Consider the following 56,752-nt stretch of genomic DNA (forward strand, 5'->3'; position numbering starts at 1 on the left):
TCAAATTAGATGGGTTTCTCTTTTAAGAGATTCAGCTTTTATATTATGCTTTCAAATAAACAAGCAGCAAATTAAAAAATTCGAAGGGAGGGTCCAATAATGGAATTATTCCTCCAGGTGAAGTGACTCAATCATTTTAGTAACGGGTAAATAATGCACTTTGCATTGATAAGTTCCCTCAGACAAATAGCTGTAGGTATCACCATTTTCCTTGGCATTCATTACTATAAATTATCATAACGGTATACCCATTTTTAATTAACAAACATATTAGTTTGGATTATTACAATATTTCTCGGCTTAAATACAATAACAAACCTAATATCTCAAAGTAAGAAAGAAAGGTGTGTTATGACACCATTATCATGTATCGCGTTTTTCTTATGTTTGTTTATAGCTCTATCATACTAATGTTATCATCCTTGCATTTCTTAGTTAACTAACTGGGCGTGTCTTAAAGAAGAAACTCGACTTTTCTGTTGAACTTATTAAAAGTGACAGATTCTTTAATAATGTTAATGGATATTAATTGAGGAATCTGTTTATCAACAATCGGCAGTCATTTGAGGAGATGGCTGCTTTTTATTTTGCTTTGAAAAGTTGCAACTAACAGTTAAAAAGGAATTAGTCGGCAGCGACATAAAAAGTGAATGAGAAGGAATTTTTAAGGCGAATTTGAGGGTTTAATTATAAGTGATTATGGTAAAAATATGCAGTAGATGGATTATTTGTTAATAATGTAAAAGTGTAGTTGCGTACTTGGGTTGTGAAAGTAGAGCGATGATTGACTGACTTGTTTGGAGCAGTGGGCATTATCGAGTTTCTCCTGATCCCTTATGTTAGTGCTTGCTGCTGCAAATAAATTAAAGTCAAATGATTGGAAAAAATTATGTGATGGGAGAAAAAATATGAATAAAAATTTCAAGTTATTGTACGATATTAAACAAATTAAAAAGTTCTTTAAAGAAGCGTTGTATCTTGATATTTACGACGAACATACCATGGGTTACTATGTGAAAAATAACACGAATGAATTAAGTGTATCGGAACTGGAAATTATGAAGAAGACAATTCAAGAAGTAATTGAAGGCGGAAAAACAATTCAATCCTTCTTTATAAGTATATTTAACAGCATAATTGCACTTCTTTCTGTGCTTATAGCTTCTTATATATCAGGATATGTACTAATTACTAATATACTGATAGAAGGGGAAGCAGCAGAAGCAATTGCTTATTTAAAAGAGTTTCTGATGTTTATCAGCATTTTTGGCATTGTATATATACTCCTCTTGGCCTTCTATTTATATTGGAAAAACAGAGTAGGAAGAATGAGAATTAAATTATACGATACAGTTAAAATAACAATCAATATGAAGAACAATATTTTCTAGTGTAAATCTATTGAGTATGGAATACTAAAAGCACGAACGTTGCCATATCAACGTTCGATGCTTCTTGAATGGAATTATCAACTTCGAAGTGCCAGAGAAATACATAATATTGAAAGTAACGTTTATTTTATTGATTATCTATAATCTTTGGTGTTAATATCTGGAGATTAACCAAGCGTAACCAACCATCTGAAAACAGTGACAGTTTTTAAAAATTGCTAATTGATTCTAATGCGGATTATAGCCTATAAAGGGTTCGCTTCTCCCCGCTTCTTTATACAGATGCGTATATGTGACTTATATAAACCCGGCTAAAGTTGGAATGCTGAATTTAGCGCATTTACTCATCATCAACCTAAAATCATACCCATTGACAACCCGAAATTCAATAAATGATAATGTTAACAATTGTGGGTGAAGAAATGAACAATTCCATTAAAATTTTAGTAATTGAAGATGATGAGGATATTAATATACTATTATGCAACATTGCCAGTCAAAATGGATACAGTGCGAAGGCTGCTTATTCCGGTAGGGATTCTACAACGCATTTTGGAATTAATTGTATAAAAAGAGCATTTCCAACAAGGATTTGCTCTTTTTTTGTGGAATAAATTATATTAACGAAGCTTATTTTAATTTCTGATACTAGGAGGAATGAGATGAATATAAGGCTTGCTGAAGCAAAAGACGTTGATCAATTAATGAGAATGCGATGGGATTTTACACTTGAGCATGATGAAAGTAAAATGAACTGTTCTTTTACGAAGTATGAGACGGAATTTCAGTCATTTTTCAAAAAGGCTTTAACTAGTGGTCAATGGTTTGTTTGGGTAGTAGAAGAAGCCGGAAAGATTGTTTCCCATATATACATTGAATTAATACATAAAGTGCCTCGGCCAGGCAGAGTTACACATCCCTTTGTATATATGACAAATGTTTATACTGTGCCGGAATACCGAAATATGGGCGTTGGAAGTAAACTGCTTAGCTTCATTAATAATTGGATCCAAGAAAACGAATATGAGTTTGTTATCGTATGGCCAAGTGATGAAGCGATGCCCTTTTATAAGAAAAATGGCTATGTTCATTGTAAGGAGCCCATGGAATATCTTCCGAGCTGAAGGGGATAGGATAATGTGTAACATATGCAGACAAAATAAAAACCCGGAAATAATTCCGGGTCTGATTACACTACATTTTTAAATCCATGACACGTCTGCCTCGCTTTCGCATTTTTAATCTTAAGATTGGCCTAAGATAATATTGCTTCAGCTTATTCAGTTAGATGGTCCTTCAGAGAAAACGATCATTCGCACTCATCGGGTTAACCCTCCCAAGTCACTGGATTAGAAGTGAAATCTCTATTAGTATGAACGGAAACTTATAATACATACGTAAAAAAATAAAAAACCCGGAACTAATTCCGGGTGTGATTACACTACATTTTTGTATCCATGACACGTCTGCCTCGCTTTCGCATTTTAACCTTAAGATTAACCTAAGATAATATTGCTTCAGCTATTCAGTTAGATGGTTCTTCCTTAGAGAAAACGATCATTCGCACTCATCGGGTTAACCCTCCCAGGTCACTGGATTAGAAGTGAAATCTCTAATAGTATAAGCCGAATATCATTTTTCATACGAACTTTTAATAGGAAATTTGGTTATTTGAAACGAGCGGTGATATTACAAACCGATAACTTTAAAATGGGTATTACGTTTACAATTAATTACAGGCTAAAATAAAAAAACCCGGAATAGATTCCGGGTCTGATTACACATGTATCCACGATTTTAGTCAGATTTCCTTAGAGATAACGCTCATTCGCACTCATCGGGTTAACCCTCCCAATTCATTGGACTTAAAGTGAAATCTCTAATAGTATAATCGGATTAATATATTTCATACGCAAAAAATAAAAACCCGGAATAAATTCCGGGCTGATTACACAAGATCCACGATTTTAGTTAGATTTCCTTAGAGAAAACGATCAATCGCACTCATCGGGTTAACCCTCCCAATTCATTGGACTAGAAGTGAAATCTCTGATAGTATGGACCGATTATTATTTCCCATACATTCTTTAAGGGAAATCTAAATGGAATTTAAAAAACTGTCCATCATATTGAGATTTATTATGGACCAGCTCAATATTGTCGAGATTTTGAAGGAGCTTATAAATCGGACCGGAAATGGGAGTGCTTAACTATGATAAAACGTATGGTTACAAAGGAAATGTTGGTTGATAACCCATATGAAAAATGGAACCAATTCATTGATTTGCTTGCAATGGAAGAATGCGGTGATTTAACAGAACTACAAAAGGTTGCACACCTTTGCTTTTGGTATGATATTGAAGTCCAAAATGGAGGACATTTACAATATTTTTTAAATCGAGGCACGAAATTAGTGAAAGAAAGCGTAAATGCGCTTAAAACAATTGGTGCAAATTCACAAGCTGCTATTTTAACGAAGGCACTCAACATTTTCACTACAATGGAGCTAACGAAAGCTGATAGTGTGGATGAATATATTGAGATGGCAGAAGAGGGGAAATTCCTGGAACTGGATTTAGAGTATTATGCAATCGAGCCAGCAATCGATGACTATTTAGAACAATATTTAGAAAAATATGAAACGGAATTTGTTTTAATAAAGGAATGATTCTCCATACATAGAACAAATTTAGGATAAAATGATTCACCAGGGAAAACATAATTTTGGTGATGAAAATGAAGAAACTAATAGCAATACTAATGGGGCTAACCTTTACCTTAACACTATTTCAGCCTGTAAATGCTGCAACTGTTATTGTTAGAAATGGAAGCGAATTTGTTATCGCATATTTTGTGAAGAATGATGAAAACCGGGCAAGGACATATCTTGCTTCAAATGTATCCATCCCTGAACTCCGAACTCCCAACTAACTTTTCAGTATAATAACATGCTTTATTCTATTCGCATGGAGAGTGAAGAGGATGTGACTTTTCAGGCAGAGGATTATCTCAAAATTGCTAATTCTATGGACTATAGATGATGGCGGTAATCCAAGAAGGATTACCGCCAATTTTTATTAGCTGTTCGAAAGTGCTTGTTCAGCCGAATTTTTATCTTTATTTAAAGCTAAATAAACAATCATTATTAGGATACATAGTGCACCGATCCATTGGAAGACCCCAAAAGGCACTTTTAGCCAAAATACGGTAGTTAAAACAGCTGCCAATGGTTCTATACTTCCTAAAAGACTTGATTCTTTAGGAGCTAGACTTTGTAGACTTTCAATATAAAACCAAAACGCAATCATGGTACCAAAAATAATAACAAACACTAAATAAAAATAACCTTCAATAGTAAAGCTGTTTAAGTTAATTTGCCATGGGGGATGGATAAAGCTTAATGCAAAACCTCCGATAATCATCGCCCAGCCAACAATGACGAGCGAATCGAAATGCTTTAGTAAGGGAATCGCATATAACGTATAGAACGCCAAGGCCACACCCGATAAGACACCCCAAATAATCGCAAGTGAGGGCACTGAAAATTGTGAAATGGAGCCATTGGTTAATAATAAAAAGCACCCAATTAAAGCGAGTGATACAGTGTATAAATCTTTTCGTGCAAGAACACTTTGTTTACGAAAGATCAAGTAAATGATAATCATGACAGGTGCTAAATATTGTAATAGTGTTGCGACTGCAGCATTCCCATGTTTGATCGAAGCCATATAGGTATACTGGACGCCCAGCATACCCACTAATCCAAAAATGATTAAATGTATGGCAGTTCTTCTATTTTTCCAAACGCCTAATATTTGCGAACGTTCTTTACCGACAAATTGAACAGCTAAAAGTAATACACCCGCGATAAGTAGCCGGGTCGTTACAAGCCAATTAACATCGACTCCATAATGTTGAAATAATTTTTGTGCGACGGTACCACCAATCCCCCAAAATACGGCTCCTATAATCACCAGAACCATCCCTTTATTTCTATTCATCTTTAAATTCTCCATCCTTTAAATATAAAAATAGTATTATAATATCTTTAGGATAAATGAAAAATCATTTGATTGATACGTCAATCGAATTAAAAAGTATAAGGATATTGAGGTGGATCGTGCAAATAACAGATTTTAGCGTTGACCAAAATTTAAAAGAATTGACGGAGCATCGTACTGTTGTGTTGCCAGTTGCCTGTTATGTAACGACCATAAGCGAGAATATTAATGGCTATATACCACTTCACTGGCATGATGAACTTCAATTTATTCACGTTGTGAAAGGGACAGCCAATTTTCAAATAAATGAAGAACCAGTTGCCATTCGAGAAGGAGAGGGCCTATTTATCAATAGTGGCTGTTTGCATATGGCAAAGGATGAGAATAGTACGGGTTGTGTTTATATTTGTTTAAATGTATCTCCTAATTTCGTTGTATCGCATGAACTCTTTACGACATTTGTGTCTCCGTATATTCAAGCGACTAATCTTCAATATTTACACTTAGTACCAAAAGATGCTTGGGCAAGTAATATCTTGGAATCCATAAGGACGATTGAACAGTACATCCACCAAAGCCAGCCATTCTATGAAATTGAGGTAAGTATAGAATTAACATCCATTTGGAAGAATCTTGTAAAAAATGGGATTCAACTGGAGTTTAAAGAGAGGGAAACGCTAAAGAACCAAAGGATGAAGAGAATGCTAAATTGGATTCACCAACACTATGCTGAAAAAATTCTTCTAGAGGATATTGCACTAGCAGGGCAATTAAGTCGTTCCGAATGCTGCCGATATTTCAAACGATATTTAAACAAGTCACCATTGAACTACGTGACCGATTATCGAATCCAAAAAAGCCAAATATTATTACAACAACCTCAGTACAGTGTAACAGATGTCGCCTATCAAGTAGGGTTTAACAGCACCAGTTACTTCATCGAGAAGTTTCGAAAAGCAATGAACATGACCCCATTTGAATATAAAAAATATAGAAATTGATTCACACATTTAACTAATGAGTGCTTTATCCAAGAAGGATTAAAGCTCTTTTTATTGAAGTTATTTAATAGTGTAGTAGCTTGTGAGTTAATCGTTATCCACCAAAAAATATAAAAGGGGGGATAGCGAATTGTGTAATCAATTTACTCTATTGGTATATGAAGAAAAAACCTGCCTCGCCATGATTCACCTGGAATAGAGAGACTAAAAAAGCCTCCAGTCGAAGAAGTACCAGAGGATATTAGGAGTTATTTAATTAAACTATCTGCATCCATTCTTTCTAGAATCTCTTTATTTCAAGTTTATGCTATAAATAACTTATTTTACTTTAATGCTACAATAAAATATACGACCACAGATATTTCTGCGGCCGCATATTTTTATCAAGAAATAAATGTTATTTATGAATTAATAAACTCCATATTTTCTACAATTGTCGATATTCCTAAACCACCAGCGATACAAAGTGTTACTAAACCATATCGTTTATTTGTCCGCTTTAATTCATGAACTAATTTGGTCATTAGAATCGCGCCTGTCGCACCAATGGGATGACCTAGGGCAATGGCGCCGCCGTTAGGGTTTACTTTTTCAATATCTAAGCCGAGCTCCTGAATACAAGCTAAGCTTTGGGCAGCGAAAGCCTCATTTAACTCAATAATATCTAAATCCTCAACTGTTAAGTTTGCTTGGGCAAGTGCTTTTCGTGTAGCTAACACTGGACCTAGCCCCATAAGAACGGGATCGCACCCTGAAGCTGATTGTGCAATAACACGCACGAGCGGAGTCAGTCCATGAGCCAAGGCTTTTTCCTCACTCATCACTAACACTGCTGCAGCGCCATCATTACGTCCGCTAGCATTTCCTGCAGTAACTGTTCCACCTTCTTTAAAGACCGCCTTAAGCTTAGCCAAAGCAACTATTTCAGAAAGACGGGGATGTTCATCTTGTTCAAATACAGTTTGGGATTTTCTCATCTTCACAGTATAAGGAATGATCTGCTCTTTAAAATAGCCGTTTTCAATCGCATTAGCTGCTTTTTGTTGGGAGGTAAATGCAAATATATCCTGTTGTTCTCTTGAAATAGAGTATTTTTCGGCCAAGTTTTCAGCCGTCCATCCCATAGTGATATCGCCATATTGATCGTAGGGTTGTGAGCCAGCTTGACTCGCTACGTTGGGGTCTTTGAATTGTACATTGCCGGCACCTACACCAAAACGCATACCGTTCACATAGTAAGGAGCAGTACTCATAGACTCGGTACCCCCTGCGATAAGGATATCGCCATAACCCGCTTGAATCTGCTGAACGGCATTATTAAACGCTTGCAATCCAGATCCACATTGCCGATGAACCGTATATGAGGGTATATGATGCGGGAAATTTGCCCGTAATGAAGCAACGCGTGCAACATTCGATAAATCTGCACTTTGTTTTGCCTGCCCTAAAATTATCTCATCAACCGAGTCTTTACTGATTCCTGTCCGTTCGATTAATGCTTCTAAAACCGCAGCAGCAAGATAATCTGCTTGTTCATTGATGAGTGTACCACCAAGTTTTCCAATGGCCAGCCGAACCGCATCTACAATTACAACATTCTTCATTAACCCTTCCTCCTTTACAACTGCACGATAAAGTCAGCTTCTGTTTGGCGCTCCACTTCTTGTAAAGCTGCACCATTCATTAACTCTATTAGATTCAATCTTCCATCGATAACTTTAAATACTGCTAGTTCGGTCACGATCATGTCTACTTGACGTGTAGAGGTAATTGGATACGTGCATTTTTTTAATAGTTTGCTGGAACCATCTTTTGATGTATGGCTCATTGTCACGATTACTTTTCGGGCACCTACTAACAAATCCATTGCGCCGCCGACACCGATGATATTTTTACCGGGAACCGACCAATTGGCAATTATTCCTGTTTCATCGACTTGTAAAGCGCCTAAAATGGCGATATCAATATGCGACCCGCGTATCATAGCAAAAGATTCAGCACTGTCAAAGAATGATGCACCCAGACCCTGACCGACTGGTAATTTACCTGCGTTTACCAGGTTCGGATCAATATAACCTTCATGTACATCTGTGACACCCAATAAACCATTTTCTGTATGGAAGGAGATGGAAGGGTCGAGAGCGTATTGTGAGACTAAGGTTGGAATGCCAATCCCAAGATTTACAACACTTGACGCTTGAATTTCCTGTGCTACACGGGCTGCGATTGAATGTTGAATTTGTTCTTTAGACAATACGGTACTCATCGGCTGATCACTCCTTCTCTTGTTAAAACCCTTTTCGTTTCAATGATGGCATCAACAAACAGATGAGGTGTGACGATTTCTTCCGGATTAAGCTCACCTGGTTCAACAATTTCATCGACTTCCGCAACGACATAATCTGCAGCTGTCGCCATTAAAGGATTAAAATTACGGGCAGTTTTGTAATATACTAAATTGCCAAGAGTATCTGCTTTATGTGCACGTATGAGGGCCACCTGGCCGCGAATCGGCTTTTCTAGAACATAGAGTTCGCCATCAATTTCACGCTGTTCTTTTCCTTCTGCCAATGCTGTACCAACAGCTGTTTTCGTATAAAAACCGCCTATGCCGGCGCCTCCTGCCCGCAACGCTTCTGATAAAGTGCCTTGGGGGAGGAGAGTTAATTGAAGATCACCTTTTTGATAGAAAGTGCCAACATCACGATTACTAGTAAAATATGACCCAATCGCATGTGTAATTTTATGTTGATTAAGCAGTAAGCCAAGACCTTTACCAGACTCACCCAGATTGTTGGAAACAATAGTTAGGTCTTTTACTTCTTTTTCTGTTAAACCTTCAATAAGCGTTAGGGGGGCACCAACTAGTCCAAACCCTCCCACGAGGATTCTATCACCATTTTGAATAGGCAGAAGTGCTTCCTCTACAGTCTCTTTAATCTTTGACAAACAAAATCCCACCTTAATATTTCTCTATTTTCTATAAATAAATTGCATTATTAACCTTATAGTTGTACACTATGTGTACATATATACACAATGTGTACAACTACATCTTACGTGGGGGCTTAAATGATGTCAAATAAAAATTCTGAAAATTTTAAACAAAGTAAAGATTACGTTCAATCAATCGATCGAATGTTCCAAATCTTAAATACGTTCACTCCGGATAAGCCATCCCTTTCTACTAGTGAAATTGCACAAATTACCGGTTTAAGCAGACCTACTGTGAGAAGGATTCTTTTAACATTAGAATATTTAGGGTATGTAAAATCAGACCATGCAACATTTTCACTTACAATGAAAATTATCGAGCTAAGTTCCGTTTACCTGACTTCCCAGGCATCCGTTTGGCAAATGACCCAGCCACTTATGGAAGCATTCACTCAAGAAACAGGAGAATCAAGCTCCATCTCGATTCTGGAGGACGATAAGATTCTTTATGTTGCTCGCGTATCTAAAAAGAGAATTATGTCACTTAACTTGGAAGTTGGCTCTACTTTGCCTGCAGTCTCAACGTCCATGGGCCAAGTTTTGCTGGCTTACTTGTCACAAGAAGAATTAGATAAACGTTTAAACAAAATAAAATTTGAGAAATTCACAGAAAACTCAATTGTTGATAAAGAAGAACTTTATAAAGTCTTAAGGGGCATACGAGAGAAGGGGTGGGGAGGAGTTGATCAGCAATTGGAGGAAGGTGTTCGTTCAATTGCAGTACCTATTCGAAAACTAAATGGTGAAGTGGTTGCCGCTATTAATTGTTCTGTTCATGCAGGGCGTGTTTCCAAACAACGTTTACTGGAAGAGTTTTTACCCAAGCTACAGGAGCTGGCACATCAGGTTGAGAAAATTGTAAGTATTCGATGATTGCAGAGTTGTAAAGCAATAATTTAAACCTTCAGTAGCGTTTTATTCATACTAAAGGGTAGAGTAGTCACATTTATGAAGTAATTTTTAATAAAAAAAATTTTCAGAAAAGTATTGTCTCGAAGAAGCATACTTGTTATCCTTAAATTACGTTTAATCGTATAGCGTACTTTAGTACGAAATGCGTACATTGGGGAGGGGTTAAATGGAAACGCATACAAGTGAAAGAGTAGCGGCAACTACAGTAGAAGCAGCACCAGATTATTTATTGACGCCGCCAGAAACAATGGGACAGAGACTTAAGAAGGTAGGCCCAGGGATTGTAGTAGCAGCAACTGGGGTTGGGACTGCTGACTTAATCACATCAATAGTAATCGGAACACAATTTGGCATGACCTTTATATGGGCAATATTAGTCGGGTCCATACTGAAATACTTCTTAAATGAAGGGGTAGGCAGATGGCATTTAGCTTCTGAACGCACGATGGTACAAGGGTGGCAGCAGCTTGGTAAATGGGCAACTGGATATTTTGGTGTCTATTCAATTCTTTGGGGATTTGTTTACGGAGCAACGGCCGCATCAACATGTGCAATGGCCTTGTATGCAGTGTTCCCAGTTATACCATTATGGGCATGGGCAGCAATTCATGCAGTGGCCGGATTTTTACTTGTTTGGTTTGGTAAGTACCATGTAGTTGAAAAAGTAATGACAGTGTTAATTGGAATAATGTTTCTTACCATTATTGGAACAGCATTATTGTTCTTACCAAGCTTTGGAGAATTCATGAGTGGCTTTGTTCCGCGTGTGCCAGACGGTTCATTCATGCTGATGATGGGCTTGATCGGCGGAGTAGGAGGAACAATTACAATGGCTTCGTACGGTTATTGGTTAGCTGAGAAGAAATGGTCAGGTCCAAAATGGGTGTCGACTATGCGTCTGGATTCAAAAGTCGCTTATACTTTAACAGCTATCTTTACAATTGCTGGTTTAGTTATTGGTGCTCAATTCCTATTCGGGACAGACGTTAATCTTCGAGGCGATCAAGGACTTATTGATTTAGCTGGACTTCTTGGTCAAGAGTTTGGCGAGCCGATGAAATGGGTATTTTTAGTTGCCTTTTGGTCAGCTGCCTTTTCATCATTATTAGGTGTGTGGAATGGGGTTCCGTATTTATTTGCAGACTTTGTACAAACGATTCGCCAAAAAAAGGATGCACCACGTAAGCAAGTTCAAGAGACAGATAAAGCATATCGTTTCTTTTTATTCTGGTTAACATTCCCGCCAATGATCCTATATTTCTTCGGGAAACCAGTAGAACTAGTTATTCTTTATGGGGCACTTGGATCTTTATTTATGCCATTCTTAGCAATCTCACTTTTAGTACTATTGAACTCTAAGAAAATTGATCAGCCGTTACGTAATAAAACATTACCTAATGTTGTCTTAGTGGCATGTGTTGCAATGTTTGTGTACCTAGGTGGTTCGGAACTGATTAATATTTTATTTAAGTAAAAATTTTTTGCTCGTAAATCTATTAAATTAACAGTAAGCGTCAATCCATCCAGGGTTGATGCTTACTTTTTGTTAATTCTTTTTTTTGACTAATTGTTTATAATGATGAAAACCAAAAGGGGGAGCACGCTTTCAATTGGGCTGCTAATGCTCCTATTCTTGGAACGCTTACGAATAACGTACAGCTTACTCCTTTAAAGGTCTTAAAGCATTCGTTTGATTGATGAAAATAAAGGCATCATATCTGCTGCCGACTCTGGAAGGAACATAATTTCCGTAAGCTTCAAATTCCGGATTATACACAACACCTATCGCGCGATGGCCGATCCAGTCATTGAATAGTTCACGATTTTCTTTATTAAAAAGCAGGATTTTATCGTCAGCATCAGCAGCATGGAGCTGTCCTTCCCAAGTACTGAGTTTCGAAGGCGGTACGTCAATAACTTCCAAGGGATCTCCCCAGCTATCTGCGGCAATCACAGTACCTTCATAAGTACCGAACCCAATGGCAAATGTATTGTCCATGCCATATTGCTCTCGCATTAATTGGCCAACGTTGATTAAATCATCGTCCTTCATATCTGTTTGGGAAGCATCTCCAATATGTGTGTTATGTTCCCAAATGATGATTTTTGTATCTTCTCCATGATACTTCATTAATTCATTAATCGCTTCGACCATGTGCGAGTCGCGGGTATTCCAGGATTTTGCATCCTGCATCATTGCTCGGTAATAGGCTTCTGCATTTTTGGCAACAAGAGCATTCATGATGACATTTAAGTCCTCTTCATGTACGTCTGAGTATTGTTCTTCATGATTTCGCAAGGATTTCAGCAAGGTTGAAACTTCACTTATACATTCACCTGTAAAGTGAGCTGTGGAAAGAGCATAATGTTCCGGCATCCTGTTGTATGGTTCAAAGCAGGAAAAAGCCTTTTTTGCATGTTCCAAGTCTACCTTGTACTGAGGATTTTCTGACAAAAATTTCAGCACCTCATCAATGGATTCGTAAAGACTGTAAAGGTCGATTCCATAAAAACCAACCTTTTCATCCAATGATTTATTTTTCTCCTTTAGCCACTCTGTAACCGCTTCGACTTCTTCATTTGCCCACATCCAGCTCGGCCAACGATTAAAAGATTTCACGAGCATCTCTTTTGCAGTTTTATCTTCATCTTCGTAGCCTTTTACATATCGATTGATAGCCTGAACTGAAGGCCAATCTCCTTCAACCGCTATAACATTAAAGCCTTTTTGTTCAATCAGCCTTTTGGAGAACTCTGCACGGATTGTGTAAAACTCTGATGTTCCATGGGATGCTTCGCCAATCATAACAATTCGGGCATTGCCAATTGCCTCGAGCATCTTGTCCAAACTTTCGTCATTCAATGGAAGGGCCTGATCTTTAATGGCATTGATTAATTTTCTTGTCATCTTATGTCGCTCCTTTCTAGCTTTAGCTTACCCAAGCCAGGCTTTGGGAAACACGATAAAGAGCATTTCTGCAAGTGAATTTACACTGGAGGATATAATGTTTAAGAAAGTTATTTGAGCAAGTTAATGCTATAATTTGGACAAGGGGTAGGGAGGTTTTTCCTTGAAACAAACCATTGTTTTAGCTTCTTATTTTCTAATCGCAAGCGTACTTACTTATTTTGTTGAGATAATCTTATCTCTTTTTATTGGTAGCATTTTATTTACTGCTGCTGATGCACCGCCTGGAGATATTTCAGAGTCAAGCAAATTATTTTACAGTGTAGGACTACCTGTTGTTTATGGCTTTTTCCTGTTTGGGCTGTCTTATTTTATTAGCCATATAGTTGAAAGCTTCAGCATTCGTACGATGAGTATAGGAGTATTATTCCATATAATCATTGTTATTTATCTGATTTGGAATGTTGTACCAGATGCTTTTTAGTGAAGACTTAGAAGGGTTATTGTCTTTTTTGAAGTTGAATTAAAGGAGAAATACTATTGAAGCAGCATACCTATAACTGAAAGAGAGATGATTTTTCATGAATTCACAAATAACAACGAAACTTCAAATACGTAAGTCAGCCAATGAGGTATTTGAAGCGATAGTGGACCCGGAAAAAATCGGACATTACTGGTTCACATCGAGTTCTGACAGATGGGAAGAAGGAAAGACGGTTACATTACGATATGATGAATACAATGCAGAAGGACTCATTAATGTGATGGAAGTCGAACTGAACAAAAAAATCATCTTTTCATGGGGTACAGAATTCGGTGAGGAAACAGTTGTAACCATTATTCTAAACGAGTTGGACTCGACGAATACGATGATAGAGGTAAAGGAAGCGGGTTTTAATGAAAAAGACCCAGAGATAGTAAACAAAATGCTTGGACAAAAAGAAGGCTGGGTCTATACCTTAACTTGTTTGAAGGCTTACTTGGAAAATGGCATAAATAATTTAAGAGCTTCTTTGATTCATTAAGTAAGGTAGCTAAATAACAACGAACAGCTTAGCGGGTTTGCTAGGCTGTTTTCTATTATTTCATTCTGATTTATGAGCACAACTTCATATGAAATGGTTACTAACATCATTTTTCCTCCATACTATGTTTGAGGTGGAAAGATGACAATTATACGACTGGGGTATGTTGCAATGAGCATGGAACTTAAGAATGCATCGCCATCCCAAACAATGACCTTTGCTCAATTTCAGAAGATTGATGATCGTGAAGCGGCAATCCGCAAATTGGAGCAAATTACACTGAAGAATTTAGAAAATACACATAGGCTACTGAAAAATAACTTTTTTAATGAAATTCATTTTTATCGCTTAACTTCTCGACTCATTCCATTAGCCAACCATGAAGCACTTCTTGATTGGGATTACATGCGTCCGATTAGGAATAAACTGCTAGAAGTGGGAGAATATGCAACAAAAAATAACATGAGAATCGATTTCCATCCAGATCATTTTGTTGTTCTCAATTCTGACAAAAAAGACGTATTTATTAGCTCCATAAAAAACTTAAAACTGCACTACTTGCTGCTCAAAGGAATGAAAATTGATCCTACACATCGTTGTGTGCTCCATGTGGGTGGAAAATACATGGAAACGGAAAAATCCTTAGAGAGCTTTATTGATAATTGGGGAGATGTTCCAACAGGCATTCAGAAGATGATTATGCTTGAAAATGATGATAAATCCTTCACGCTGAACGATACGCTGTATTTATGCGAGAAATTAGGAATTCCGCTTGTGTTTGACTATCATCACCATCTTGCCCACCATCAAAATGAACGCTGGGAAGAGAATTGGGACCGTGTTTTGGCAACGTGGAGTGATTCACCCCTTCCTATTAAAATGCATATTTCAAGTCCAAAAAGTGAATCTGAATTCCGTCATCACTCAGATTATATAGATGTGGACATGTTTTTTAGGTTTTTAAAAGAAGTGAAAGGGACAGTCCCGCAAATCGATTGCATGATTGAAGCCAAAAAGAAGGACGAAGCACTTTTTACTTTAATGAATGAAATTAAAAAAAGAGATGACATTGAAGTGATTGATGGATCCTCATTCTATTTAAAATAGTATTAATACAAAAAGAGTCGTCTAACCATTGAGACAACTCTTTTTTGTTAAGCTAATATCCCAAAAGTAATACCTCTATGTGATTGATGTTTCAGACATTCTCACTTGAAACTGCTTTGTTAAAAGTAATGACAGGATTAGTAGAAACTCCAGTATATTCGTAATTGGGAAGTTCTTAATCCATATACCTAACAAACTGCCGAAAATCATGACAAGTGTTCCAGTCAATAGCCAAGGAAAACGAAATTTTTTAAGTAAAATGATTCCCACAATGACAAGTACTACTGTAACCAAAATCACCATGACTGGACCAGCAGATTCAACACTTTCATAGCTTAAGAGTCCATTTTCTTCCTTAGCCCTTAACTCTAGACCAATGACCGAAGTAAAGAGTTCATAAACAACTAACCCCAACGTTATGAAACTGAAAATGACTTTCCAATATGTCTTTTTGGCCCAAATTAAACCTAGATTAGAACAAATACCAAAAGCAAACAGAACGAGTGTAGGTGTGAAAAGGGCATGTAAACAGAAACGCGCATAACTTAATCCTTCGAGTAGTTCTCCTTCACCAATAAAACTTCCAGCTGCAATGATTAGATTATCATAAATAAGCCCGACGATAACGAGCAAAAGCACATTGGTCAGATTCCAGATATCCTTTTTTGACAGAATCAGTCCCCATACTAAAAGACCAAGATATCCAAAAGCAAGAAGGAAGTAAATAAATGTATTCATAGAATCACTCCTTCTTCTATTGTTACCCATTTTGATTGAAATACAACTAATGGGATGGCAATTAACTTTTTTTAGCTCAATTTAGGTTGTCATACTTGTCCTTAGAGAACGATTGAAGAATTATTGAATATTAAATTAATAGTTAGTTTTGTTTATCAATAATTAGTAATTAATGGTAAAATAATGAAATGTTACATAGGGGGAATGGGATATGAAGTCGATAACAGTTTATCATTATGATGCTTTTAGTAATGAACCTAATAAGGGAAATCCTGCAGGTGTAGTTTTGCACGGCGAGGAAATGACGGATGCAGAAATGCAGGAGATAGCTTTCAGAATTGGCTTTAATGAGACGGCTTTTGCAATTAAATCGGATGTTGCTGATCTTAGAATACGATATTTTACACCGGGTCATGAGATGAATTTATGTGGTCACGGAACCATTGCAACTGTCTATGCTCTGAAAAGTAAAGGGTTATTGGGAGAAAAAACTGATATAACAATTGAAACAAAAGCCGGTATTCTTCCTGTTAAAATTAACACATCTGTTGATGGCGAAATTTTTATAACAATGAAACAGGCTTCCCCCGAGTTCAAGGAATTTACAGGTTCAAGAGAGGACTTAGCGACCTCAATAGGATTAAAAGAATCCGATCTTCATGCTAATTATCCGATCCTTTATGGAAGTACAGGTACTTGGACCCTGTTAATACCCATCAAAGAACTTGATTCTTTTCAAAAAATGGAGCCCGATAATAAGATGTTTCCAGAAATTTTAAAGGAAATGCCTAAATCATCACTTCATCCTTTTTGTTTGGAAACGTATGACCCTAATGCTGATATGCATGCCCGACACTTCTCTTCACCCTATTCAGGAACTATCGAGGATGCTGTAACAGGGACTGCTTCAGGCGTAATGGGGGCATTTTATGCAACATATATAAATAACAATTTTAAGAATTCTCTAAAACTTATAGTTGAGCAAGGTCATGAAATGAAAAAAGATGGCCGCGTTGAAGTACATGTACAAAAAAGCGAAGAATCATTTGACATCCAAATTACAGGGAACGCTGTTTATGTTAAAGATATGAAGGTTTTATTAGAAGATTGAAAATCTATATTCGTGTTGGAGTGAGCTTATGGGTTACATAATGGATCTAAGAAATGTAGTCGGAAGTAGACCTCTTATTATGGCTGGAGCATGTGTCCTTTTAATAGATGAAGAGAATAGGCTATTATTGCAGCTTCGTCAGGACAATAATTGCTGGGGCTTAGCCGGTGGTTCATTGGAGTTAGGGGAGTCTTTGGAACAAGTGGCTAAAAGAGAACTGTTTGAAGAAACCGGTTTGATTGCGAACAACTTAACATTATTTAATATCTATTCTGGAGAGGAATTCTATTATAAATATCCTCATGGAGATGAGGTTTATAATGTCGTAGCAGCTTACATATGCAAGGATTATCATGGTGAAGTAAAACGAGAACATAGTGAAGTTCAAGAATTGAAATTCTTCCATCTAAATGAACTTCCATCCGATATAAGTCCACCTGATTTACCTATTATAAATGCTTATATTCAGTATGTTGGCAAAGAGCATTAATTCAAGAAGGATTTAGACCCCAGGAACATTGGGGAAAACTGATAAACTGGGCAATTAGAATTGGACTTTCTCCACCTTAAGAATCCTTTATAGATATATCTTTAGATAACCCGGATGTAGTTGAACCAAATCGTTGTCGGCATGATGCATGTGTCACAGTCCCTAAAGATTTATTTGTGCCTATTCTAAGAAGAATAACTTGATTCAATAGTTTCTTTAACAAGGAGGAAGAAGTATTGAAAATCATAGATACATTCCCAGCATTCACGAAAGAGGCAACTTTAGAACGACTAAGACAATATCACGAAAATTATCCTGAGATATTTAATGAGTATTTTTCATATCACTGCAAAAATACAGATGAAAGGCTCCACAAAGCAATTGAAAAATACCCGAATGATTGGGATTCCATCAATAAAGTACATCAGTCTATCGAACATTTATTAGAAGAAATTGTACAAAATTATCAAACCAAGTATCAATTAGACTTCCCAATTACGGTAAATCTAATAATCGGGGCTTATGGTACCAATGCTTATACGCACCGTGAAATCATACCGGATATAACTTTTGCGATGGAAAAACTATCTTTTGAAGCGGATCCTTTGCGAATAATTATAGCGCACGAATTTGGTCATGTTGCACATAATATCCTATCAGATGGGCATGGGATGGATTGGAAAACCGTACATTGGAATCATCCCTATATCTGGTTACTGCAAGAAGGAGCAGCAACGCATTTCTCAAAGCAGATTATACCGAACCTAAACGAATCCATCTATTTTTCTTATAATAATGCTGGAGATGAATGGCTACAATTTGCGAAGGACAATAAAAGGGGAATTATAAGTAGGTTTGTAAAAGATATAAATAGTGGAAAATCGAGTATGGAAGTTTTCAAAGAATGGTTTTCCATAAATGGTGGGTCGACATTTGGCTATTCGAGACTTGCATATTTTATAGCTGATTGTTTTTTTCAGGATAGAGTCAATGAAATAGGAGAATTGAATACTTTACTATTGTGGAAAAATGAAGATTACTTCTCGGTGGCGGATGCATGGTTAGGGAGTTGTGTACCTGCAAAAAATTAAAGTTGCTTATTTAAAGTTTTCCGTACATCCAGGGGGTAGCTATTATTGAAAAAAATAGTAATTTTATTAAGTATTTTCTGTTCATTAGGTTTGGCTGCCTGCAACAATAATCAAGAGGCAATCGAAGAAATTGAAATTCACGAAATGATAAATTTTGAGGAAGAAAAACCGAATACACAACAAATTATATCTGATGCAAAGGATGTTAGAATCCTAGAGAAAGTATTTAATAAAGCTAGAGAGCTAGGCGACTTTGAAGACAATAGGATTCCCCCGCAATATAAGGTGAAGTTAGGCAATAAACAATATTACCTGTGGGTTGATGCAACAGAAACAGGAACCATAGCCACTATTGAAGATAGAAGTTTTTTTTATAACATTGGGACTAGTGAAGAATTTAAAGAGATTATAAACTTTCAAGGACAAAAATAACTGAGAGTACATGTGAAAGTAGGGGAAACCAATGGAATTATATCAAGCTACAATGGAAGATTTAGAAGGAACGTCACATCTATTTAACTTATATCGGATATTTTATAAAAAAGACTCAAATTTAGAAGGTGCTGGAGATTACATTAAAGAACGTATTGATAGAAAGGATTCAGTCATATTTGTTGTAAAAGATAATGATAAATATATCGGTTTTACTCAACTATATCCAACCTTCTCCTCTATATCCATGAAAAGAGCCTGGATACTAAACGATCTATATGTAGTTGAGGAGGCCAGGAAAGCAGGAGTGGGGGAAATGCTCTTAAATAAAGCAAGGGACTTCGCCAAGGAAACAGGTGCTAAAAGTCTAAGCCTTAGTACAGCAATAAATAATAATTCTGCACAAAAGCTATATGAAAAAAATGGTTATAAAAGGGATATTGAATTCTATCATTATGAATTAGATTTGATAGAGTAAAAATTGAAGTTCGAAAAAAGTTTAATTAACTTAGCCATTTGGGACATTGATTCGGTAAGGATTGATGTTCTTTTTGTTTGCACTTCTCGAAATGGATAAAATATGAAACGACTTTGCGAAATTTTTCGTCCTAAAAAGGAACATTACAATAGGGGGTAATTATAAGGTATTCAAGACAACATCTTAAACAAGGTGGGGATGAGTTGAAAGGAATCTGGATCAAGTTAAGTTCCATCGTTATTGGCATACTATTTCTTTTTATTACTTACTCAGCAGTTAGTATTCTGTCTTTTAGTAAGAAAGTTGAATTAGTAAAGACGGATGTAGCGGTGGTGCTTGGGGCTGCGGCCTGGAATGATGAGCCGTCGCCTGTTTTGCGGGAGAGAGTGAATCATTCTATTTGGCTATACGAGAATGGGTATGTAGATAAAATCCTCTTTACAGGTGGTAAGGGGGATGAGAATAAGTTTGCCGAGTCGGAGGTAGCAAGGGATTATGCGATTGAAAATAATGTGAATCCAGAGGATATTTTCATTGAAACCAAATCAAAAATCACAGAAGAAAACCTCGCAAATGCCTATGACATTGCAATAAAGAATGACCTAGACACTTTTACAATTGTAAGCGATCCATTACATATGAAAAGAGCAATTTTAATGGCTAAAAATACGGGGATGGATGAAGTGTATTCTTCTCCAACTCAAAGTTCAGTATACAAGACATTCAATAGTAAAATTCCGTTCTTCCTTAGAGAGTTGTTTTATTATATCGGCTATATTGTTAGTCAACCATTTCAGAAGTTAATCTCAGTATCTATAGTTCTCAAAATATCGCGTGAAGAATTGTTTAACGAGATAAATGATATATCAGCTGAAGACTTGAATAAAAAACCTTCTGATGATCAGTGGTCGATCAAGCAAATAGTAGAACACGTATATTTAATGGAAGATGCTATTGCGAAAACAATCCATGATCAATTGGAAAATGGCGAAGTGGTGAATGCTGGAATTAAGCCAATTGAAGCCACGATAAACCGAGAGGTAAAGATTAATGCTCCGGAATATACAAAACCAAGTAATGATTTTGCCACATTAGAAGATTTGAAAACGAAGTTGAAAATGACACATAAAAGGCTGCTAAAAATAGAAGAAACAGCAGATGAAAAAGAACTGGAAGTGAAGGGGTTCCCACATCCAGTATTTGGACAAATGAGTTTGAAACAATGGATTCCGTTTGTTGGATATCACGAAATGCGACATGTTTTGCAAATTAAAGAGGTTAAAGAAAAGCTGGGATAATCATAATTCTAATATTATTAAAGTAAAAAAAGTCGATTTGTTACATCTGTTGTAATAAATCGACTTTTCCTATTTCAAATAACGCGATGATCCACTTGCAAGAAGGATAGCCACTTATTTCTGTTGAATCACTAATAAGAGAAAAAAGGAGGTATGTTGGTGTTAAATCGTGTCTTTGAAAAATTCGGATTGCAGGTAGACTCTATGAGTGAGGTGGAAGATTCTCATAGTTCAACAGTTTATAAATGTACCTTGCATAATGGCCAAAATATATTTTTAAAAATACCTTATACAAAACTGAAGTATGAGCGAGAGTTGGAAGCTTATGAAGTTTTAAAGGGGCGTGTAGCCATTCCTCAGATGCTGGATTGTTGGTCTGGTGATGAAGAATGTCCTGGTGCTTTTTTATTATCCGAGCTAAAAGGGAAACCCTTAACAACGGATGCTTCCCCCAAAGCAGCGTTTCAAGTAGGAGTTCTTCAGGCCACGATGCATACCATACAGCCGCCGGAGAGTAGAGTGTTAACAGGTATTCAGAATGAATTCCCCAACTGGTCCTCATTTGTAGAAAAGCAATTTTATGGTTTTGCCGAGGATGTAAATGAAGTAGTAGATGGCCGTTTATATAATCAAGCTATAGCAAAATATGAAGCAATGAAACAACAAATCCCTTCCCCGGATGGCCCAAGCTTTGTGCATATGGATTTTCGACCTGCAAATATCATTGTGGACGGGGATAAGGTCTCAGGAATGATTGATTTTGAGAGCGTCCGATTTGGTTCAACCGACATTGATTTCACCAAACTATACCGGGATTTTTTACGCTTTAACCCAACTCTGTATAATGCCTTTAAAGATGGATACCAATCTATCCGACCATTGATCGACTTAGAAGCTGTCCTGCCTTTTTATCTCTTTACAGATGCCTTCAACAGTGTCGGCTGGTGTCAACGTCGAGGAATTGAGAAGAATGCAATATTTTTGGAAGAAAATCTGACTAGGTTAAAAAGCTTCCTGTAGTCAAGCATTGGGGAAATCCTATAGTAAGTAGATAACTTAAACTATAAAAACAAAATTCGTATAAAACAAAGCGTTTCTACAATTATGTGGGGACGCTATATTTATTATTATTCTATAATTCTGAGGGGGTCTTTTGTCTCAAAAATATTATCAATTATTATTATAATCTATTGAATTTTTAGTCTGGTAGGAATATAATCGAAAAAAAGAATGAGAGAGAATATTTTGAAATAAAAGGTTGATTATAAAGAATAATTATATTGAAATAGTGAGGATGTTTATTTATGAAAGGGTTATTTGCTCAATCAATTAAAGTAAAATTATTAACGGTTTCTATATTACTACTAACAATCCCATTAATTGTATTAGGTCTTTTTAGCTATCAGAAGAGTAGTAGTAGTTTAAATGAACTTGGCGAGACGAATTTGAGGAATAGTGTTGAACACACGATAGAGTTAATGACTGTACTAAACGAACAAGTTGAAGATGGAGATCTTTCATTGGATGAGGCAAAAGAAAAAGTAAAAATAGCCATCCTGGGAGAACTGCAAGGAGATAGAAGGCCTATTAACGATAGTTTTGACCTAGGTGAAAATGGATATATGTTCATTTCTGATTATGAAGGGAATATGGTTGCCCACCCCAATAGCGAAGGAATCAATCTTTGGGAGAAACAAGATATAAACGGTAAATTTTATGCACAGGAGTTTATAGAAGAAGGACAAAATGGCGGAGGATTTACATATTATTATTTTCAACTTCCAAATAACCAAGAACAACTAGAAGAAAAAGTAACATACTCAAAAGATTTCACGGAGTGGGGCTGGGTAGTTGTTGCTGGAACGTATATGCTCGATTTTAACCAACCTGCAAATGAAATTCTTCAATTAAACTTAATAATAATTGGAATTACACTAGTTCTAGGTATTTTGATCATTTGGTTGTTTGCAAATCACGTTTCTGCACCTATAAAGAAAGTGACGGAACAAATGGCACATATCGCAGAAGGTGACTTAACTCGAAACCAACTGGAAATTACTTCAAAGGATGAAACAGGGCAATTGGCTACCGGCTTGAATAATTTGCAAAATATGCTGAGTAGTATGATTCAAAATATTTCTCAAGCATCCCATATGATGACAGGCCATAGTGAAGAACTGACGCAATCGGCAAATGAGGTAAAAATAGGGGCAGAGCAAGTGGCTAGGACAATGGAGGAAATTGCTTTTGGCACAGAGTCACAGGCGAGTCACGCATCCGACCTTTCCTCTGGCATGGGGACTTATGTAGAGAAGGTAGAAGAAGCCCATGAAAATGGCGAAAGAATTCATCAATCTTCCCATCAAGTCTTACAACTGACAGAAGGCGGTTCTCAGCTAATGCTGCAATCGATTGAGCAAATGGCGAATATAGACCGAATTGTCCATGTCTCTGTACAAAAGGTCCAACAATTAGATATTCAATCCAATCAAATTTCAAAACTAGTAACGGTAATAAGAGAAGTAGCAGAACAAACTAATTTGCTTGCTCTGAATGCAGCGATAGAAGCAGCACGCGCTGGAGAACATGGACGAGGATTTGCAGTTGTTGCAGAAGAAGTGAAAAAACTCGCGGAACAGGTAGCAATTTCCGTTTCGGATATTACGCAAATCGTGGGAAAAATTCAAAACGATTCTTCGGAAGTTGCGAACGCCTTACAAACGGGCTATACAGAAGTAGAAAAGGGAACCCATCAACTTAAATCTACAGGCGAGACATTCGAAAAAATTAGCGATTCCGTTAAAGTGATGGTTGAAAACATCCAAACGGTTAGTGATAGTTTAACGATGATTAAATCAACTAGCCAAGATATGAACTCATCTATAGAGGAGATTGCATCCATCTCAGAAGAATCGGCTGCAGGTGTGGAACAAACATCGGCTTCTACTCAGCAAACAAGCAGCTCAATGGAAGAAGTAGCGGCAAGTTCAGAGGAGCTGGCAAAACTAGCGAAGGAATTAAATGATTTAATTCAATACTTCAAACTGTCTTAGTGACAATCAAAGATCTCGAATTACTATTAAAGGATACTATGGCTTAGCTATGGTATCCTTTTTAATTTTAATAAGTGTCCTTTGAATTGAGTTATAGAATGAATGCCAATAGTATAGGTTAGCAAGTAAAGCAGATTTGAGGTGATTAAATGAAATTTCATCTTTTGGGTGATGAGAACGAAAAAGTTGAAATTGGGGTGGTGACAAGAAGTCATCCGAATACAACCGATTATTGGGATATCAATTGGATTGATTCAATTGTAAATGTTGAAATCCCTGGATATGTGGTTCAGTTCTATGCTTCTTTAAGAACAGACGAGTTAAGTGATTTTCTACATGAACTAAAATTAATGAATCGCAACCTAAAGGGAAAAGCAATTCTTAGTAATTTAGATAGTTATATTCATTTTGAGTGTGAAATGGATCGCTTAGGGAAAATGAAATGGTCTGGAAAGACTTGTTTTCCAGCTGGCAATGGAGCAGAATTGACATTTGAATTTAAGTCGGATCAGTCCTACCTAGAAAGATTAATTAAAGAATTAGAGTCAATATTAAGTGTTTTTCCGGTAATCGGAAATTCATAGGAATAAAGTGGGAGGGCAATACTGACTCAAGTTTTTTGGAAAGCATCAACATAAACAAAAAGTCGATTTGCTGTGACAAATCGACTTTTGTGGACCAACTTATTATCTATTAAAAAATTAAATCTGTTATTAGAAACAAAACCGTTGGAGCTAACAAGCATCCTAAGCCCGTATAGAATGTTGCAGTAACAGCACCATAAGGTACTAATTTAGAATCGGTTGCTGCAAGACCTCCAGCTACACCAGATGTAGTCCCCATTAGACCGCCATAAACCATTGCAGTCATCGGATTGTTTAAGCCAATATACTTTGCAATAAACGGTGTTCCAACCATTACCAATACGGACTTAACTAAACCTGCTGCGATACTTATTGCAATTACTTCAGAACTTGCACCTAATGCAGCACCAGTTACTGGACCTACAATATATGTTGCAGTTCCAGCCCCAATTGTGGCAATATCTACTGCGTCTTTATATCCAAACATGACGGCGAATATAGCACCGACTATAAATGATAGTATTACACCGAGGAAAAGAGAAATAACTCCTCTGAAGCCAGCCTTTTTAATTTCATCAAAATTGGCACCGAATGAAGTTGCTACTATAGCAAAATCTCGCAGCATACTTCCGCCCAGAAAACCCATCCCGGCTAGAAAACTAACATCGGAAATCCCCTTAGTTCCCTCTGTTACCACGCCACCAATATATGCTAAGACCAGACCCAGTACAATCGCAATAGCAGATCCATGAATCCTTCCTTTTGTTAATTTACCCGAAATAAAATAGGCGAGCCACATCGTAAGTCCAACAACTAAGAATGCTGTGATCATTCCATTATCAACAAATACGTTTTTAATCATATCAAGCATCAGCTTCACCCCTTATAGCTGTAGTAGAGTACGAAGATTCTTCTTCTTTTTGCTTTCCGCTTAGAAGTGGAACACATGCCCAGCTAATGGCTACAACTGCGACTCCTGCGATTATTGCCAAAGGACCGCCTGTTAAAGCACCCAGGACATTTTGGCTCGCTGCCATTGCAATCACGACCGGAATATACATTTGATTCCAGAAACTTAAACCGTCTAGTGAGGGTTTTTCAATTTTCCCTGATTTTACAAGCTTATCAACCACAATGATTAAAAGAAGCATGGCGACCCCTACGCCACCAACATTTGAATCTACTCCCATTAATGCTCCTATAAATTCCCCGACAACTGTGCCCACTAAAAAACACCCTGCTAATATAGCAACCCCATAAATCACCATAATCCCCGACACCCCTTTATCAAGTATTAGTAAATTAGTGAACTGAAAGAATTTTCAGTCGACTGTATTCTGTGAACATCATAAAATATAAAAAAATATAAATCAACTAAAAATTTTCCGTAAAGCAGAAAAAATGGTAAAAACCGATTGAAATTTAGAATTATCTGTTTTATTATTTATGTATACAGTCGACCGTTTGTATGGTTGAATCAGTACTTAAGGATGTGTTTTGAATGGAGTTTTTCTTAAACTATCCGTTAGATAATGCACTATCAAGAATTGTGGCAGAAAAAATTCTGGAGCAAATCTTAAATGGAGAGTTAAAGCCTGGAGACAAAATAGTTGAAGGCGCTTATGCGGAAATGTTCAGCACTAGTCGTTCTCCTATTAGAGAAGCGATTTATATGCTGGCTACAGAAGGATTGTTAGAAAGAATACCTAGAAAAGGCGCTTTTGTAAAAGGATATACATTATCGGAAATTCAAGATTTGCTTGATATCAGGAATAATATCGAACTGCTATCAGCAAAAAGAATCCATGAGCCGCATAAGAAGAAAGATTTATTAGATGAATTGAAAAGTCTGCTAAAAGAAATGGATAAATGTACAAATCAAGTCCAATATGTTCAGCTGAACTACGCTTTTCACTATACAATTATAAAATTTAGCGAAAGTTCTGTTTTAGAAGGGGTTTATAGCAAAATTAGTTTTCCGTTATTGAGAATTCAAGGTATTCACTTCTCACAAGCAGAAACGATAGAAAAATCGAAAGAGGAACATCGAAAAATCTATGAATATCTAAAACGAAACCAAATGGACGAATTCATTGAACTTCTGCGTCACCATACAGAAAACGTAATTTTCAATGTGAGCAAAACACTATTTTAGAGAGGATGGATACATTGAAAAGTGCTTTTCTCTTTCCAGGTCAAGGTTCTCAGTACGAAGGAATGTTAAATAATCTACCCGCTGATCCAGTTGTTAAAGAAATCCTAGAAGAAAGTAGTGAAATTTTAAACACACATATCGACTTGCTGCATAGTAAAAAAGCGCTTTCAACAACAAAGGCGGTACAGCAATGTTTATTAATTGCATCGGTTGCTACGTTTAAAATATTTGAAAAAAATGGACTTATACCGAATTATGTAGCTGGTCATTCTGTAGGTGCATTTGGTGCTGCCACCGCTTCCGGTGTGATTTCATTTGAAGACGCTCTAAAATTAGTAACTTTGCGTGGTGAACTGATGGAGAATACTTGTGGTGAAGGTTATGGAATGGCTGTTGTATTAGGATTAGATGAATATCAATTATCTGATATAGTAAACAAGCTATTTCTTGAAAGTGAACCGGTATATGTTTCAAACCGAAATGCGCCAACACAAGTTACATTATCGGGTTCTCTAGCGGGTCTACAAAAAGTAATAGACTATGTGAAGATTCATGGGGCAACATCTGCACAATTATTAAATGTATCAACACCTTCTCACAGTCCTTTATTCGACCGTGTAAGCCAAGAGCTGTTGATCGAGTTGAATAAACTTGAACTGAAAAGACCGAAAATTCCGATATCCAGCAATATAACTTCAAGGTTATTAATGCAAGCGGATGCAGTAAAGGAAGATTTGGCAAAAAGCATTTGTTATCCGGTGCGTTGGCATGATGCAGTAAATCTACTTTATGAATCCGGGACGCAAATTTTTATTGAAATGCCGCCTGGTGATGTATTGAGTAAGTTAGCGCAGCAAGCATTCTCGGAAGTTCGAACGATGTCTATATCTAAAAACAGTATTGAGGATTGTTTCTATGTAATGTCAAATTCATAAATAGGGGTGTGTAAAATGGTTTTGAAAAATGTGGGAGAAGCAAATAAATCATGGACAACTAGAGTTGAAGCAAAGAAAGAAAGGCTGGAAAGTGTAAAGGGATTGGTTGATGGAGTAATTATTCCGACGGACCGAATTGTAGAGGTATTAGAGCGATTGATTAAAACAGGAGATCGTGTAGTACTGGAAGGAAATAACCAAAAGCAAGCCTCCTTCTTATCGCAATCATTAGTGCAAATTGACCCGAAAAAGGTACATGATTTGCATATGATAATGTCCAGTATTTCAAGACCGGAACATTTAGACGTTTTTGAATATGGGATTGCAAGGAAAATCGATTTTTCTTATGCTGGTCCACAAAGTCTTCGAATTTCTCACATGATTGAAGATGGAAAAATTGAACTAGGAGACTTGCATACTTATATAGAGCTTTATGGCCGATTATTTATAGATTTAATACCTAATATAGCATTAGTCGCTGCAGATAAGGCAGATGTCAATGGGAACCTATATACAGGCCCGAATACTGAAGAAACACCGACTTTAGTGGAAGCAGCAGCTTTCCGTGATGGCATCGTCATTGCTCAGGTAAATGAAATAGTCGATGAATTACCTCGCGTTGACATTCCAAGTTCATGGGTTGATTTTATTGTTGTAGCAGATAAGCCATATGAGCTTGAACCGTTATTTACAAGAGATCCACGACATATTACAGATATTCAAATACTGCAGGCAATGATGATCATCCGAGGCATCTATGAAAAACACGGTGTGAAATCATTGAACCACGGTATCGGGTTTAATACCGCCGCTGTTGAATTATTATTGCCAACTTATGCTGAATCGTTAGGACTTAAAGGGAAAATTTGCACCAACTGGGTGTTAAATCCCCATCCTACACTCATACCGGCAATCGAATCAGGATGGGTAGAAAGTGTCTATGCATTCGGTGGAGAGCTTGGAATGGAAAAGTATGTGGAAGCAAGAAGAGATATTTTCTTTACAGGGAAGGATGGCAGCCTTCGTTCGAATCGTACCTTGGCACAATTAGCTGGTCAGTATGCGGTTGATTTATTCATTGGCTCCACTCTGCAAATGGATGAATTAGGAAACTCTTCGACAGTAACAAGAGGGCGTGTCGCGGGATATGGCGGAGCACCGAATATGGGCCATAACCCTGGCGGACGAAGACATTCAACAGATGCTTGGTTCGATTTGAAGACTTCTGACGATCCGTTGGCACGTGGTCAAAAGTTAGTCGTACAAGTGGCTGAAACATTCCAAGAAGCGAATAAGCCAGTTTTTGTTGAATCACTTGACGCCATCAGTGTAAAAGACCAGGCAAAATTAGCCGTCGCACCGGTGATGATTTACGGAGAAGATGTAACACACATCGTAACAGAAGAGGGAATTGCTTATTTATATAAATCCGATAGTATTGCACAAAGACGCGAAATGATTGCCTCAATAGCCGGAATCACACCAATCGGCATGGAGCATAATCCAAAAACGACAGAACGTTTACGTGAACAAGGACTGATTGCTTTACCGGAAGATTTAGGCATACGTCGTTCAGATGCGAAACGCTCTCTGCTTGCTGCCAAAAATATCGATGAACTTGTTCAATGGTCAGGTGGTTTGTATACACCGCCAGCAAAATTCCGCAGTTGGTAATGAGAAGGAGGAGAGGAGATTGCAAGATGCGCATATTCTTTCATCTAACCTAGCAGATTTAGCAGTAGCCTCACTAATAGAAGAAGTATCTCTTACGCCTAAACCGGGACTAGTTGACCAAAAGGATCAAGGTTCCCATGACGATTTGGACTTTTCCATGATGGTGAAGTCAGCGAATTGCCTTCACGACACCTTTTACGAAATGGCAATGGTCGCGTATGGAGTAAAGCCATCCCAAAAATTACGCGAAAAATTCGGAGAGATTGGTCGTAAAGGCGAAGAGGCAATGTACCAAGCAACAAATGGTGTCAATACACATAAAGGCGCTATTTGGTCGCTTGGTTTATTAACGGCAGCTGCAGCAATTCACAAAGGCGAATGTGATGAACTTGTACTTTGCTTTACTGCAGGAGAGATTGCAAGATTTGAAGATCGATTTATCCCGCCTCAGCTAACAAATGGGATAAAGGCCATTAACAAATACGGTGTACACGGTGCCAAAGTAGAAGCACAATTGGCATTTCCGCACATTCGTAAATTCAGCATGCCAATCTTCAGATCCTCACTAAATCAATATAGTTATGATGTTGCGAAATTTCATTCGTTTTTAGCGCTAATGGCTAATTTAGATGACACCTGTTTACTGCATCGTGGTGGAATAAAAGGCTTGAATTACGCGAAACAGTTTGCACGCAGAGTTTTAGAAAGCGGCAATTTAAATGAACTTCAAACAATGAATGAAGACTTTAAAGAACGACACTTATCTCCTGGAGGAAGTGCGGATTTATTAGCCGCAACCATCTATATATATAAAATATGTCAGATGAAATTATCAAAAAAATACGATTTTGCAACGATTCATTAATCAATCAAAGGGGAGCGATATTGTGGAAAAATTAACATATTCATTTCCAGCATCAAAAACAGTTGAACAACCAGCACATGTTGGGGTTGTTGGGTCTGGAGATTTAGAAATATTGGTTGAACCTACAGATGAGAAGAAAACAGTGGTTGAAATTCGAACAGGTATTACAGGGTTCCAAGACACATGGGAAAAAGTAATCGAACGGTTTGTTAGTCAAAATGATATTTCGGCACGTATTAGAATTAATGATTTTGGAGCAACACCAGGAGTTGTATCAATTCGCTTGGCACAAGCAGTGGAGGTGAGTACTAATGGCGCAAATCATAACTGAGAGTTTAGTAGAAAGCCTAGCACGTGAACGAGCATTTCAATTATTGGATAACGGCAGTGCTTATGAAATTCTAGGGCCTTTTGACGGATTGGAGTCTCCTCATTTAGTTGCTCAAAACATAGTGCCGCAATTTGATGATGGCATGATTATTGTGAAAGGTACCCTAAATGGACAACAGACAGTCGTCATCTCGATTGAAGGTAACTTCCAAGGTGGTGGTATCGGGGAAGTGTCGGGTGCAAAACTGGCAGGTACATTAGAAAAGATCATCAAAGAATGTGAAAAGGGCAATAAAATCTATCCAGTGATCATTTATGATACAGGCGGTGTACGCCTCCAGGAAGCAAATTACGGCTTATTGTCAATTGCTGAGATTAGTGCAGCGATTGTTGCGTTACGCGAATTCGTTCCGGTGATTGGGATTATTCCTGGTAAAGTCGGATCATTTGGTGGAATGTCTCTAACTGCAGGACTATGCAGTGCATTAATTATGACACGTGAAGGTCGTCTAGGAATGAATGGACCAGAAGTAATTGAACAAGAAGCCGGCATACGTGAACTTGATTCTCGAAATAAACAATTAATCTGGAAAATGATCGGTGGGGCGGTTCGCAATGAATCAGCACTTGCTGACCTACTAGTTGAAGATGATATTCCAAATTATATAAATGCAATCCAAAGTATTTGGAACGAAGAAGTAGAATTACAACAACGTACAAAACAAGTGGATCATTACTTATCACTATTTAAGTCTTTAGATATTGAAGAAAAAGTCACGCCAGAACAAGCTAAAGAGTTATTAAAAAATAAAGCAATAACTAATCATTCAGATTTACCTGCTCCTGTAGGAGTTGTAAAAAGCACTGGACGAAAATGGTTTGATTTGTTGAGTGGTGGCGCACCTACAATTAGTGAAGTTCCATCTGTATTGGTTGCAGATACATCAATTTCCGGGGTGAATGCTAGAGTAATAGCAGTAGTACCAAACCCTGAAAGTAAATATTACCGGGCACGCAAGGGTGAGATAGGATTATTGGAAGGTTGGACAATTGCAAAATACGTACGTCAGGCAATTGAAGAAGATAGCGACCTATTTGAAAAACGTCTAATTATCCCGATTGTTGATGTACCTAGCCAAGCATTTGGCTATCATGAAGAATTATTTGGCATCTTTTTATCTTGTTCAGCGGCTGTTGATGCCTATGCAACTGCAAGATTAGCTGGCCATCCAGTAATTGCTGCACTAGTAGGAAATGCTATATCCGGTGCTTTCCTATCTCATGGAATGCAGGCAAATCGTCTAATAGCTCTGAATGATGACGGAGTAAATGTCCATGTAATGTCAAAGAAATCAGCTGCAATTATTACTCAAAGAACAATTGAAGAACTGGATGAGGCTGCAAAGGAAGTACCTTCCATGGCCTATGATATTCAATCATTTAAAAAACTAGGGGCGCTTTTCAGATTGCTGGACGGGGTAAATGCTAAGGAACCTGCTTCTGAAGATAAGGATATTTTGGTTAATGCCATTAACGAAGCATATTCCGACATTCAAACTAGAAAGGACCGTGATTTATCGAGTCGTTTAAAATCAGAAATCGCGCAATCCTCAGGTAGAAAAGCATCCATTCAAGTTCGCGAAATGATTGAGCTGCAATGGAGATAAAAGTTCATGATATTGTTCGATTTGCAACAATCCATCATATTGAAACTTCTATGAACCTACCTGATTGGGTGAATGATGCACCTGCAGCTAAAAACTTTGGCGTGGTTAGAAGATTGCCAATTACCAACAAAATCGTCCCAATTGGGCTGCGGGGGGATTCGAGAGAGAAACGTTTTGGGGCATTTATCCATGAGAATAATATTACGCAGGTGATATCCCCAATCTCGTTAGTCAATCGAATGGATATGTTCAATGGTCGAATTTATACCCCTGCATTAATCAGAATCAAGGATGAATTTGAAAAGTACAAACTAGCATGGGGACCAACTGGAAGTGTAGGGTTTGAGATTGCCACTTCAATTTTGGTAACAACCCCTACTAGTGACATTGATATTTGCCTCTATTTGGTTCAGATAGACACTGAATTATTAGAGAAAGTAGGCAATTTCATAGAAGGTTTGGATCGACGCATTGATGTACAAGTAGAAATTCCGACTTTGGGTGCCTTTTTACTTAATGATTTTATAAAATACGCAAAAACTGGATTTATTGTAAGAACCAAGTTTGGTCCACATCTATGTACTATAGTAGATAATCAAATTAAGCTGGGCGTAAGTAGTTAAATAGGTTAAACAAAGAGATGCATTATAGAAGCCGCATCTCTTTTCTTTTTGGACTGAAGAGGCAGGAAATGTGCATAAGGAGAAAGGAAATATGAGTAGAGCTGTGAAGGTTTTAAGTTTATAGAACTAGAAGGAAAAGGTCTACTTGCAACCAAGGAAAATTTGTCTAAGGTTTCCGGTATAGTAAATAATGTGTTGGAGACGAATGTGGTAATTCAGCTCGCCGATTGTAAGTTGAATGTGATCAATCGCCACGCCTGTCAATTTACTTTCCAATGCCTCATTTACTGTTGCGACACGAATAGTTTTTCCGATATTCATCAGTAAGTGGTCAAAGAAAACGGGTTCTGGCTATTGTATAAGTTGGGGATAGTTGCTGCAGTATGAATGGAAAATAAGTAGGATACATGTATTGCCGGGGTGGTAACGCAAAATTATACATCTGATTCTGAGTATTCCGCATATAGGTTGCACTCTTATTGCTTATTAGTTTATGAAAGAAGTTGAAACCAGATGCCTCTTAATAGGTTAGGATAAATGCTTAAACATAAAAATATATTTATATAGGTATTGGAGAAGAATGAATGGAAAATAAAACAACTCACAACAATCAACTACTAAACGGAAGTGTAGTGTATCTTGTCAATCAACAATATGTAGAAGAACTCATAAAAATCTATTCCCAACACATTGATCTGGATTACGCCAGTTGGTCGAAAAATTATATGAGGAATCAGTTTGAATTTATAGGGATTCGAACACCTATACGCAGAAAACTAACAAAACAGTTTTTTAAGGAATTTGGTGTCCCGGCAAAAGAAAACCTGCCAGATGTGATTTTAAGATTATGGGAGCTTCCAGAAAGAGAATATCAAAAAGCAGCTCTCGACATACTTGAACGAGAAAAAAAGACTTTTACTCCAGAGGATATGCCGTGGTTAAGCTCATTGTTAACTAATAAGTCTTGGTGGGATACAGTAGATGTGCTTGCTCCACATATAATGGGCCACCTGTTTAAAACGTATCCAGAACTACTTTCTCAATATGCAGACAAGTGGATTATCGATGAAAATTTTTGGCTACAAAGAACAGCGTTACTATATCAACTAGGGTTTAAAAATACAACTGATGAAGAACGCTTGTTTCAATATATTCTGTTGAGAGCTGATAGTGAAGAATTTTTTGTTCAAAAAGCAATTGGGTGGGTGTTGCGACAATATGCAAAAATAAATCCTACAAAAGTAAAAGAGTTTGTAACTTCAAGCCAGTTAAAACCACTAAGTAAAAGAGAGGCGTTAAAAAACTTATAAATTATTAATAGTACTCACGTAATTGTTCAGGAATGTTTTGACTAAGTGACTTTGTAGTTTATTGTGTAAAACTTATTTGGGCGATTTTAAATGGACCTATCCAAAAAATGTGATGAGCGAATTATGGATAGTGTTCAATTTTATTATACAATGAGATTAGAATAAAATCTGAAAGTTTAAAAGGAAGGCTTTATACATGACTAAATTACCAATTATTATAGATACAGATCCAGGAATTGATGATGCAATGATGCTCACTTTAGCATTTGCTAATGATGATGTACTGGATGTGCGATTAGTTACAACCTGTTCGGGCAATATTTCACAAGACAAGACAAACTACAACGCACGTACATTCTTAAGTTATATAGGTGCGAATGTAGAAATTGCGCGTGGATTAGAACAGCCAATTTTCCGTGAATTGGAAGTGGCCGAAGATATTCACGGGGAAAGCGGTTTTGGGAATGTACAGTTTCCTGTGCCAAAGTTGCCAGTAAGTAAACGACCAGCAGTTACAGCAATGCTGGAAACGATTATGACGAGCGAGAATAAAATAACAATTGTAGCAACAGGTCCATTAACAAATGTGGCGGCTTTGTTGCTTGCGCATCCTGAAGTAAAGCCAAAAATCGAGCGAATCTCATGGATGGGCGGTGCAGCAGTAGGGGGCAATATGTCTCCTATGGCGGAATTCAATGCGTATGTGGATCCACACGCAGTAGAAATCGTGTTCCGTTCGGGTATTCCGATTGTCATGAGCGGTTTAGATGTAACACATAAGGCCTTTGTAACAATTGATGAAGCGAAAAAGATTTTGGATATTGGCGGCGAATTTGCGGACAAAGCTTATCAGCTCGTGACCTATTATTTAGATGTCATGAAGAAAACACCATTCCATGAAGAAAATTATGATCAAGTGCTGCATTTTCATGATGTCTGTGCCGTGATGTATTTATTGAAACCAGAATTATTTAAAGGCCAAAACTGCCATGTTGAAGCAGTACTTGAAGGCACCGCATCTGGTGCAACAGTTGTTGACTACACGAATCGTACAAATAAAGCACCAAACGTGCATGTTCTTCACACAGTGAATCGCGAAGAATTTGTTGCAGAGTTTATGAAGGCTGTTGAGATTATTTCAATAAGGCTTAAGGGAGTTTAGTTTACCATTTCGAAGAATCACTAAGAGCTTCTGCCTTTACAGTTCGACTATCAACATTAATTTGTTAAATATTCACATAATCAAAGTGATTCTATATGCGAATTGCATCATTGTCCAAGTTTTATTAACAGTTACTTGTCCTGGATAAGTTTTAGCTTCAACATCCAGCATCGGGCACGATTTCAGAACGAAAAATTTGCGCTATCTACCATATAGGGGCCAATTAATTTAGTAATTGAGGAAAGCGACCTAGGAGGTGGGGTAAAGATTTTGATGAAATTACAAATAACAACGTTTGTTTTAGTTGGGGGACTTATTGGACTTTTTACTGATGGTGTACTGATGGGTGTTGGAGTAGCAGCGCTCGTTTTTATAGCATATAGGATGGAGAAATTTTTAGATGAGAAATCTAATGGTTAATAAATAGAATTTGAAACAAGTGGGCGCATTTCTTGAGAATATAAATGTCGAACTTTTAAATGCCATTGCGCTAACAAGAAATCTATGTTCGAATAGAGTCGTTCAAAGAACTGGCTTCAAGTTAGAAGGTGAAGTGGAAAATGAAAATGAAGTACATTATCACTACACCCTTCATAGGAATGATTGGCAATCTTAATTAGGCAAGATAAAATCCATTTTGATGATCTTTTTCAAAATGGATTTTTATCATTTTCGATAAAAAGGTGCATTTGTAGAGTCAAATTTTGCTTAAAACCAAATTGCCCCTAAAAAGAAGGTGGCGTAACCGAAAAGAGTATACTAACAAGTTCGTCGGTGGAATTGCGCCACATATGTAAGGCTTGTGCAGGGATTTTTACGCTATCACCAGTTTTTAAAATATACTCGTCCCCTAAAAGTGATAATTGAATCGGCCCACTTAGTACAAAAGCGACTTCTTCTCCTTTATGAGACATGGGGGTTTCAGAAGAGGATGTACCCGGCTTTAAATGCATGATGGCAGTTGCTAATTGGCTCGTAAAGTCTGGGGAAATTAGTTCATATTCTAAACCATCAATCATAATCTGCTTACGTTGCTCACTTCTCACTACAAGATCTCTTGTATCCACTTCGTCTATTAAAAATGTAAATACAGGAACATCTAATACTTTCGCGAGCGATTTTAAGGTCTGTATCGAAGGATTGGCATGTCCTTTTTCAATTTGACTTAGCATGGAAGGGGTGATGTCTGCTTTCATTGCTAATTCTCTGAGCGAACACCCCGAGTTTTTACGGTATTGTTCAATTTTTACTCCAACAAAGGATTGACTCATAATTAGCCTCCAACGGATTTGAAATTTCAAAATTTAATTGTATAAATTTCTATTTAGTGTTAATTTTAATTTAACATATTAAATTTTATTAAACAAATGATTGAGGTGGAAAGATGATCTCGTTTATTCTAATGACCTTATTTGTTGTAATGAGTCCTGGGGTAGACACTGCATTGATTACAAAGCGAACAATTTCTGGGGGCAAGAAAGATGGTTTACAAATGGCTATAGGGATAACAGCAGGATCGCTTGGTCATACTCTTGCTGCAACGTTAGGATTATCAGCATTGGTTCTGCAATCGGCAGTAGCCTTTTCTATATTGAAGTGGGTTGGGGCTATCTATTTGATTTATTTAGGTGTTCAATCACTAATATCTAGTAAAAGCTCTGACAATTTAAATGAAACGAATCGTAATACGAAAGGTTCTCCCATTAAAGAGGGTTTTCTGTCAAACCTCCTCAATCCAAAGGTAGCGGTGTTTTTTATCACCTTTCTGCCGCAATTTGTTAGCTCGCAAGATAATGCGTTCATTGAACTTCTAGTTATGGGAAGCATTTATTCGTTATTATCCATCCTATGGTTTGTCTTCTACGTTTTCTGTTTAACTTATATTCGCGAATGGCTAATGTCAGCAACTGTTCAAAATTATATGGAAAAAATAACAGGTATTGTACTGATTGGATTTGGGGTTAAATTACTCTTTATGCAAAATGATACAAAATAAATTGGCTTTAATTATTCTCCTGTAAAAGACAGTTCACTCATTGTCTTTTACAGGGCTTTTTTTCAATAATCCTGTAGGTTAATATGCTGTTTTTACGTTTCTAATATAATGTTCCAAGTCCTCAGAGGATTTTATATCTTCCAGCTTCTGTTTATCTTCTTCATATCTAGAATCATATGAAAAGTTAAAAACATAGTCTCTGCTTTTGAGATGTTTATTTGAAAAGTCTGCGTAATCAAGACTTTTGTCCTTTTCTGAGATTTCTCTTTCGAGTTTTTCATTAAAGTAATCAATATTAATGCCCGCCATTTCATGTCTAGGTAGTTATCGGAAATCGGACGCATTTCTTCATCAATTGATATACGAACTGTCAGTTTTGGGTTTTTCGTAGGGTGAGAATCAATCTTGTAAGTACCCATATCATTACCAAGTGGTTTTGAGAAGCTTGATGTATCAATAACAAATTCTTCTTCATATTTTTCTTCTAGATACCTTTCAGCAGCTGCTTCTGCTTTAGAGCCAAGTAACGGGAAATAGATATAGTCAAACAAGATTAGACCTATAATAAGTAAAAAGAAAATAGGAATAACTAGTAAAAAAAGAGTAATTTTCGCATTTATTCTTCTCCTTAACGATACGATTTGTATCATAATACAAAGATAATCAACACTTACCAAGTCTGCAATAGAAAGCGGTAATTAGTTGATGTTTTTGAAGAATGAGGTCCTCTCGCGTTTTTTCTTTTTATAGGCAAGATTATTAAATATAGCGTTTCCAGAAGGGACAGTTACTATTAAAATGTGGGAGAACGAAGATGAAAATTGAAAAGAGAAAAAAGAGAGGTAGAATGTTTCTTAAAGGATTTTTAAAAGAGATTAGGGATTCAATATTAATAGAAGTGGCTTGGAATATTTTAATGTTTATACCCAGATTGTTGATTCGACTGATTAAGTATATATGGTAGAGGAAATAGTTTTATCAAAACTAACGATGGCATTTACTATAAGAAGAGGGTGAGGCATAAGTAGAAAATTCAAGAAAACTGGAGTCAGTCTACAAAAAATCAATATTCTATACACTTGAAAAATACCATTTCCCTAATCGGAAAATGGTATTTTTGGTTTTTGTCCTAGCCACTCTAGATTACAACTATTATTAATGAGATTAATATTTGTATTTGGAAATTAGGACTTGTAACTCTTCCGCCATTTCAGTTAAGGCCTGTGCTGAAGCTGAAATTTCCTCCATAGCCGCAAGTTGCTGTTCTGCAGATGCTGCTACCTCTTCCGAAGCTGCGGCATTTCCTTGTGCTAGTAAAGCATTGTCATTTACACGCTCTGTTGTTTCCTGTATAGAAGCTGACACTTGTTGTACAGTTGCTGAAACCTCTTCCATTTGTGGTGTTACTTTATTCATCGTGTCAATAATTGTATAGAATCTCGTTACAGCCTCATTCGAAATATTCACGCCATTGTTTACTTCTTGTGTTACATGTGACATGATTTTAACCGTATTTTCCGTATCATCTTGTATAGCTGAAATAATATCTTGAATATCTTTTGCTGATTCCCTCGATTGTTCCGCCAACTTTTTCACTTCATTGGCTACAACCGCAAATCCTTTTCCATGCTCTCCAGCTCTTGCCGCTTCAATCGAAGCATTTAAAGATAGTAGGTTGGTTTGCTCGGCAATACCAGTAATGATTTTTAAAATCGAATCTACTTGTTTAGAACGCTCAGTCAATGAATGGATTATTTTATTGGATTCTGAGACAGATTCATGGATGGACTCCATTTGGTTAACGATTTTCCCAACGGATTCGCCACCTTCTAGTGCCTGTTTTGATGCCTCTTGTGTAAGTTCCGTTACTTCTGAAGAGAAGTTAGCGATATGAGTAGCACCATCGGATATCTCATTTAAAGCAAGAACACTTGCCTCCACACTTACTTTTTGCTTTTCTACACTAGATGATACCTGTTGGATCGAGGTTGAAACCTGCTCCGTCACTGCGCTTGTCTCTTCTGAACTTGCAGATAATTCTTCTGCAGAAGCGGCTACTTGTTCTGCATTCTGTTCAATATTGCGTAATAGCGCTTTTAAATTATCTTGCATACTGATGAAAGCTTTTCCTAAATCCCCGATTTCATCCGTTGTTCTAACTTTAATTGACTGTGTAAGATCTCCGTTGCTAATTGTTATTGCTTTTTCTTTCAAATCCTTTATTGGTGCGACAATCGAACGGATAATGAAATAAACAATTCCTGTACCAATAACAAGAGCAATAACAATCACTAGTAATGTTGCGTTTAAGATAGGAGACGCCGAGTTGCTAATTTCAGAAGTGTATAGATTTCCGGCAACTTTCCATCCAGTCAGTTCATTTGTTGTATAACCCATTACTTTTGGTTGGCCATTTAATTCGTATTCAAAATTTCCTGATTGATCCTCATACATATTTTGGTAGAAGGATTCTTTTGCCTTAGTTCCTGATTCATTTTCAGGGTGGACAATGTAATTTCCGTTCTTATCTAATATAAGAGCATAGCCTTCTTGACCGATGTTGATTAGTTGTACTAGCTCTTGAAGATAACTCATCTTCAAATCTATACCGATTACATTATTCCCGTCACTTGTAGTTTGTGAGACAGCAACAACGACATCATTTGTTGTGACAGATACATATGGATCGGAAATAATTGCTTGTCCTTTTTGAGCCATAGCTTCTTTAAACCATGCTCTTTCCCTAGCGTCAAAATCTGATCCCACCTCTGCATTTGGGATAATAAGAGATCCATCAGAAAGCCCGATATAAATGGATTCTACTTCTGGATGCAATTCAATATACTGTTCTAAATAATCTTCAATTTGCTGTGTGTTTTCTTTCTGTAAACTCATTGCATTCAATTGATCGGATATTTTTCCGATGTCATGAATTTTTGGTTCAATCGCATTATCAATAGACAGGTTTAATATATTCAGATTATCTTCAATCCCGTGTAGAAGGTCATTGTAGATGGCATCTTTTGCTGCTATATATGATCGTGTACCAATTATTATTGAAGGTAGAATTAGTATAAAAGCAAATGCAATAATCAATTTTGGCTTAAGATTTCCTAGTTTAGGTAGTTTTAGTTTCCCCATTTTATAATTCCCTTCTATTTATTTACATTGTCTCGAGTCAGTTTATGGAGTCTAACTCAATACCTTATCCGTTATTAATATATCGGTACAAAAATTGTTTTTCTTAGTATTGATTTTTTAAAAAATATATAATTTTCATTCTATACGAATGAGTCCAAATGGAACGCAATGCTATGACATGTATTTAATTGGGAGAATAAGTATGATAGAGAGTGTTAAGTTGGCATGTTCACAAACGGATTAGACTACCTCAAGAAGGACAGGAGAACCAATAGTCAGGATAGAGTAAAAATAGAAGATTTATATTAAGGAGTGTTGGTTATGGTTCATGCAAAAGATGTATTATCGGAACAGTTGCTGGCAAATGCAAATGACCCTAGTTGGTACCTGCCATTTTCAAATGCCATAAAAAATCTGTCTGAGGAACAATCATTTTGGAAACCTAACGAGGAAAGCAATAGCATTGCTGAAATTGTGCAGCATTTACTTTATGGGAATCAAACATGGCAAATCAGGTAACAAAAATCTCACGTTGATGCTGTACCTTCCATTGAAAATAATAATAACAGCTTTATAATTCCTGAGAATTATAGATTTACGGACTTAAAAAACCAGCTATTGGAGGTGCTTTTACTTTGGCAAGTGTTATTATCTGAAGAAAAAATTGAGGGTGAAGTGAATGGTTTATCTGAACATGTGAAATGGTGGGGAATTCTCGGAAATGTGTCAACTCATAACGCATATCACATCGGTCAAATCATTTATATACGCAAGTTGCAAAATAGCTGGAAAAATGATGTAAGAGAAGATTAATTAAAAAAATGTGAACTAATGCCTTCTTCAATTTAAGGGAGCGTTTACTTTTAAAGTTTAAGTACTTTTTGTTGAGTAAAAGACAAGATACTATATTTAGATAGGAAGTATCTGCTCTATAATTAAACAAAGAAAGATTAATAATCTTTTAGGATAGGGATGAGCATGAACAAAAAATTAAGCAAATTAGATTTTAATTATTTTATTGGCCAAAAGGTTACAGAGGTAAACACCCAAAAAAAACATCCATTTTTAATGTCTTTTGAATGGGGAGGTTTAACCGTAGAATGCCCTTGGAGATTGCGAGTTTCCAATGAAGTAGCAATTGGATATTCCGATTGTCTACAAGCACCAGGAGAATACTCCCATAAAAATGTTAGAAACATTCTCATGGGAAAAAGGATTACGAATATATTCCATTATGAAGAGATATCAGATTTAGTGGTTGAATTTGAAGAGAGTATATATCTAGAGTTATTCCATGACAGCAATTATTTTGAGGGATGGCAGTTGCGAGGAGATAATGGGTTCTATGTATTTTCTTTACCGGGTGGCTCATATTCAGATTAGGGAGAACCGTCTTTGTTAGAAATTACGGAACAATTTTAAATTATGAAACCTTACGAAAAAAAGTAGTTTTCATAATTCTACATGAGCGTTAATTCTAAAAGGATTAAGGCTCTTTTTTGTTGAATTCATTTAATTATCCGAGGAGGTAAACTAATGATTCCAAGAGTAACGGCGTTAGGAATAATTATTAGAGGTAATGATATTTTGTTGTAAGAGCAAGAAGGTAAACACTCCAATGGGGAAGGTATTTACTGCCGGCCAATTGGAGGCGCGATTGAATTTGGAGAGAGGTCAGCCGAAACATTACTAAGGGAATTTAATGAGAAATTAGGTGTTGAGATAAATATTAACAGCTATTTTTCCTATATTGAAAATATTTTTAGGATTGATGACATGATTGGCCATGAAATTACGCAGGACTACTTAAAAGTTGGCAAGTTACAAAAGTTTTATCGAAAAGAACATGAATCGCTTGGAATTGCAGAAGTAGATGAATGAAAGGGAGTGATTTAATATGCAAGAATGGCATGGTTCATCAGGTGTTTGTATCAACGAAAATGGTCAACTTTTAATGGTGTTACAAGGTAAGCCGGAAGAAAAGAAAACATGGTCAATTCCTTCCGGTGGAAGGGAAATCAATGAAACTTTTGAGGAGTGCTGTATCAGGGAAATTGAGGAGGAAACCGGGTATAAGGTCGAAATTCAAAAAGAACTTCAAGTGAAAATGGGGAGCTATGATGAAGTGAATATCTCCTTTGAAGTTCATTATTTTCTAGTCAAACTAGTTGGTGGAACTAAAACCATTCAGGATCCTGACAACTTAATCCATGATATTGCATGGAAATCTATAAATGAAATACAAGATTTAGAGCTTACTTTCCCTGAAGACCGGGACATTCTAGAGCAATACCTTTTGAATATTGTGTGAAGGGAGAGCAATCAACATAAAGTTTTGTTTATCCTTATTGGAGTAACCTTCTTTGCTGTTCTTTATTAAAATAGCATAAGGAGGTATTTTCACATTGACTAAAAGCTCGAGATTACTTTACTGCTTAATCGGAAGTGCGGTACTGGCATTATTAAATAGTTCGATTCTAGGTTCTGCTTTAATGGGCGTATTCAGCGGAGGCGGAGCCAATACACTAGAACAATTTATCGTGCTAATGGCAGATATTCTGTCATTTGTGGGGTTTTTATTATTAATCATCTTCTCGCTTCTGTTGATATACCATAATAGGAAATAGAAATTTAAAGGATAATAAATACAGTTAATCGAATATTTACGATACAAAGGGCATTAGTGACAAAGACTAATGTCCTTGTTTTATTTGGGTTAGGTAAGCGGAGAAAGTGAATGGATGAGTTTGAATGGAGGTACATAATGGAGTTTTATAAATTTAATAAAGAAAGTGGTAAGACAATTACACAATTTAATTCGAATTTTATTATGTCACGTATTTTGCAAACGGAAATGGCAGCGCACATAGGTTGTATGTATTTGGAGAAAAACGGTATTGTCGGTCTTCATCAAGCAGTTATTCCTCAACTTTTATTAGTGTTGAATGGAGAAGGCTATGTCCGGAGTGAAAAAGAAGAGTACTATAAAATTCAGCAGGGCGATGCAGTATTTTGGGAAAAAGATGAATGGCATGAGACAAAGACTGAGACGGGCTTGATCGCCATTGTTATTGAGAGTGAAGCATTAACCCCATCATCTTTCATGCCTTTAAGGGGAGAAAAGCTGTATTGATAAGCCTTATGCAAAAGAACCATACTAGGCGGATTTTTTTACACAAATTTGTATTTTTTTATATTTACAAGTGACTTATTGAGGCGTAGAATGAATCCAAAATCAATAATAAATGGCCAAATCTCATAATGAGAACGGAGGACCCAATCTTTTGGGGTTAATTCTGCAGTTGCAGAAGGGATGATTTCAGCTTCTTCGCCATCCTATCCGTCAGCTAACTTCGTCGGCTAAAGCGAAGGAGGTCTTATATGACCGCCTAATTCAAGGTGCCTTTTTGTGTATATCCACAAATTTGCTACTTGTTTTAACTGCGGTCTTTTATTGTGCAAAAAATCAAGTGATATAGAGAAAGAAGCTTATTTTAAAGTAGTTTTACTTTGAATTAGAGGAGAAGAAACATGAAAAATTTACTTTTAGAAGGGCTTAATCCTTCTAAGATTTTAGTGCTGGGATTCGCCTTGGTCATCTTTGTAGGGGCATTTTTACTAACACTCCCTATTGCGACAGAGGATGGGATAAGTATATCATTTTTAGATGCTCTTTTTACTGCTACATCAGCTACATGTGTTACGGGGCTGGTTGTTGTTGATACTGGTGATACCTTTTCGATGTTTGGTGAAATTATCATTCTAGTACTCATTCAGATTGGCGGTCTAGGATTTATGACCTTTGCGACATTTCTATTTACATTGTTAGGTAAAAAAATCTCACTAAAAGAGAGGCTCCTCTTAAAGGAATCATATAATGCAACTTCTACTGCTGGTATGGTGAAGTTAGTGAAAAGGGTGTTGCTCTTTACGGTGATTGCAGAAAGTATAGGTGCTACTTTACTAGCCATTCGTTTTACATTTGATATGCCCATTAGTGAAGCAATTTACTTTGGGATTTTCCATAGTATTTCAATCTTTAATAATGCAGGATTTGATATATTCGGAGATTTCAATAGTTTAACTGGGTATGTTGATGATCCATTTGTTGTTTTAACAATATGCTCCCTCATTATCATAGGTGGTCTTGGATTTGTCGTGATTAATGAGCTATACGAATATCCTGAAACACACAAACTTTCACTTCATACAAAAGTGGTCCTAAGTACAACGTTACTTCTGCTTGTGGGAGCATCCTTCTTAATTTTCTTATTTGAGTATGGAAACGATAAGACGTTAGGTCCATTAAATCTTGGAGGGAAAGTATTGGGTGCCATTTTTCATGGTGTAAGTCCTAGAACAGCAGGTGCAAATACTTTATCCATGGGCGATCTGACATACGCAACCTTGTTCTTAACAATCTTTCTCATGTTTATTGGTGGCGGTTCAGGTTCTACAGCAGGTGGTATTAAAGTTACGACTTTTGCAGTTTTAATGGCAACGGTTCTGTCTCAATTGAAAGGTAGAGAAGATGTCGTGATCTTTAAACGCCGAATTATTGAAAAGACAATTTTAAAAGCTTTCACAGTTGCTGTAAGTGGGGTGTTGATTGTTATCCTTGTGACTTTCTTACTTAGCATTACAGAGCATGGGCATGATTTTATAATGTATTTATTTGAAGCAACCTCAGCGTTCGGAACAGTGGGGCTATCAATGGGCTTAACTCCGGAACTAACGCCACTCGGGCGAATCTTTATCATAATTACGATGTTTATAGGAAGATTAGGGCCGTTAACTCTTGGATTTGCGATTACTAAAAGACAAGTCAAAGAAACTTATAAACGTCCAAATGGAAATATGATGATTGGCTAAGCAATCATAAGGAGAGTTGAACAATGTCTAAAAATCAATATGCAGTAATAGGGTTAGGTAGATTTGGAACAAGTATTGCGAGAAGGTTGCATGAAGCAGGGCAGGAGGTATTAGGGATTGATATTAATGAAGAAAGTGTTGAAAACGCAGAGCCTTATGTAACGGATTGTGCAATAGCGGATGCTAGCGATGAGAAGGCACTTACTTCGTTGGGTATAACGAACTTCGATTGTGTTATTGTAGCAATTGGGGATGATATACAATCAAGTATACTAACGGCAATGCTTCTTAAAAATTTAGGAATCAAAAAAATTATCGCGAAAGCAACAAGTAAGCGTCATGGTCAGGTACTCGAAACAATAGGTGTGCATTGGGTTATTTATCCTGAAAGAGATATGGGGGAACGAGTTGCCAATCAGCTACTATCACCAAACATGCTGAATTACATCGAACTATCCAAAGACTATAATGTTGAGGAAGTTCTTTTACCTAAGAAAATGACCGGTAAAAGCTTGAAAGAACTTGATATTCGTGCCCGGTTTAAAGTAAGTGTTATTGCGATTTTAAGAAATGGCGATATCGTTATTTCACCTTCTCCAGACGAGTTGCTTCAGGATGGTGATATTCTAGTTACAATAGGAAATCGAAATGATTTAGCTAAATTTGCAATTTTAGGATAGTGGACTTTATGGTAGAAAGAGGAAACATCAATTTGGGATGAATGCCTCTTTTCTATTTTAGAAAAAAGGTTAATGCAGCATGCGTATAGAAACAATACTCTTAAGTCAAAATGACGGAGGACGAAATGAGCAAATTTAGTTTGTTTGGAAAGTTTACGGTGCAAGCTGGAGAACAAAACACAATGGTAGAAATCTTGCTGGAAGCTGCGGAATCGATGGCTGACCTGGAAGAATGTGAGATCTATCTTGTCAGTATTTCTGAAAATGAGCCGGATACAGTTTATGTCTATGAAGTATGGAGCAATAAAGAGGCGCACCAAGCATCACTAACTTTAGAAGCCACTCAAAAATTAATCCAATGTGCAAAACCCATCATAACAGGGATGGAAAGAATCGGTACATTAAAAACAATGGGCGGGAAGGGCGTTTCATAGCTCAAATGAAAAATGCGTTAGCTCTCATAGAAAGAACGTAACAGTTTAGTTGTTATGTTCTTTTTAATTTTTATTAGTGCATCCTGTTGTTGAGAAAAATACAAACGGTGTAAAATTACACTATAAGGAAGTGTTGCTACTTGGAAAGAGAAAAATTTATTCAACTAATCTCAGATAAAATGCAGCTTAACCGAACAGGGCTTCTCACATGATAAAATGGCTGAAATGCTGGGTATCTCCAAAAAGACTCTTGTTCAAATCGAAAAAGGCAGAACACCTGCCAATTGGACGACTGTTATAGCATTTTGTGCTCTGTTTAATGATAGTGAATTGTTGTTATCAGTCATTGGCGATAAACCAATCTATCTTATTCGGTTAATTGCGAATAAAGAAGACACACCGAAAGAAAAAACGATGGGTTGTTTTGGTGGAAGGAAATTATTGAAAAAGGTAATTTACGTTTGCAGCAAAATGTAGTAAGTAATGACTATCGTATTTTGGATGAAAATAGTTTTCAAGTGATTATAGGTGTGTTAATAGTGATTTTTGTGGCATTTGTATATGTTAACAAATTATATTACCCGTCACTACCAATAGATGGGTTATCAGCAAAGGAAGCAATTGATAGCTTGAATGCATCTGACAGCAAAATTGTTCAAATTGCAGAGGAAGGAAATAGTCTTTTGTATATAACAAGAATTGAAAACAAAGGATAGTGAATGCTGATGAAAATGTAAAACAGTTAGTGGCGGCTAAGGGTTGGGAGTTTAAAGAGAAAGATGGTAGTGGATTATTCTTTGAGAAAAACGGTGAAAGATTAATTGCTACTACTCAAATGTGGACTAAAGAGTATGTACTAGTAAAAATTCCGCATTATTAATGTCCTTATAGAAAAGCGATTATTTGAAGGAGTGAAGATATAAGGTGACTAATTTCAAAAAACAAATAGAAAGCATAAATAAAGCTTTGTCTACTTCGTGGTCCATTGAATCAAGTTCTAAATGGAGTATTGAAAACCCTGCAAAAGGCCACTGTGGGGTGACATCATTAGTAGTAAATGATCTGCTAGGTGGAGAAATCTTGAAAACTAAATTACCTGATGGATGGCACTTCTATAATTTTATTGATGGAATCCGATATGATTTTACATCTTCCCAATTTAAGGAATCGATCTCCTACATAGATATTCCCTCCAATAGAGAAGAAGCATATTCGGATACCAATGAAAAGCAATATAACTATCTAAAACAAAGTGTTTTAAAGAATCTAGGCGATTGTAAATCCTACAATCATCTATAACTGCCCCTATTTCTCTTTTATCTGTGCACGAATTTTCTGAAGCTCTTCAAATGATAAGTCCCCAAGAGATTTTTTGATTTCATCCTCAATCAGCTTTCTGTTTTTTTCCTGATACTGCTTTCGCCATTCTCGCAGACCTTCCGTTTTATCAAAAAGATATTCAATGTCGATTTCTTCATTTTCCTCATCAGCCAAATAGTCCAGTACCGCAGCTAACATCCGTGAAAGATTATCGACTTCACTTTGCAGATTATTTGGCACTTCATCCATTTTTTCATTTTCTGGCTCATCGTTAGTTTGAGCTGGCTTACGCGGCATAGTATCACTCCTATTTATCAAATCAATTATGTATAGTGTTCCCAATAAAATAAGGTTCATAAGCCTAAAAGTTTCATGATAGAATGAAACTAATATGGAAACATTTGGTGGTGTAAAATGTGTATATATCAAAAAATATTAATATAAAGAAACTTTTATTGAGTATAAGTTTTTTATCTGCTCTTTTTCTAGTTGCCGGTTGCAGCGAACAAAAGAAAACGATTGATGGTGAATTTCATTTAGGAAACTTTGGTGCAGATTGGAAAGAAGGAAGTTTCCATTTGGTTGTCCCAATCGAGTGGATAGGTGACTCATCCATAACCATAAAGTCGATAGAATTTATCAAAAGGGATGGGGCTCCGATTACATTCGAAGAAGATGGTATAGATTATGAAGTCTTTGGTGCGGATCCAATGAAGTCATCAGGAATCTATACTGAGCCGAATCTAGGAATTGTATCAAATATCAATAGCTTGGAAATTAAAGATGAAGGGAAGATTGTATTCCTCTTTTCACTTAATGATGTAGAGAAAGATAGTGAAAGAAGGGTGAAAATCAAATTCGACAGTAATGGAGAGGAGTTTGAGAAAGTTGTAGTTTGGAACACGCTTGAAGAATTAACTACTTATCATAATTAGTTTACTATCTTTACAATCCTGATTTATAAAAGAAGAATTTATCCAGGAGAAGTGAAACATGTGAAGTTTGTGCGATCAGGTTGGCCAAAAAGGGCGCAATTGTTAAAGTCAAAAAAGGGTTCAACATACGCAATATAAACTTTGAACCTACAAATGTATGTGCAAATTTAAATGATTTTACTGATAAACATTTAATCTCCGTATTAAAAACATATCATTACATTCTATTGGAGAAATCATCTCGCCAACAATCCTTAAAGGGAAAAGAGGGAGTCTAATGTTTTTTGTCCAGATGTCTGGATTTCCAGGTTCGGGAAAATCGACACTTGCGCTTGAAATTGCCGGAAGAACCGGTGCGATCATTGTGGATCATGATATTTCAAAAACGGCATTGTTGGAATCTACACGAGAAGTAGAGATAGCGGAAAAGCTATTAGGCAAGATTTCATATAGTATGGATTGGGCGTCGATTGAGTTTTACTTATCACAGGGAAAAAGTGTGATATTTGATAGTCCGTGTTTATATGAAGAAATGATAATTAAAGGAACAAGTTTAGCAAAAGAATATAAAGTTCCATACAAATATGTTGAGTGCTACCTGGATGATTTTGATGAAGTGAATTCACGTTTGAAATATCGAATAAGCAGGATGAGCCAAATAAAAGAAGTGAAGTCTGTTGAGAACTTCCAATATACGATTAAAAATAGTAAAAAGCCTGGCAATCATCCGTACTTAGTGGTGGACAGCAGTAAACCTATAGATACATATATTGATGGGGTTATGGATTATTTATTGGATAATTGAATACATCAATAGAGATAAATGGTTAGGAGAGAGCAATGGTTATTTATAAAAAATTAGTTCGTGATAAAATTCCTGGAATAATTGAAGATAGTGGGGGAAAATATGATTTTACTATATTAGATCAGGAGACATTTATTTTAGAACTAAAAAAAAAGCTGCAAGAAGAAGTTTCAGAGTATCTAACTTCATCGACTGATGATAATGCATTGGAAGAACTTGCTGATATATTAGAACTCCTTCATTCGTTAGCTAAAACTCATCATGGAAATATAGAAGAAGTAGAAAAAATACGACAAAACAAGTTTGAAGAGCGTGGCGGTTTTAAGAGGAAATGTTTTTTGGTTAGTGTAAATGAATAAAAGTGTAGCATAATTTTAAGTAGGTTTTTATGGTTGTTTACACTAATATTAGGGGACACACAAAAAATAAACCCAAGCACTCAAATAAGTATCTGAATAACTTGGGCCATCGTCATTTATTTTAGCCTATTCTGGTTGAACAGGTTCTTTCATTTGTCCACCCATTGGAAGCTCAACTCCAAGTTCAGCGAGTTGTGCTTGTGCTTCTTCTTGTGTAATCGTGCCGTTTCGTTGTTGTTCCATGATGCTTTGGACTTTTTCTCTTGTTGCATCATCTAAATCTGCAAACATATCGCCACGACCTCCTCCTGGATTTCCACCAGTACCACCAGGACCACCCATTCCGCCAAAACCATTGGAACCCGCTTCTGTAATTCCTGACTCATTTAGCCATGTCACTGTGTCGGAGATTGTAAACTCGACTTCATTCGTTCCGCCTTCATAGTTTGCTTCTGTAAATAAGCCGTCACTTTCAGTTCCAGTTGCCGTTCCTCCAGAAGAAAGTGTATAAAACCCATCTTTCGTCAATTCTGGCGAACTGATAACTATCGATTGATAATCCTTTTCTGGAGCAAATGTCAAAATTGGACTTCCATTGCTATCCTCTAGCTGAAGCGCCGTTCCTGCTACTTGTGTTTCAGTAAACGTCATCATAATAGAGCTTTGAGCAGAATCTTCTGAAGTGGCCATTGCCATACCTGCACTTCCTGTAGCAATAAGTATGCCGCCATCAATCTCAAAACTCTGATCATAGTCCAGAGAGGCATTGTTATTATTGGTTGGGCCGCTAACGATTACCGTACCATCTGTCATAGCAATCGAACCATTGGAATCAAGGCCGTCTCCCATCGCATTCACATAAACATAACCACCATTAATAGAAAGAACGTTCTCTTCCGTATTTTCTGTTGCTGCAAAGTCACGGCCGGAAGCGTCATTGCCACCACCAATGTTAATACCGTCATCTGTAGCATTAACATGAATTTCTCCATCAGCAATTGTAATGCTTTTACTTTCTACACCTTCATAACTCTTCGTGACATTAATATTTCCACCCTTTGCTAAAATAGAAGTATCTGCATGGATCCCATCATCTCCGGTAGCTACTTCCAAATCTCCGCCAGTGATGGTAATCGAATTATTACTGTGTACAGCATCATCCAAGGAATCAATCGTAAAGCTTCCTCCACCTATTGCTACCTCAACAGCGGCTTTTAGACCTTTCGTACTTTCGTTTTCTGTACTTGTGCTAGTTATAGCTGTAGTATCATTCGTTTCGCCAGGCATGCCGGGCATCATATTATTTTCATTTGTTTCAATCGTTTCTGGACTACCGCCACCGGAAGTAATCTTGAATTCTCCATCGGCAATTAGGAGGGAAGTCTCAGCTTGAATACCGTCATTGGCCGACTTTATGTCAAAGGTACCGTCTTCAATGGCAATGATTGCTTTTGAAGCATCCTTATCATTTGTTGATTTGATTCCGTCTCCACCAGCTGTGATCGTAATTTTCCCATCTTTTACAGCAACGAGGTCACGGCCCATCAACCCATCATCTTTTGCTTCAATTTGGATTGTCCCATCAGTGATTCTTAACTCATCTTTAGAGGCAATCCCGTTATTGTAATTGCCATTCACGACTAGAGTTCCATCACCATTAATCGTCAAGTCGTCTTTACTGAAAAGGGCAGCATTTGGCTCATCATCTTCTGAGTTTTCATAAACGTAATTTTCGCCATCGCTTAAACTGTTCGTTGTTCCTTCTTCCAATGAAACAACCGTTTTTTCCGCCTTTTCTACAAAAATGGGTGCACTCGTTGATGAATTGATTTCCACTCCATCAAGGATCAGTCGAACCGTTCCTTCATCCTCTGCATTTACGATAATTTGTCCATCATTTAACTTCCCGCTAATTTCATAAATACCGGAAGTTCGAATTGTGATGGTACTGCCATCAATGACCACGCCGCCGTTCCCATCAAAGCTTGCACTGTCTCCTTCAAGTTTGATTGAAGTGGCATTATCCCAGTCTGTATAGAAATCCTCATCTGAATATGAAACTTTCTCATTAATAACACTTAGTATTTCCTGATTGCCGATCGTACTTAAGCTCTCTGCTTCGGCAACTGCTGCATTGCTTGTAGAAGCGCCTTCCTCTGAATTGTCGCTGCAAGCAAATAATAAAGCACTACTGATCATAAGAGGTGTCGCGACTTTTATAAACTTAGAATTTCGTATTTTCATTAGTATTACTCCTTTTTCATTTCTCGTTTTTGTTGCTGTTGTTGCGTATGAGGCTATTATCTAAGGTCAACCTTAAATCAACCTTAAAAAAATTAAAATTTGCAATTCTAGAAATTGCACCTATAATCAAACGTAGAAATTGAACAGAGAAAGGGGGAGCAGGTAGATGAAACTATTAGTTATTGAAGATGACAAATATCTCTCTGATTCTATATGTGAAACAGTCAAGGACATGTTTCAGCCGGAGCAGGCATTCGACGGAGAAGAGGGGTTATTCCTGGCAGAACAAAATATATTTGACGTAATTATTCTGGATATAATGCTGCCCTCTATGAACGGTTATGAAGTGCTGCAAAACCTGAGAAAGCAAAACATCACAACGCCCGTCATTATGTTGACGGCGAAGGATGGCATAGATGACAAGATTCAGGGGTTTAAGGTAGGTGCTGACGATTATCTCGTTAAGCCCTTCCATAGGGAAGAACTGTTGCTTCGACTTGAGGCTATGGTTAGAAGAGCGGGTGGATTATTAAAAGAGAATATGATTACCTTTAAGGAACTTAAATTAAATATAAAAAATAAAACCGCCGAGATTCATGGGGAAACCCTTAAATTAAATGGGAAGCAATTCGATTTGCTAGAGTACCTGATTAATAATAAAAATGCAATATTAACAAAAGAACAGATCTTTGATCGAATTTGGGGATTTGAATCCGATACCTCCACGACCGTAGTTGAAGTGTATGCAAGTAATTTAAGGAAAAACTTAAAAAAATATGGCTATGACCAATACATTAAAACGTTCCGTGGCCTAGGTTATATGCTTACGGATAATGGTGAAGGACATGTTTAATAAAACCATTTTCAGAAAGCAACAGCTTAAATTCATGCTTCTTAACCTGCTTGCTTTTACAGTCATCTTTACGATTTTCAGCTTCATCATTTTTGGTCAGGTCCAAAGAACATTGTACTCTCACGCAGATGAGGAGCTGCAATTATTTAAAGAGAGACTTACCGACAATGTGAATGGTATTGAGGGAGATGAAATTAGGCCGATGCCTGGAAAAGGCAATCAGGACCCCTCTCCAATCGATAAGAAAAGAGAGAATCCGAACCCGAGGATTGTTGTCATTCAATGGGACAGTACCGGCAGTATTTTGAATGAGGGAGAAATCGGATCTTTATTTTATGAAAATTATCTTACGAATTACCAGCTCGATAAGACTAAGCTAGATGAAATCACGATGACATCAATCGATGATTTATACCATTTCAGATACCTACTTTTCGAGGATACGAATGATCAAAATGAAATTGCTTATATTCAGCTTTTGATCAATGTAGATGCTGAACAAACCATTATCTCCAATTTTATTAAACTGGTAACGATTTGTTCAGTGATTTTCATTATTCTCTCAATATCAGCGAGTTTCATATTATCTAAAAAGATGATGAAACCGATTATTCAGTCATGGAACAAGCAGGCGGAGTTTGTGGAAAATGCTTCCCATGAATTGAGAACGCCGTTAACCATCATCCAAAATAAATTAGAGTTACTGCTTAGAGCACCTCAAGAAAGAATAGCCGACAAATTTGAAAACATCGCCTTGAGCCTTTCAGAAACACGCCGTTTATCGAAGCTAACTTCGGACTTATTAACTTTAGCTAGAGCAGATTCCGCGGAAACGGAGCTTAACATGAAATCCATAGAATTTGATGCTTTTGTTCAAGAGGTTTGTGCTCCGTATCAGGAAATTGCCGAGTCTCAGGACAAGCATTTCTGGCTTAATTTAAAATGTCCGATTACGATTAATGCCGATGAAACCCGCTTACATCAGCTATTCGTCATCTTGCTGGATAATGCATTAAAATACACTGGTGAAAATGACGGTATCGGTGTGAAAACATATCTTGAAGATCAGCGCATAGTACTGGAAATGAGTGATACGGGAATTGGAATAAAAGAAGAAAATATGCAGTATATTTTTGAGCGTTTCTATCGTGAAGACAGAGCAAGGTCCAGAGAGACGGGTGGAGTGGGTTTAGGATTATCCATTGCAAGTTGGATAGTTGAAAAGCACGGAGGTACTATTAAAGTAAGGAAAAATCAAAACAAGGGAACAACCTTTATCATCAAGCTACCAAAGTAGGAGATTGCAGAAATGCAATCTCTTTTTTTGTGGGCTATAAGTTTTAAGTAAAAACTTTTGGTTATCGAGAAGGGAATGAAGGCATCTTGAAGCAAATTCAGTTCGAAACGTGTTTCATTAAGGGAATGGAACGCATCGTAACTTACCAAGGAATCATTAAACAAATAGACGAACTTCTAATTTATTTTTCTTCCCGAATCGCTTTTAAGGTTCGTTTAAGGTTCGTCCATAATAATGGGATTCATAAGAGAACACACAGCAAAGGAGAAAGGCAGATGGAAGGAAGACGCTTAAACGGTGTTATGGGGCGAACGGAGCTCAAGCATGAAATTACCAAGATGGATTGCTATCTTCTAAGAAATAGATTAAAGCATTACATGAAAGTAGATCCCTACGCCAGGAAGGATGGCAGGTATTTAATCCGTAGCGTGTATTTTGATAACTTCGATAATAAGGTGCTAACCGAGAAAAAAGAAGGATTTTATCAACGGGATAAGTTTCGTGTAAGGCTCTACGACTATAATATGAATTTCTTGAACCTGGAGAAAAAGAGTAAACGGAATAATCTTACGTATAAACAAAAATGTCCGTTGACTGCAGAGGAATACGAAAAAATAAAGATTGGGGACATCGCTTGGATGGAAAATGATTCGAGATCACTTATTCAGGATCTGTACGTCCAAATGAACCTCTTTCAAATAAAGCCGGTAACGGTTGTGGACTATGAAAGGGAAGTCTTTATTTATGATCAAGGCAATGTCCGTGTAACGTTTGACAGTGATATTAAGACAAGCTTTCGGAACAACGATTTGCTAAACCCTGACTTAGCCATGGTGGAAACGAATCCAGAAGTTGTCATCCTTGAAGTGAAGTATGACGAGTTTATCCCGGATGTCATAAAGTATTTGCTGCAGCTTGGAAACCGGAAAAAAGGAACCTATTCGAAATATCAAATCAGCCGAATGTTCGGATAATGTAGAAAAAATTAATGGAGGCATTTAAAATGGAAACAGTAAATTTTGATGAAATTTTTAAATCAAATATTTTAGAAAAAACAAGTAGCTTTTCAATTACGGATTCAGTTATTGGATTATTAGCATCTTTTTTAATAGGGCTATTCATTTATTATGTATATAAGAAAACTTTCTCGGGTGTTATTTACTCCCATACGTTCAATATTTCTTTAATCATCATGTCGATGACAACAGCTTTAATCATCATTGGGATCTCGTCTAATGTTATGTTGTCTTTAGGGATGGTTGGGGCGTTATCGATTGTGCGTTTCCGAACACCGATTAAAGACCCAATGGATATCGTCTATCTTTTCTGGGCAATTGTTTCAGGTATTTTATGTGGAGCTGGTTTTATCCCATTAGTGATTATTGGTTCAATTTTAATTGGTCTTGTTTTAATTCTTTTCGGTAACCGAATCAAAGTAGAAAATCCATATCTATTAGTCGTTCGTTATGATGAAACTTCTATTGAAAAATCAATGGAACATGTCATTTCAGAACATGTGAAAAAACATTCTATCAAATCAAAATCTGTAATGCCTGGAAATGACTTTGAAGTAACGTACGAAATTCGCGTCAAAGAAAATGATATAAGTTTCATCAACAATATTTCAAGCCTTGAAGGTGTAAAATCAGCCATTATGTTAAGCTATGACGGCAACTTTACGGCGTAAATAATATTGAATCATCCTCATTTTTTAAATAGGTGGGGATGATTTTTTTATCTAATTTGTTTTATTAATAAAACTTTTATAAAAATTTATGTATTAATTTCAAGGAAGAATTGTTCCAATTTAATAGCAATAAAGCGAGCTATTACGTTATAAAGTAACTGCTCGCTTTATTTGTTTAAAATTCTGCTTTTTAAAATCCTATATGATAAACTTATCCATCAAGAGGTGAATATTGTTATGCAACAATTACAATTCGAGGCATCCTGGGACAAGGCTTTGAGTGCCAAGGACAGACTTAAAATAGAAGGAATCTTTACCGAAACAAAAAATATAAATCATTCCGATATTCTTTTCTCACCCATAAGAGAAGCGATTAACCATGAAGAGTCATTACTTGTGACTGTATTAATCCATAATTTTACAGATTATCCTTTTGGCATTCATCATATAAGTTTACTTTATAGTGTACAAGGCGAAGCTTTTGCAGAAGGGGTATTCACTCAACCTGCCCTTACAGTTCCATCGAAAGTCAGTATGCCTTGGACGTTTATTTTTCCAAAGGGCAGCTATCGAACACAAACCGCTTATGAAAATGGTCAGCTGGGATTAATTTAATTTATTTTTGGGTTCGTTGTTTTTTGATTGGGAAAAATTAATGAAAGAAATTGAATATTCATAAGAACTGATATATTCTTTTAATACTATTAATTCATGAAGTGAGGCAGTACAGATGCATACCATCTATGATGATTCATACACATTATTTGCAATATACAAATCCCTTTTTGAATCGA

General features: G+C 36.8%; 62 protein-coding genes, 5 pseudogenes and 1 riboswitch (1 of these 68 running past the window's edge). Of the genes and pseudogenes, 53 read left to right on the plus strand and 14 right to left on the minus strand.

Going from position 1 to position 56,752, the window contains the following annotated elements; genetic code table 11:
- Window positions 1-908 precede the first annotated feature (908 nt).
- The 4 genes from ACFQU5_RS10630 to ACFQU5_RS10645 all read left to right on the plus strand — a co-directional run bounded on the left by ACFQU5_RS10630 (window position 909) and on the right by ACFQU5_RS10645 (window position 4,322).
- Entirely contained in the window at window positions 909-1,391 is a 483-nt protein-coding gene (locus ACFQU5_RS10630) for a hypothetical protein (RefSeq protein ID WP_390287552.1), read from the plus strand.
- Between the two features lie 662 nt (window positions 1,392-2,053).
- Entirely contained in the window at window positions 2,054-2,515 is a 462-nt protein-coding gene (locus ACFQU5_RS10635; protein WP_390287553.1) for a GNAT family N-acetyltransferase, read from the plus strand.
- 1,088 nt (window positions 2,516-3,603) lie between these two features.
- Window positions 3,604-4,059: a DMP19 family protein gene (locus ACFQU5_RS10640; RefSeq protein ID WP_390287555.1), complete on the plus strand. Its 456-nt coding sequence runs from the start codon at window positions 3,604-3,606 to the stop codon at window positions 4,057-4,059.
- Window positions 4,060-4,127: 68 nt separating this feature from the next.
- Window positions 4,128-4,322 carry a hypothetical protein gene (locus tag ACFQU5_RS10645; RefSeq protein WP_390287557.1) on the plus strand — a complete coding sequence of 65 codons (195 nt, stop codon included), beginning with the start codon at window positions 4,128-4,130 and terminating at the stop codon, window positions 4,320-4,322.
- A gap of 146 nt (window positions 4,323-4,468) precedes the next feature.
- Here the strand turns inward: ACFQU5_RS10645 and ACFQU5_RS10650 are convergent, their stop codons facing one another.
- Window positions 4,469-5,392 (minus strand): EamA family transporter, encoded by a 924-nt coding sequence (locus tag ACFQU5_RS10650; RefSeq protein ID WP_390287559.1) that lies wholly within the window; start codon window positions 5,390-5,392, stop codon window positions 4,469-4,471.
- A gap of 119 nt (window positions 5,393-5,511) precedes the next feature.
- Here ACFQU5_RS10650 and ACFQU5_RS10655 point away from each other — a divergent pair, with 119 nt between their 5' ends.
- Entirely contained in the window at window positions 5,512-6,393 is an 882-nt protein-coding gene (locus ACFQU5_RS10655; RefSeq protein ID WP_390287561.1) for a helix-turn-helix domain-containing protein, read from the plus strand.
- 401 nt (window positions 6,394-6,794) lie between these two features.
- Here the strand turns inward: ACFQU5_RS10655 and ACFQU5_RS10660 are convergent, their stop codons facing one another.
- From ACFQU5_RS10660 to ACFQU5_RS10670, 3 genes are read right to left on the minus strand one after another with little or no spacing between them, the layout of a single operon-like run.
- Window positions 6,795-7,997 carry a thiolase family protein gene (locus tag ACFQU5_RS10660; protein ID WP_390287563.1) on the minus strand — a complete coding sequence of 401 codons (1,203 nt, stop codon included), beginning with the start codon at window positions 7,995-7,997 and terminating at the stop codon, window positions 6,795-6,797.
- 14 nt (window positions 7,998-8,011) lie between these two features.
- Window positions 8,012-8,659 (minus strand): 3-oxoacid CoA-transferase subunit B, encoded by a 648-nt coding sequence (locus tag ACFQU5_RS10665; RefSeq protein ID WP_390287565.1) that lies wholly within the window; start codon window positions 8,657-8,659, stop codon window positions 8,012-8,014.
- Window positions 8,656-9,342 carry a CoA transferase subunit A gene (locus ACFQU5_RS10670; RefSeq protein WP_390287567.1) on the minus strand — a complete coding sequence of 229 codons (687 nt, stop codon included), beginning with the start codon at window positions 9,340-9,342 and terminating at the stop codon, window positions 8,656-8,658. The genes ACFQU5_RS10665 and ACFQU5_RS10670 overlap by 4 nt, the downstream gene beginning before the upstream one ends.
- 126 nt (window positions 9,343-9,468) lie before the next feature.
- Between ACFQU5_RS10670 and ACFQU5_RS10675 the strand changes: the two genes are divergently transcribed.
- Both ACFQU5_RS10675 and ACFQU5_RS10680 read left to right on the plus strand, forming a co-directional pair.
- Window positions 9,469-10,260 (plus strand): IclR family transcriptional regulator domain-containing protein, encoded by a 792-nt coding sequence (locus ACFQU5_RS10675; RefSeq protein WP_390287569.1) that lies wholly within the window; start codon window positions 9,469-9,471, stop codon window positions 10,258-10,260.
- A 205-nt stretch (window positions 10,261-10,465) separates the two neighbouring features.
- Entirely contained in the window at window positions 10,466-11,773 is a 1,308-nt protein-coding gene (locus ACFQU5_RS10680) for an Nramp family divalent metal transporter (protein ID WP_390287571.1), read from the plus strand.
- Between the two features lie 186 nt (window positions 11,774-11,959).
- Here the strand turns inward: ACFQU5_RS10680 and ACFQU5_RS10685 are convergent, their stop codons facing one another.
- Complete coding sequence (locus ACFQU5_RS10685; RefSeq protein ID WP_390287573.1) at window positions 11,960-13,207, minus strand: erythromycin esterase family protein; 1,248 nt, start codon at window positions 13,205-13,207, stop codon at window positions 11,960-11,962.
- A gap of 163 nt (window positions 13,208-13,370) precedes the next feature.
- On the opposite strand from ACFQU5_RS10685, the gene ACFQU5_RS10690 reads away from it, so the two are divergent.
- The 3 genes from ACFQU5_RS10690 to uvsE all read left to right on the plus strand — a co-directional run bounded on the left by ACFQU5_RS10690 (window position 13,371) and on the right by uvsE (window position 15,339).
- The gene (locus ACFQU5_RS10690) at window positions 13,371-13,691 is read left to right on the plus strand and encodes a hypothetical protein (protein ID WP_390287575.1); all 321 of its coding nucleotides are present in this window, start codon (window positions 13,371-13,373) and stop codon (window positions 13,689-13,691) included.
- A 97-nt stretch (window positions 13,692-13,788) separates the two neighbouring features.
- Window positions 13,789-14,232, plus strand: coding sequence for an SRPBCC family protein (locus ACFQU5_RS10695; protein WP_390287577.1), 444 nt, complete (start codon window positions 13,789-13,791; stop codon window positions 14,230-14,232).
- A gap of 141 nt (window positions 14,233-14,373) precedes the next feature.
- Window positions 14,374-15,339, plus strand: coding sequence for a UV DNA damage repair endonuclease UvsE (gene uvsE, locus ACFQU5_RS10700; RefSeq protein WP_390287579.1), 966 nt, complete (start codon window positions 14,374-14,376; stop codon window positions 15,337-15,339).
- A 75-nt stretch (window positions 15,340-15,414) separates the two neighbouring features.
- Here uvsE and ACFQU5_RS10705 read toward each other — a convergent pair whose 3' ends face one another.
- Window positions 15,415-16,077 (minus strand): phospholipid phosphatase, encoded by a 663-nt coding sequence (locus ACFQU5_RS10705; RefSeq protein ID WP_390287581.1) that lies wholly within the window; start codon window positions 16,075-16,077, stop codon window positions 15,415-15,417.
- Between the two features lie 211 nt (window positions 16,078-16,288).
- Here ACFQU5_RS10705 and ACFQU5_RS10710 point away from each other — a divergent pair, with 211 nt between their 5' ends.
- From ACFQU5_RS10710 to ACFQU5_RS10760, 11 genes and pseudogenes are all read left to right on the plus strand, one after another.
- Entirely contained in the window at window positions 16,289-17,188 is a 900-nt protein-coding gene (locus ACFQU5_RS10710; protein WP_390287583.1) for a PhzF family phenazine biosynthesis isomerase, read from the plus strand.
- Window positions 17,189-17,216: 28 nt separating this feature from the next.
- On the plus strand, window positions 17,217-17,678 hold the full coding sequence (locus tag ACFQU5_RS10715; protein ID WP_390287585.1) for an NUDIX hydrolase: 462 nt from the start codon (window positions 17,217-17,219) through the stop codon (window positions 17,676-17,678).
- A gap of 11 nt (window positions 17,679-17,689) precedes the next feature.
- A pseudogene (locus ACFQU5_RS10720) lies at window positions 17,690-17,848 on the plus strand (GyrI-like domain-containing protein); the annotation flags it as partial.
- 66 nt (window positions 17,849-17,914) lie between these two features.
- Complete coding sequence (locus tag ACFQU5_RS10725; protein WP_390287587.1) at window positions 17,915-18,769, plus strand: hypothetical protein; 855 nt, start codon at window positions 17,915-17,917, stop codon at window positions 18,767-18,769.
- Between the two features lie 45 nt (window positions 18,770-18,814).
- Window positions 18,815-19,201, plus strand: a complete 387-nt coding sequence (locus ACFQU5_RS10730) for a YhfM domain-containing protein (protein WP_390287589.1) — start codon at window positions 18,815-18,817, stop codon at window positions 19,199-19,201.
- A gap of 31 nt (window positions 19,202-19,232) precedes the next feature.
- The gene (locus ACFQU5_RS10735; protein ID WP_390287591.1) at window positions 19,233-19,679 is read left to right on the plus strand and encodes a GNAT family N-acetyltransferase; all 447 of its coding nucleotides are present in this window, start codon (window positions 19,233-19,235) and stop codon (window positions 19,677-19,679) included.
- Window positions 19,680-19,882: 203 nt separating this feature from the next.
- A pseudogene (locus ACFQU5_RS10740) lies at window positions 19,883-20,482 on the plus strand (YdcF family protein); the annotation flags it as partial.
- A 36-nt stretch (window positions 20,483-20,518) separates the two neighbouring features.
- A pseudogene (locus ACFQU5_RS10745) lies at window positions 20,519-20,977 on the plus strand (DinB family protein); the annotation flags it as partial.
- Window positions 20,978-21,136: 159 nt separating this feature from the next.
- On the plus strand, window positions 21,137-21,997 hold the full coding sequence (locus tag ACFQU5_RS10750) for a phosphotransferase enzyme family protein (protein WP_390287593.1): 861 nt from the start codon (window positions 21,137-21,139) through the stop codon (window positions 21,995-21,997).
- Window positions 21,998-22,281: 284 nt separating this feature from the next.
- The gene (locus ACFQU5_RS10755; RefSeq protein ID WP_390287595.1) at window positions 22,282-24,030 is read left to right on the plus strand and encodes a methyl-accepting chemotaxis protein; all 1,749 of its coding nucleotides are present in this window, start codon (window positions 22,282-22,284) and stop codon (window positions 24,028-24,030) included.
- Between the two features lie 149 nt (window positions 24,031-24,179).
- Complete coding sequence (locus tag ACFQU5_RS10760) at window positions 24,180-24,614, plus strand: WapI family immunity protein (protein ID WP_390287597.1); 435 nt, start codon at window positions 24,180-24,182, stop codon at window positions 24,612-24,614.
- Window positions 24,615-24,723: 109 nt separating this feature from the next.
- On the opposite strand, the gene madM is transcribed toward ACFQU5_RS10760, so the two are convergent.
- Complete coding sequence (gene madM, locus ACFQU5_RS10765; RefSeq protein WP_390287599.1) at window positions 24,724-25,485, minus strand: malonate transporter subunit MadM; 762 nt, start codon at window positions 25,483-25,485, stop codon at window positions 24,724-24,726.
- Complete coding sequence (gene madL / locus ACFQU5_RS10770) at window positions 25,478-25,882, minus strand: malonate transporter subunit MadL (RefSeq protein WP_390287601.1); 405 nt, start codon at window positions 25,880-25,882, stop codon at window positions 25,478-25,480. The genes madM and madL overlap by 8 nt, the downstream gene beginning before the upstream one ends.
- Window positions 25,883-26,115: 233 nt before the next feature.
- On the opposite strand from madL, the gene ACFQU5_RS10775 reads away from it, so the two are divergent.
- From ACFQU5_RS10775 to ACFQU5_RS10805, 7 genes are read left to right on the plus strand one after another with little or no spacing between them, the layout of a single operon-like run.
- On the plus strand, window positions 26,116-26,769 hold the full coding sequence (locus tag ACFQU5_RS10775) for a GntR family transcriptional regulator (RefSeq protein WP_390287603.1): 654 nt from the start codon (window positions 26,116-26,118) through the stop codon (window positions 26,767-26,769).
- 5 nt (window positions 26,770-26,774) lie between these two features.
- Complete coding sequence (locus ACFQU5_RS10780) at window positions 26,775-27,704, plus strand: ACP S-malonyltransferase (RefSeq protein ID WP_390287605.1); 930 nt, start codon at window positions 26,775-26,777, stop codon at window positions 27,702-27,704.
- A gap of 15 nt (window positions 27,705-27,719) precedes the next feature.
- Entirely contained in the window at window positions 27,720-29,378 is a 1,659-nt protein-coding gene (mdcA, locus tag ACFQU5_RS10785) for a malonate decarboxylase subunit alpha (RefSeq protein WP_390287607.1), read from the plus strand.
- Between the two features lie 19 nt (window positions 29,379-29,397).
- The gene (locus ACFQU5_RS10790; RefSeq protein WP_390287609.1) at window positions 29,398-30,243 is read left to right on the plus strand and encodes a triphosphoribosyl-dephospho-CoA synthase; all 846 of its coding nucleotides are present in this window, start codon (window positions 29,398-29,400) and stop codon (window positions 30,241-30,243) included.
- A gap of 22 nt (window positions 30,244-30,265) precedes the next feature.
- A complete protein-coding gene (locus tag ACFQU5_RS10795; protein WP_390287611.1) occupies window positions 30,266-30,574 on the plus strand; it encodes a malonate decarboxylase subunit delta in 309 nt (102 codons plus the stop codon).
- Window positions 30,555-32,240, plus strand: a complete 1,686-nt coding sequence (gene mdcD, locus ACFQU5_RS10800; RefSeq protein ID WP_390287613.1) for a biotin-independent malonate decarboxylase subunit beta — start codon at window positions 30,555-30,557, stop codon at window positions 32,238-32,240. The genes ACFQU5_RS10795 and mdcD overlap by 20 nt, the downstream gene beginning before the upstream one ends.
- Complete coding sequence (locus ACFQU5_RS10805; RefSeq protein ID WP_390287615.1) at window positions 32,231-32,863, plus strand: malonate decarboxylase holo-ACP synthase; 633 nt, start codon at window positions 32,231-32,233, stop codon at window positions 32,861-32,863. Before mdcD ends, ACFQU5_RS10805 begins: the two co-directional genes overlap by 10 nt.
- Window positions 32,864-33,004: 141 nt before the next feature.
- On the opposite strand, the pseudogene ACFQU5_RS10810 reads toward ACFQU5_RS10805, so the two are convergent.
- Window positions 33,005-33,199, minus strand: a pseudogene (locus ACFQU5_RS10810) (DUF2642 domain-containing protein); the annotation flags it as partial.
- Between the two features lie 248 nt (window positions 33,200-33,447).
- On the opposite strand from ACFQU5_RS10810, the gene ACFQU5_RS10815 reads away from it, so the two are divergent.
- The 3 genes from ACFQU5_RS10815 (at window position 33,448) to ACFQU5_RS10825 (ending at window position 35,755) form a co-directional block, all read left to right on the plus strand.
- The gene (locus ACFQU5_RS10815; RefSeq protein ID WP_390287617.1) at window positions 33,448-34,173 is read left to right on the plus strand and encodes a DNA alkylation repair protein; all 726 of its coding nucleotides are present in this window, start codon (window positions 33,448-33,450) and stop codon (window positions 34,171-34,173) included.
- Window positions 34,174-34,369: 196 nt separating this feature from the next.
- The gene (locus tag ACFQU5_RS10820; RefSeq protein ID WP_390287619.1) at window positions 34,370-35,335 is read left to right on the plus strand and encodes a nucleoside hydrolase; all 966 of its coding nucleotides are present in this window, start codon (window positions 34,370-34,372) and stop codon (window positions 35,333-35,335) included.
- A 273-nt stretch (window positions 35,336-35,608) separates the two neighbouring features.
- The gene (locus ACFQU5_RS10825; protein WP_390287621.1) at window positions 35,609-35,755 is read left to right on the plus strand and encodes a hypothetical protein; all 147 of its coding nucleotides are present in this window, start codon (window positions 35,609-35,611) and stop codon (window positions 35,753-35,755) included.
- Window positions 35,756-36,060: 305 nt separating this feature from the next.
- On the opposite strand, the gene ACFQU5_RS10830 is transcribed toward ACFQU5_RS10825, so the two are convergent.
- On the minus strand, window positions 36,061-36,606 hold the full coding sequence (locus ACFQU5_RS10830) for a helix-turn-helix domain-containing protein (RefSeq protein ID WP_390287623.1): 546 nt from the start codon (window positions 36,604-36,606) through the stop codon (window positions 36,061-36,063).
- Between the two features lie 113 nt (window positions 36,607-36,719).
- On the opposite strand from ACFQU5_RS10830, the gene ACFQU5_RS10835 reads away from it, so the two are divergent.
- The gene (locus ACFQU5_RS10835; RefSeq protein WP_390287625.1) at window positions 36,720-37,331 is read left to right on the plus strand and encodes a LysE family translocator; all 612 of its coding nucleotides are present in this window, start codon (window positions 36,720-36,722) and stop codon (window positions 37,329-37,331) included.
- A gap of 131 nt (window positions 37,332-37,462) precedes the next feature.
- Here ACFQU5_RS10835 and ACFQU5_RS10840 read toward each other — a convergent pair whose 3' ends face one another.
- Entirely contained in the window at window positions 37,463-37,882 is a 420-nt protein-coding gene (locus tag ACFQU5_RS10840; RefSeq protein WP_390287627.1) for a hypothetical protein, read from the minus strand.
- A gap of 613 nt (window positions 37,883-38,495) precedes the next feature.
- Window positions 38,496-40,472 carry a methyl-accepting chemotaxis protein gene (locus ACFQU5_RS10845; protein ID WP_390287629.1) on the minus strand — a complete coding sequence of 659 codons (1,977 nt, stop codon included), beginning with the start codon at window positions 40,470-40,472 and terminating at the stop codon, window positions 38,496-38,498.
- 321 nt (window positions 40,473-40,793) lie between these two features.
- Here ACFQU5_RS10845 and ACFQU5_RS10850 point away from each other — a divergent pair.
- From ACFQU5_RS10850 to ACFQU5_RS10905, 12 genes and pseudogenes are all read left to right on the plus strand, one after another.
- Window positions 40,794-41,285 (plus strand): annotated as a pseudogene (locus ACFQU5_RS10850) (DinB family protein).
- A gap of 165 nt (window positions 41,286-41,450) precedes the next feature.
- Complete coding sequence (locus ACFQU5_RS10855) at window positions 41,451-41,855, plus strand: hypothetical protein (RefSeq protein WP_390287631.1); 405 nt, start codon at window positions 41,451-41,453, stop codon at window positions 41,853-41,855.
- A gap of 514 nt (window positions 41,856-42,369) precedes the next feature.
- Window positions 42,370-42,783 carry an NUDIX hydrolase gene (locus tag ACFQU5_RS10860; protein ID WP_390287633.1) on the plus strand — a complete coding sequence of 138 codons (414 nt, stop codon included), beginning with the start codon at window positions 42,370-42,372 and terminating at the stop codon, window positions 42,781-42,783.
- 94 nt (window positions 42,784-42,877) lie between these two features.
- Window positions 42,878-43,099, plus strand: coding sequence for a hypothetical protein (locus tag ACFQU5_RS10865; protein WP_390287635.1), 222 nt, complete (start codon window positions 42,878-42,880; stop codon window positions 43,097-43,099).
- 137 nt (window positions 43,100-43,236) lie between these two features.
- Window positions 43,237-43,605: a cupin gene (locus tag ACFQU5_RS10870; RefSeq protein WP_390287637.1), complete on the plus strand. Its 369-nt coding sequence runs from the start codon at window positions 43,237-43,239 to the stop codon at window positions 43,603-43,605.
- Window positions 43,606-43,709: 104 nt separating this feature from the next.
- Window positions 43,710-43,849, plus strand: a riboswitch (cyclic di-AMP (ydaO/yuaA leader).
- A gap of 154 nt (window positions 43,850-44,003) precedes the next feature.
- Window positions 44,004-45,344 carry a TrkH family potassium uptake protein gene (locus tag ACFQU5_RS10875; RefSeq protein ID WP_390287639.1) on the plus strand — a complete coding sequence of 447 codons (1,341 nt, stop codon included), beginning with the start codon at window positions 44,004-44,006 and terminating at the stop codon, window positions 45,342-45,344.
- A 23-nt stretch (window positions 45,345-45,367) separates the two neighbouring features.
- The gene (locus ACFQU5_RS10880; protein WP_390287641.1) at window positions 45,368-46,024 is read left to right on the plus strand and encodes a potassium channel family protein; all 657 of its coding nucleotides are present in this window, start codon (window positions 45,368-45,370) and stop codon (window positions 46,022-46,024) included.
- A gap of 125 nt (window positions 46,025-46,149) precedes the next feature.
- The gene (locus ACFQU5_RS10885) at window positions 46,150-46,458 is read left to right on the plus strand and encodes a putative quinol monooxygenase (RefSeq protein ID WP_390287643.1); all 309 of its coding nucleotides are present in this window, start codon (window positions 46,150-46,152) and stop codon (window positions 46,456-46,458) included.
- Between the two features lie 216 nt (window positions 46,459-46,674).
- Entirely contained in the window at window positions 46,675-46,935 is a 261-nt protein-coding gene (locus ACFQU5_RS10890; protein WP_390287645.1) for a hypothetical protein, read from the plus strand.
- Window positions 46,878-47,174: a hypothetical protein gene (locus tag ACFQU5_RS10895; protein WP_390287647.1), complete on the plus strand. Its 297-nt coding sequence runs from the start codon at window positions 46,878-46,880 to the stop codon at window positions 47,172-47,174. Before ACFQU5_RS10890 ends, ACFQU5_RS10895 begins: the two co-directional genes overlap by 58 nt.
- Window positions 47,174-47,338, plus strand: a complete 165-nt coding sequence (locus ACFQU5_RS10900) for a hypothetical protein (RefSeq protein ID WP_390287649.1) — start codon at window positions 47,174-47,176, stop codon at window positions 47,336-47,338. Before ACFQU5_RS10895 ends, ACFQU5_RS10900 begins: the two co-directional genes overlap by 1 nt.
- 44 nt (window positions 47,339-47,382) lie before the next feature.
- Window positions 47,383-47,757, plus strand: coding sequence for a YunG family protein (locus ACFQU5_RS10905; protein ID WP_390287651.1), 375 nt, complete (start codon window positions 47,383-47,385; stop codon window positions 47,755-47,757).
- Window positions 47,758-47,763: 6 nt separating this feature from the next.
- Here ACFQU5_RS10905 and ACFQU5_RS10910 read toward each other — a convergent pair whose 3' ends face one another.
- A complete protein-coding gene (locus ACFQU5_RS10910) occupies window positions 47,764-48,075 on the minus strand; it encodes a hypothetical protein (RefSeq protein ID WP_390287653.1) in 312 nt (103 codons plus the stop codon).
- 119 nt (window positions 48,076-48,194) lie between these two features.
- Here ACFQU5_RS10910 and ACFQU5_RS10915 point away from each other — a divergent pair, with 119 nt between their 5' ends.
- From ACFQU5_RS10915 to ACFQU5_RS10925, 3 genes are all read left to right on the plus strand, one after another.
- Window positions 48,195-48,713 (plus strand): hypothetical protein, encoded by a 519-nt coding sequence (locus ACFQU5_RS10915; RefSeq protein ID WP_390287655.1) that lies wholly within the window; start codon window positions 48,195-48,197, stop codon window positions 48,711-48,713.
- A gap of 277 nt (window positions 48,714-48,990) precedes the next feature.
- Window positions 48,991-49,518, plus strand: a complete 528-nt coding sequence (locus ACFQU5_RS10920; RefSeq protein WP_390287657.1) for a P-loop nucleotide/nucleoside kinase family protein — start codon at window positions 48,991-48,993, stop codon at window positions 49,516-49,518.
- Window positions 49,519-49,553: 35 nt separating this feature from the next.
- Window positions 49,554-49,877 (plus strand): phosphoribosyl-ATP pyrophosphohydrolase, encoded by a 324-nt coding sequence (locus ACFQU5_RS10925; RefSeq protein WP_390287659.1) that lies wholly within the window; start codon window positions 49,554-49,556, stop codon window positions 49,875-49,877.
- Window positions 49,878-50,003: 126 nt separating this feature from the next.
- Here the strand turns inward: ACFQU5_RS10925 and ACFQU5_RS10930 are convergent, their stop codons facing one another.
- On the minus strand, window positions 50,004-52,121 hold the full coding sequence (locus tag ACFQU5_RS10930; protein ID WP_390287661.1) for a carbohydrate-binding domain-containing protein: 2,118 nt from the start codon (window positions 52,119-52,121) through the stop codon (window positions 50,004-50,006).
- Between the two features lie 166 nt (window positions 52,122-52,287).
- On the opposite strand from ACFQU5_RS10930, the gene ACFQU5_RS10935 reads away from it, so the two are divergent.
- The 6 genes from ACFQU5_RS10935 to ACFQU5_RS10960 all read left to right on the plus strand — a co-directional run.
- Window positions 52,288-52,974, plus strand: coding sequence for a response regulator transcription factor (locus tag ACFQU5_RS10935; RefSeq protein WP_390287663.1), 687 nt, complete (start codon window positions 52,288-52,290; stop codon window positions 52,972-52,974).
- Complete coding sequence (locus ACFQU5_RS10940) at window positions 52,967-54,271, plus strand: sensor histidine kinase (protein ID WP_390287665.1); 1,305 nt, start codon at window positions 52,967-52,969, stop codon at window positions 54,269-54,271. The genes ACFQU5_RS10935 and ACFQU5_RS10940 overlap by 8 nt, the downstream gene beginning before the upstream one ends.
- Window positions 54,272-54,546: 275 nt before the next feature.
- Window positions 54,547-55,245 carry a polyphosphate polymerase domain-containing protein gene (locus ACFQU5_RS10945; RefSeq protein ID WP_390287667.1) on the plus strand — a complete coding sequence of 233 codons (699 nt, stop codon included), beginning with the start codon at window positions 54,547-54,549 and terminating at the stop codon, window positions 55,243-55,245.
- 29 nt (window positions 55,246-55,274) lie between these two features.
- Window positions 55,275-55,958 (plus strand): DUF4956 domain-containing protein, encoded by a 684-nt coding sequence (locus tag ACFQU5_RS10950; protein WP_390287669.1) that lies wholly within the window; start codon window positions 55,275-55,277, stop codon window positions 55,956-55,958.
- Window positions 55,959-56,195: 237 nt separating this feature from the next.
- The gene (locus tag ACFQU5_RS10955; RefSeq protein WP_390287671.1) at window positions 56,196-56,573 is read left to right on the plus strand and encodes an SLAP domain-containing protein; all 378 of its coding nucleotides are present in this window, start codon (window positions 56,196-56,198) and stop codon (window positions 56,571-56,573) included.
- Window positions 56,574-56,688: 115 nt separating this feature from the next.
- Window positions 56,689-56,752: the start of a sensor domain-containing protein gene (locus ACFQU5_RS10960; protein WP_390287673.1), read on the plus strand. The gene runs 2,012 nt beyond the window's last position; 64 of the gene's 2,076 nt are visible here — the first part of the coding sequence; the start codon lies at window positions 56,689-56,691; the stop codon falls past the right edge of the window.

The organism is Ureibacillus sp. GCM10028918 (genome assembly GCF_042666115.1).
GTDB lineage: Bacteria > Bacillota > Bacilli > Bacillales_A > Planococcaceae > Ureibacillus.

What these genes read in the sequence shown, in the direction of transcription:
- ACFQU5_RS10630 (WP_390287552.1), top strand. Translation starts at nt 909, where the DNA reads ATGAATAAAAATTTCAAGTTATTGTACGATATTAAACAAATTAAAAAG.
- ACFQU5_RS10635 (WP_390287553.1), top strand. Translation starts at nt 2,054, where the DNA reads ATGAATATAAGGCTTGCTGAAGCAAAAGACGTTGATCAATTAATGAGA.
- ACFQU5_RS10640 (WP_390287555.1), top strand. Translation starts at nt 3,604, where the DNA reads ATGATAAAACGTATGGTTACAAAGGAAATGTTGGTTGATAACCCATAT.
- ACFQU5_RS10645 (WP_390287557.1), top strand. Translation starts at nt 4,128, where the DNA reads ATGAAGAAACTAATAGCAATACTAATGGGGCTAACCTTTACCTTAACA.
- ACFQU5_RS10650 (WP_390287559.1), bottom strand. Translation starts at nt 5,392, where the DNA reads ATGAATAGAAATAAAGGGATGGTTCTGGTGATTATAGGAGCCGTATTT.
- ACFQU5_RS10660 (WP_390287563.1), bottom strand. Translation starts at nt 7,997, where the DNA reads ATGAAGAATGTTGTAATTGTAGATGCGGTTCGGCTGGCCATTGGAAAA.
- ACFQU5_RS10665 (WP_390287565.1), bottom strand. Translation starts at nt 8,659, where the DNA reads ATGAGTACCGTATTGTCTAAAGAACAAATTCAACATTCAATCGCAGCC.
- ACFQU5_RS10675 (WP_390287569.1), top strand. Translation starts at nt 9,469, where the DNA reads ATGTCAAATAAAAATTCTGAAAATTTTAAACAAAGTAAAGATTACGTT.
- ACFQU5_RS10680 (WP_390287571.1), top strand. Translation starts at nt 10,466, where the DNA reads ATGGAAACGCATACAAGTGAAAGAGTAGCGGCAACTACAGTAGAAGCA.
- ACFQU5_RS10685 (WP_390287573.1), bottom strand. Translation starts at nt 13,207, where the DNA reads ATGACAAGAAAATTAATCAATGCCATTAAAGATCAGGCCCTTCCATTG.
- ACFQU5_RS10695 (WP_390287577.1), top strand. Translation starts at nt 13,789, where the DNA reads ATGAATTCACAAATAACAACGAAACTTCAAATACGTAAGTCAGCCAAT.
- uvsE (WP_390287579.1), top strand. Translation starts at nt 14,374, where the DNA reads ATGACAATTATACGACTGGGGTATGTTGCAATGAGCATGGAACTTAAG.
- ACFQU5_RS10705 (WP_390287581.1), bottom strand. Translation starts at nt 16,077, where the DNA reads ATGAATACATTTATTTACTTCCTTCTTGCTTTTGGATATCTTGGTCTT.
- ACFQU5_RS10710 (WP_390287583.1), top strand. Translation starts at nt 16,289, where the DNA reads ATGAAGTCGATAACAGTTTATCATTATGATGCTTTTAGTAATGAACCT.
- ACFQU5_RS10715 (WP_390287585.1), top strand. Translation starts at nt 17,217, where the DNA reads ATGGGTTACATAATGGATCTAAGAAATGTAGTCGGAAGTAGACCTCTT.
- ACFQU5_RS10735 (WP_390287591.1), top strand. Translation starts at nt 19,233, where the DNA reads ATGGAATTATATCAAGCTACAATGGAAGATTTAGAAGGAACGTCACAT.
- ACFQU5_RS10755 (WP_390287595.1), top strand. Translation starts at nt 22,282, where the DNA reads ATGAAAGGGTTATTTGCTCAATCAATTAAAGTAAAATTATTAACGGTT.
- ACFQU5_RS10760 (WP_390287597.1), top strand. Translation starts at nt 24,180, where the DNA reads ATGAAATTTCATCTTTTGGGTGATGAGAACGAAAAAGTTGAAATTGGG.
- madM (WP_390287599.1), bottom strand. Translation starts at nt 25,485, where the DNA reads ATGCTTGATATGATTAAAAACGTATTTGTTGATAATGGAATGATCACA.
- madL (WP_390287601.1), bottom strand. Translation starts at nt 25,882, where the DNA reads ATGGTGATTTATGGGGTTGCTATATTAGCAGGGTGTTTTTTAGTGGGC.
- ACFQU5_RS10775 (WP_390287603.1), top strand. Translation starts at nt 26,116, where the DNA reads ATGGAGTTTTTCTTAAACTATCCGTTAGATAATGCACTATCAAGAATT.
- ACFQU5_RS10780 (WP_390287605.1), top strand. Translation starts at nt 26,775, where the DNA reads ATGGATACATTGAAAAGTGCTTTTCTCTTTCCAGGTCAAGGTTCTCAG.
- mdcA (WP_390287607.1), top strand. Translation starts at nt 27,720, where the DNA reads ATGGTTTTGAAAAATGTGGGAGAAGCAAATAAATCATGGACAACTAGA.
- mdcD (WP_390287613.1), top strand. Translation starts at nt 30,555, where the DNA reads ATGGCGCAAATCATAACTGAGAGTTTAGTAGAAAGCCTAGCACGTGAA.
- ACFQU5_RS10805 (WP_390287615.1), top strand. Translation starts at nt 32,231, where the DNA reads ATGGAGATAAAAGTTCATGATATTGTTCGATTTGCAACAATCCATCAT.
- ACFQU5_RS10815 (WP_390287617.1), top strand. Translation starts at nt 33,448, where the DNA reads ATGGAAAATAAAACAACTCACAACAATCAACTACTAAACGGAAGTGTA.
- ACFQU5_RS10820 (WP_390287619.1), top strand. Translation starts at nt 34,370, where the DNA reads ATGACTAAATTACCAATTATTATAGATACAGATCCAGGAATTGATGAT.
- ACFQU5_RS10825 (WP_390287621.1), top strand. Translation starts at nt 35,609, where the DNA reads ATGAAATTACAAATAACAACGTTTGTTTTAGTTGGGGGACTTATTGGA.
- ACFQU5_RS10830 (WP_390287623.1), bottom strand. Translation starts at nt 36,606, where the DNA reads ATGAGTCAATCCTTTGTTGGAGTAAAAATTGAACAATACCGTAAAAAC.
- ACFQU5_RS10835 (WP_390287625.1), top strand. Translation starts at nt 36,720, where the DNA reads ATGATCTCGTTTATTCTAATGACCTTATTTGTTGTAATGAGTCCTGGG.
- ACFQU5_RS10845 (WP_390287629.1), bottom strand. Translation starts at nt 40,472, where the DNA reads ATGGGGAAACTAAAACTACCTAAACTAGGAAATCTTAAGCCAAAATTG.
- ACFQU5_RS10855 (WP_390287631.1), top strand. Translation starts at nt 41,451, where the DNA reads ATGAACAAAAAATTAAGCAAATTAGATTTTAATTATTTTATTGGCCAA.
- ACFQU5_RS10860 (WP_390287633.1), top strand. Translation starts at nt 42,370, where the DNA reads ATGCAAGAATGGCATGGTTCATCAGGTGTTTGTATCAACGAAAATGGT.
- ACFQU5_RS10870 (WP_390287637.1), top strand. Translation starts at nt 43,237, where the DNA reads ATGGAGTTTTATAAATTTAATAAAGAAAGTGGTAAGACAATTACACAA.
- ACFQU5_RS10875 (WP_390287639.1), top strand. Translation starts at nt 44,004, where the DNA reads ATGAAAAATTTACTTTTAGAAGGGCTTAATCCTTCTAAGATTTTAGTG.
- ACFQU5_RS10880 (WP_390287641.1), top strand. Translation starts at nt 45,368, where the DNA reads ATGTCTAAAAATCAATATGCAGTAATAGGGTTAGGTAGATTTGGAACA.
- ACFQU5_RS10885 (WP_390287643.1), top strand. Translation starts at nt 46,150, where the DNA reads ATGAGCAAATTTAGTTTGTTTGGAAAGTTTACGGTGCAAGCTGGAGAA.
- ACFQU5_RS10890 (WP_390287645.1), top strand. Translation starts at nt 46,675, where the DNA reads ATGGCTGAAATGCTGGGTATCTCCAAAAAGACTCTTGTTCAAATCGAA.
- ACFQU5_RS10910 (WP_390287653.1), bottom strand. Translation starts at nt 48,075, where the DNA reads ATGCCGCGTAAGCCAGCTCAAACTAACGATGAGCCAGAAAATGAAAAA.
- ACFQU5_RS10920 (WP_390287657.1), top strand. Translation starts at nt 48,991, where the DNA reads ATGTTTTTTGTCCAGATGTCTGGATTTCCAGGTTCGGGAAAATCGACA.
- ACFQU5_RS10925 (WP_390287659.1), top strand. Translation starts at nt 49,554, where the DNA reads ATGGTTATTTATAAAAAATTAGTTCGTGATAAAATTCCTGGAATAATT.
- ACFQU5_RS10930 (WP_390287661.1), bottom strand. Translation starts at nt 52,121, where the DNA reads ATGAAAATACGAAATTCTAAGTTTATAAAAGTCGCGACACCTCTTATG.
- ACFQU5_RS10935 (WP_390287663.1), top strand. Translation starts at nt 52,288, where the DNA reads ATGAAACTATTAGTTATTGAAGATGACAAATATCTCTCTGATTCTATA.
- ACFQU5_RS10940 (WP_390287665.1), top strand. Translation starts at nt 52,967, where the DNA reads ATGTTTAATAAAACCATTTTCAGAAAGCAACAGCTTAAATTCATGCTT.
- ACFQU5_RS10945 (WP_390287667.1), top strand. Translation starts at nt 54,547, where the DNA reads ATGGAAGGAAGACGCTTAAACGGTGTTATGGGGCGAACGGAGCTCAAG.
- ACFQU5_RS10950 (WP_390287669.1), top strand. Translation starts at nt 55,275, where the DNA reads ATGGAAACAGTAAATTTTGATGAAATTTTTAAATCAAATATTTTAGAA.
- ACFQU5_RS10955 (WP_390287671.1), top strand. Translation starts at nt 56,196, where the DNA reads ATGCAACAATTACAATTCGAGGCATCCTGGGACAAGGCTTTGAGTGCC.